Source organism: Bradyrhizobium cytisi, assembly GCF_008123515.1.
GTDB classification, from domain to species: Bacteria; Pseudomonadota; Alphaproteobacteria; order Rhizobiales; family Xanthobacteraceae; genus Bradyrhizobium; species Bradyrhizobium cytisi.
The window spans coordinates 55066-110583 of sequence record NZ_VSSR01000024.1 but is presented as its reverse complement, the minus strand read 5'-3'; the positions used below and the strand labels follow the sequence as shown (position 1 = coordinate 110583).

Annotated in this window: 53 protein-coding genes, 1 tRNA gene and 1 pseudogene (2 of these 55 cut by a window edge); 27 read left to right on the top strand and 28 right to left on the bottom strand. The window is 63.9% G+C overall.

What is annotated here, in order from left to right:
• The 3 genes in view from cyoC to cyoA are tightly spaced (at most 25 nt apart) and all read right to left on the bottom strand, a layout consistent with a single transcriptional unit that may run on beyond the window.
• Positions 1 to 42 carry the start of a cytochrome o ubiquinol oxidase subunit III gene (cyoC, locus tag FXB38_RS16525; RefSeq protein ID WP_148751917.1) on the bottom strand. Its footprint begins 588 nt before the window's first position, so only the first 42 of its 630 coding nucleotides appear in the window; it begins with the start codon at positions 40 to 42; its stop codon lies beyond the left edge, outside the window.
• Entirely contained in the window at positions 43 to 2040 is a 1998-nt protein-coding gene (cyoB, locus tag FXB38_RS16520) for a cytochrome o ubiquinol oxidase subunit I (RefSeq protein WP_148751916.1), read from the bottom strand.
• Between the two features lie 25 nt (positions 2041 to 2065).
• Positions 2066 to 3226: a ubiquinol oxidase subunit II gene (gene cyoA / locus FXB38_RS16515; protein WP_148751915.1), complete on the bottom strand. Its 1161-nt coding sequence runs from the start codon at positions 3224 to 3226 to the stop codon at positions 2066 to 2068.
• Between the two features lie 181 nt (positions 3227 to 3407).
• Between cyoA and FXB38_RS16510 the strand changes: the two genes are divergently transcribed.
• A complete protein-coding gene (locus tag FXB38_RS16510) occupies positions 3408 to 4736 on the top strand; it encodes an MFS transporter (RefSeq protein WP_148751914.1) in 1329 nt (442 codons plus the stop codon).
• A 124-nt stretch (positions 4737 to 4860) separates the two neighbouring features.
• On the opposite strand, the gene FXB38_RS16505 is transcribed toward FXB38_RS16510, so the two are convergent.
• On the bottom strand, positions 4861 to 6360 hold the full coding sequence (locus tag FXB38_RS16505; protein ID WP_488226223.1) for a M48 family metalloprotease: 1500 nt from the start codon (positions 6358 to 6360) through the stop codon (positions 4861 to 4863).
• Between the two features lie 26 nt (positions 6361 to 6386).
• Positions 6387 to 7238: a thermonuclease family protein gene (locus FXB38_RS16500; protein ID WP_148751971.1), complete on the bottom strand. Its 852-nt coding sequence runs from the start codon at positions 7236 to 7238 to the stop codon at positions 6387 to 6389.
• A gap of 260 nt (positions 7239 to 7498) precedes the next feature.
• Between FXB38_RS16500 and FXB38_RS16495 the strand changes: the two genes are divergently transcribed.
• From FXB38_RS16495 to FXB38_RS16485, 3 genes are all read left to right on the top strand, one after another.
• Entirely contained in the window at positions 7499 to 8704 is a 1206-nt protein-coding gene (locus FXB38_RS16495; protein WP_148751913.1) for an ABC transporter substrate-binding protein, read from the top strand.
• Positions 8705 to 8842: 138 nt separating this feature from the next.
• Positions 8843 to 9631 carry an enoyl-CoA hydratase gene (locus FXB38_RS16490; protein WP_148751912.1) on the top strand — a complete coding sequence of 263 codons (789 nt, stop codon included), beginning with the start codon at positions 8843 to 8845 and terminating at the stop codon, positions 9629 to 9631.
• 2 nt (positions 9632 to 9633) lie between these two features.
• Positions 9634 to 10380, top strand: coding sequence for a VOC family protein (locus FXB38_RS16485; RefSeq protein WP_187434925.1), 747 nt, complete (start codon positions 9634 to 9636; stop codon positions 10378 to 10380).
• Positions 10381 to 10437: 57 nt separating this feature from the next.
• On the opposite strand, the gene FXB38_RS16480 is transcribed toward FXB38_RS16485, so the two are convergent.
• The 3 genes from FXB38_RS16480 to FXB38_RS16470 are packed head-to-tail and all read right to left on the bottom strand — an operon-like array spanning position 10438 to position 13515.
• On the bottom strand, positions 10438 to 11256 hold the full coding sequence (locus tag FXB38_RS16480; protein ID WP_148751910.1) for an enoyl-CoA hydratase/isomerase family protein: 819 nt from the start codon (positions 11254 to 11256) through the stop codon (positions 10438 to 10440).
• A 17-nt stretch (positions 11257 to 11273) separates the two neighbouring features.
• Positions 11274 to 12434 carry an acyl-CoA dehydrogenase family protein gene (locus FXB38_RS16475; protein WP_148751909.1) on the bottom strand — a complete coding sequence of 387 codons (1161 nt, stop codon included), beginning with the start codon at positions 12432 to 12434 and terminating at the stop codon, positions 11274 to 11276.
• Between the two features lie 16 nt (positions 12435 to 12450).
• A complete protein-coding gene (locus FXB38_RS16470) occupies positions 12451 to 13515 on the bottom strand; it encodes an acyl-CoA dehydrogenase family protein (protein ID WP_148751908.1) in 1065 nt (354 codons plus the stop codon).
• A gap of 249 nt (positions 13516 to 13764) precedes the next feature.
• On the opposite strand from FXB38_RS16470, the gene FXB38_RS16465 reads away from it, so the two are divergent.
• Positions 13765 to 14550, top strand: coding sequence for an SDR family NAD(P)-dependent oxidoreductase (locus FXB38_RS16465; RefSeq protein WP_148751907.1), 786 nt, complete (start codon positions 13765 to 13767; stop codon positions 14548 to 14550).
• A 161-nt stretch (positions 14551 to 14711) separates the two neighbouring features.
• Here FXB38_RS16465 and FXB38_RS16460 read toward each other — a convergent pair whose 3' ends face one another.
• Both FXB38_RS16460 and FXB38_RS16455 read right to left on the bottom strand, forming a co-directional pair.
• On the bottom strand, positions 14712 to 14984 hold the full coding sequence (locus FXB38_RS16460) for a GlsB/YeaQ/YmgE family stress response membrane protein (RefSeq protein ID WP_187434924.1): 273 nt from the start codon (positions 14982 to 14984) through the stop codon (positions 14712 to 14714).
• A 28-nt stretch (positions 14985 to 15012) separates the two neighbouring features.
• The gene (locus FXB38_RS16455; protein WP_148751906.1) at positions 15013 to 15621 is read right to left on the bottom strand and encodes a YidB family protein; all 609 of its coding nucleotides are present in this window, start codon (positions 15619 to 15621) and stop codon (positions 15013 to 15015) included.
• Positions 15622 to 15764: 143 nt separating this feature from the next.
• Between FXB38_RS16455 and FXB38_RS16450 the strand changes: the two genes are divergently transcribed.
• The gene (locus FXB38_RS16450; protein ID WP_148751905.1) at positions 15765 to 16769 is read left to right on the top strand and encodes a 2-dehydropantoate 2-reductase; all 1005 of its coding nucleotides are present in this window, start codon (positions 15765 to 15767) and stop codon (positions 16767 to 16769) included.
• Positions 16770 to 17148: 379 nt separating this feature from the next.
• Here FXB38_RS16450 and FXB38_RS42765 read toward each other — a convergent pair whose 3' ends face one another.
• Positions 17149 to 17757, bottom strand: coding sequence for a hypothetical protein (locus FXB38_RS42765; RefSeq protein ID WP_187434923.1), 609 nt, complete (start codon positions 17755 to 17757; stop codon positions 17149 to 17151).
• Between the two features lie 209 nt (positions 17758 to 17966).
• On the opposite strand from FXB38_RS42765, the gene FXB38_RS16435 reads away from it, so the two are divergent.
• Together FXB38_RS16435 and FXB38_RS16430 are read left to right on the top strand one after the other, a co-directional pair.
• Positions 17967 to 18995 (top strand): alpha/beta hydrolase, encoded by a 1029-nt coding sequence (locus FXB38_RS16435; protein ID WP_187434922.1) that lies wholly within the window; start codon positions 17967 to 17969, stop codon positions 18993 to 18995.
• Positions 18996 to 19136: 141 nt separating this feature from the next.
• The gene (locus FXB38_RS16430) at positions 19137 to 20663 is read left to right on the top strand and encodes an AMP-binding protein (RefSeq protein WP_148751902.1); all 1527 of its coding nucleotides are present in this window, start codon (positions 19137 to 19139) and stop codon (positions 20661 to 20663) included.
• A 127-nt stretch (positions 20664 to 20790) separates the two neighbouring features.
• On the opposite strand, the pseudogene FXB38_RS16420 reads toward FXB38_RS16430, so the two are convergent.
• A pseudogene (locus tag FXB38_RS16420) lies at positions 20791 to 21140 on the bottom strand (VOC family protein).
• A gap of 161 nt (positions 21141 to 21301) precedes the next feature.
• Between FXB38_RS16420 and FXB38_RS16415 the strand changes: the two are divergent.
• Positions 21302 to 21378 (top strand) — tRNA-Arg (locus FXB38_RS16415).
• A gap of 88 nt (positions 21379 to 21466) precedes the next feature.
• On the opposite strand, the gene FXB38_RS16410 is transcribed toward FXB38_RS16415, so the two are convergent.
• Both FXB38_RS16410 and FXB38_RS16405 read right to left on the bottom strand, forming a co-directional pair.
• Positions 21467 to 22972 (bottom strand): GMC family oxidoreductase, encoded by a 1506-nt coding sequence (locus FXB38_RS16410; protein WP_148751901.1) that lies wholly within the window; start codon positions 22970 to 22972, stop codon positions 21467 to 21469.
• 16 nt (positions 22973 to 22988) lie between these two features.
• Positions 22989 to 24038, bottom strand: a complete 1050-nt coding sequence (locus tag FXB38_RS16405) for an alpha/beta fold hydrolase (protein ID WP_148751900.1) — start codon at positions 24036 to 24038, stop codon at positions 22989 to 22991.
• A gap of 318 nt (positions 24039 to 24356) precedes the next feature.
• On the opposite strand from FXB38_RS16405, the gene FXB38_RS16400 reads away from it, so the two are divergent.
• A complete protein-coding gene (locus FXB38_RS16400; protein ID WP_148751899.1) occupies positions 24357 to 25496 on the top strand; it encodes an amidohydrolase/deacetylase family metallohydrolase in 1140 nt (379 codons plus the stop codon).
• A gap of 31 nt (positions 25497 to 25527) precedes the next feature.
• Here the strand turns inward: FXB38_RS16400 and FXB38_RS16395 are convergent, their stop codons facing one another.
• Positions 25528 to 27138, bottom strand: a complete 1611-nt coding sequence (locus tag FXB38_RS16395) for an ABC transporter substrate-binding protein (RefSeq protein ID WP_148751898.1) — start codon at positions 27136 to 27138, stop codon at positions 25528 to 25530.
• A gap of 195 nt (positions 27139 to 27333) precedes the next feature.
• Positions 27334 to 28059, bottom strand: a complete 726-nt coding sequence (locus tag FXB38_RS16390) for an alpha/beta hydrolase (RefSeq protein WP_148751897.1) — start codon at positions 28057 to 28059, stop codon at positions 27334 to 27336.
• 158 nt (positions 28060 to 28217) lie between these two features.
• Here FXB38_RS16390 and FXB38_RS16385 point away from each other — a divergent pair, with 158 nt between their 5' ends.
• The 5 genes from FXB38_RS16385 (at position 28218) to FXB38_RS16365 (ending at position 33332) form a co-directional block, all read left to right on the top strand.
• Entirely contained in the window at positions 28218 to 29198 is a 981-nt protein-coding gene (locus FXB38_RS16385; RefSeq protein WP_148751896.1) for a helix-turn-helix domain-containing protein, read from the top strand.
• A 279-nt stretch (positions 29199 to 29477) separates the two neighbouring features.
• The gene (locus FXB38_RS16380; protein ID WP_148751895.1) at positions 29478 to 30695 is read left to right on the top strand and encodes an ABC transporter substrate-binding protein; all 1218 of its coding nucleotides are present in this window, start codon (positions 29478 to 29480) and stop codon (positions 30693 to 30695) included.
• Positions 30696 to 30809: 114 nt separating this feature from the next.
• Complete coding sequence (locus tag FXB38_RS16375) at positions 30810 to 31421, top strand: helix-turn-helix domain-containing protein (protein WP_187434921.1); 612 nt, start codon at positions 30810 to 30812, stop codon at positions 31419 to 31421.
• Positions 31422 to 31564: 143 nt separating this feature from the next.
• Positions 31565 to 32665, top strand: coding sequence for an Ldh family oxidoreductase (locus tag FXB38_RS16370; RefSeq protein ID WP_210250916.1), 1101 nt, complete (start codon positions 31565 to 31567; stop codon positions 32663 to 32665).
• A 10-nt stretch (positions 32666 to 32675) separates the two neighbouring features.
• Positions 32676 to 33332 (top strand): pyridoxamine 5'-phosphate oxidase family protein, encoded by a 657-nt coding sequence (locus FXB38_RS16365; protein ID WP_187434920.1) that lies wholly within the window; start codon positions 32676 to 32678, stop codon positions 33330 to 33332.
• 4 nt (positions 33333 to 33336) lie between these two features.
• Here FXB38_RS16365 and FXB38_RS16360 read toward each other — a convergent pair whose 3' ends face one another.
• A complete protein-coding gene (locus FXB38_RS16360; RefSeq protein ID WP_148751892.1) occupies positions 33337 to 34482 on the bottom strand; it encodes an acyl-CoA dehydrogenase family protein in 1146 nt (381 codons plus the stop codon).
• A 134-nt stretch (positions 34483 to 34616) separates the two neighbouring features.
• Complete coding sequence (locus tag FXB38_RS16355) at positions 34617 to 35561, bottom strand: SDR family NAD(P)-dependent oxidoreductase (RefSeq protein ID WP_148751891.1); 945 nt, start codon at positions 35559 to 35561, stop codon at positions 34617 to 34619.
• A gap of 74 nt (positions 35562 to 35635) precedes the next feature.
• On the opposite strand from FXB38_RS16355, the gene FXB38_RS16350 reads away from it, so the two are divergent.
• Together FXB38_RS16350 and FXB38_RS16345 are read left to right on the top strand one after the other, a co-directional pair.
• Positions 35636 to 36292, top strand: a complete 657-nt coding sequence (locus FXB38_RS16350) for a TetR/AcrR family transcriptional regulator (protein ID WP_148751890.1) — start codon at positions 35636 to 35638, stop codon at positions 36290 to 36292.
• Positions 36293 to 36317: 25 nt separating this feature from the next.
• Positions 36318 to 36995: an alpha/beta hydrolase family protein gene (locus FXB38_RS16345; protein ID WP_148751889.1), complete on the top strand. Its 678-nt coding sequence runs from the start codon at positions 36318 to 36320 to the stop codon at positions 36993 to 36995.
• A gap of 3 nt (positions 36996 to 36998) precedes the next feature.
• Here FXB38_RS16345 and FXB38_RS16340 read toward each other — a convergent pair whose 3' ends face one another.
• Positions 36999 to 37973, bottom strand: a complete 975-nt coding sequence (locus tag FXB38_RS16340; RefSeq protein WP_148751888.1) for a ketopantoate reductase family protein — start codon at positions 37971 to 37973, stop codon at positions 36999 to 37001.
• A gap of 171 nt (positions 37974 to 38144) precedes the next feature.
• On the opposite strand from FXB38_RS16340, the gene FXB38_RS16335 reads away from it, so the two are divergent.
• A complete protein-coding gene (locus FXB38_RS16335) occupies positions 38145 to 38948 on the top strand; it encodes an enoyl-CoA hydratase-related protein (RefSeq protein WP_148751887.1) in 804 nt (267 codons plus the stop codon).
• Between the two features lie 17 nt (positions 38949 to 38965).
• Here FXB38_RS16335 and FXB38_RS16330 read toward each other — a convergent pair whose 3' ends face one another.
• The gene (locus FXB38_RS16330; protein ID WP_148751886.1) at positions 38966 to 39850 is read right to left on the bottom strand and encodes a LysR family transcriptional regulator; all 885 of its coding nucleotides are present in this window, start codon (positions 39848 to 39850) and stop codon (positions 38966 to 38968) included.
• Positions 39851 to 39962: 112 nt separating this feature from the next.
• Here FXB38_RS16330 and FXB38_RS16325 point away from each other — a divergent pair, with 112 nt between their 5' ends.
• The 4 genes from FXB38_RS16325 to FXB38_RS16310 are packed head-to-tail and all read left to right on the top strand — an operon-like array spanning position 39963 to position 43969.
• Positions 39963 to 41327 (top strand): FAD-dependent oxidoreductase, encoded by a 1365-nt coding sequence (locus FXB38_RS16325; protein WP_148751885.1) that lies wholly within the window; start codon positions 39963 to 39965, stop codon positions 41325 to 41327.
• Positions 41328 to 41360: 33 nt separating this feature from the next.
• Positions 41361 to 42365 carry an ABC transporter substrate-binding protein gene (locus tag FXB38_RS16320; RefSeq protein ID WP_148751884.1) on the top strand — a complete coding sequence of 335 codons (1005 nt, stop codon included), beginning with the start codon at positions 41361 to 41363 and terminating at the stop codon, positions 42363 to 42365.
• Positions 42366 to 42381: 16 nt separating this feature from the next.
• Complete coding sequence (locus FXB38_RS16315) at positions 42382 to 43155, top strand: ABC transporter ATP-binding protein (protein ID WP_148751883.1); 774 nt, start codon at positions 42382 to 42384, stop codon at positions 43153 to 43155.
• A complete protein-coding gene (locus FXB38_RS16310) occupies positions 43148 to 43969 on the top strand; it encodes an ABC transporter permease (RefSeq protein WP_187434919.1) in 822 nt (273 codons plus the stop codon). The genes FXB38_RS16315 and FXB38_RS16310 overlap by 8 nt, the downstream gene beginning before the upstream one ends.
• A 114-nt stretch (positions 43970 to 44083) precedes the next feature.
• On the opposite strand, the gene gtdA is transcribed toward FXB38_RS16310, so the two are convergent.
• Positions 44084 to 45124 carry a gentisate 1,2-dioxygenase gene (gene gtdA / locus FXB38_RS16305; RefSeq protein ID WP_148751881.1) on the bottom strand — a complete coding sequence of 347 codons (1041 nt, stop codon included), beginning with the start codon at positions 45122 to 45124 and terminating at the stop codon, positions 44084 to 44086.
• Between the two features lie 137 nt (positions 45125 to 45261).
• Here gtdA and maiA point away from each other — a divergent pair, with 137 nt between their 5' ends.
• Positions 45262 to 45894, top strand: coding sequence for a maleylacetoacetate isomerase (maiA, locus tag FXB38_RS16300; RefSeq protein ID WP_148751880.1), 633 nt, complete (start codon positions 45262 to 45264; stop codon positions 45892 to 45894).
• A complete protein-coding gene (locus FXB38_RS16295; RefSeq protein ID WP_148751879.1) occupies positions 45884 to 46396 on the top strand; it encodes a MarR family winged helix-turn-helix transcriptional regulator in 513 nt (170 codons plus the stop codon). The genes maiA and FXB38_RS16295 overlap by 11 nt, the downstream gene beginning before the upstream one ends.
• Positions 46397 to 46562: 166 nt before the next feature.
• Here FXB38_RS16295 and FXB38_RS16290 read toward each other — a convergent pair whose 3' ends face one another.
• The 5 genes from FXB38_RS16290 to FXB38_RS16270 all read right to left on the bottom strand — a co-directional run bounded on the left by FXB38_RS16290 (position 46563) and on the right by FXB38_RS16270 (position 51822).
• On the bottom strand, positions 46563 to 48176 hold the full coding sequence (locus tag FXB38_RS16290) for a benzoate-CoA ligase family protein (protein WP_148751878.1): 1614 nt from the start codon (positions 48174 to 48176) through the stop codon (positions 46563 to 46565).
• A complete protein-coding gene (locus FXB38_RS16285; RefSeq protein WP_187434918.1) occupies positions 48173 to 49327 on the bottom strand; it encodes an FAD-dependent monooxygenase in 1155 nt (384 codons plus the stop codon). Before FXB38_RS16285 ends, FXB38_RS16290 begins: the two co-directional genes overlap by 4 nt.
• Positions 49328 to 49517: 190 nt before the next feature.
• Positions 49518 to 49727: a hypothetical protein gene (locus tag FXB38_RS16280; RefSeq protein WP_148751877.1), complete on the bottom strand. Its 210-nt coding sequence runs from the start codon at positions 49725 to 49727 to the stop codon at positions 49518 to 49520.
• Between the two features lie 98 nt (positions 49728 to 49825).
• Entirely contained in the window at positions 49826 to 50668 is an 843-nt protein-coding gene (locus tag FXB38_RS16275; RefSeq protein WP_148751876.1) for a cysteine rich repeat-containing protein, read from the bottom strand.
• 152 nt (positions 50669 to 50820) lie between these two features.
• On the bottom strand, positions 50821 to 51822 hold the full coding sequence (locus FXB38_RS16270) for an NADP-dependent oxidoreductase (protein ID WP_148751875.1): 1002 nt from the start codon (positions 51820 to 51822) through the stop codon (positions 50821 to 50823).
• Between the two features lie 210 nt (positions 51823 to 52032).
• Between FXB38_RS16270 and FXB38_RS16265 the strand changes: the two genes are divergently transcribed.
• Positions 52033 to 53328: a dicarboxylate/amino acid:cation symporter gene (locus FXB38_RS16265; RefSeq protein WP_148751874.1), complete on the top strand. Its 1296-nt coding sequence runs from the start codon at positions 52033 to 52035 to the stop codon at positions 53326 to 53328.
• A gap of 12 nt (positions 53329 to 53340) precedes the next feature.
• Positions 53341 to 54261, top strand: a complete 921-nt coding sequence (locus tag FXB38_RS16260; protein WP_148751873.1) for an amino acid ABC transporter substrate-binding protein — start codon at positions 53341 to 53343, stop codon at positions 54259 to 54261.
• A 62-nt stretch (positions 54262 to 54323) separates the two neighbouring features.
• Here FXB38_RS16260 and FXB38_RS16255 read toward each other — a convergent pair whose 3' ends face one another.
• A complete protein-coding gene (locus FXB38_RS16255; protein ID WP_148751872.1) occupies positions 54324 to 55127 on the bottom strand; it encodes an ATP-grasp domain-containing protein in 804 nt (267 codons plus the stop codon).
• A gap of 221 nt (positions 55128 to 55348) precedes the next feature.
• Positions 55349 to 55501, bottom strand: coding sequence for a hypothetical protein (locus FXB38_RS42760; RefSeq protein WP_187434917.1), 153 nt, complete (start codon positions 55499 to 55501; stop codon positions 55349 to 55351).
• Here FXB38_RS42760 and FXB38_RS16250 point away from each other — a divergent pair.
• Positions 55500 to 55518, top strand: partial view of a ferredoxin--NADP reductase gene (locus FXB38_RS16250; protein WP_148751871.1) — the beginning only. 755 nt of this gene lie beyond the right edge of the window; the window shows 19 of its 774 coding nt (coding positions 1-19); the start codon lies at positions 55500 to 55502; its stop codon lies beyond the right edge, outside the window. The two genes, FXB38_RS42760 and FXB38_RS16250, sit on opposite strands and share 2 nt — an antisense overlap.

Here is a 55518-nt window from a genome sequence, read left to right as displayed (position 1 = left end):
GACCGGCTCGCCGGTTTGCGTGGGATTGACAGCGACAGTCATTTACTTGACTCCGGCGAGCAGCTTGGTGCGCGCATCCTCGGTCCGGATGACGTCGTCAGCCGGAATGTCGAAGTCGCGGTGATAGTTGAAGGTGTGACCGATCCCGACGGCGAGCATCGCGATGAAGCTCGCAGCCGCCAGCCACCAGATGTACCAGATCAGGCCGAATCCCATCGCGGTGGCGAGGCCGGCGAGGATGATTCCGGTGCCGGTGCTGCTGGGCATGTGGATCGGCTTGAACCCGGTGAGCGGACGCTGGTAGCCGCGCCTCTTCATGTCCCACCAGGCGTCGTTGTCGTGAACGACGGGGGTGAAGGCGAAGTTGTAGTCCGGCGGCGGCGAAGATGTCGCCCATTCCAGCGTGCGGGCGTCCCAGGGATCGCCGGTGACGTCCTTGAGCTGCTCCCGCCTGAGGAAGGAGACCGCGAACTGCATCAGCATGCTGAGGATACCGAGGAAGACAAGGCCGGCGCCGATCGCGGCGATGACGAACCAGATCTGGAGCGAGGGATCGTCGAACACGCGCAGGCGGCGGGTCACGCCCATCAGGCCGAGCACATAGAGCGGCATGAAGGCCATGTAGAAGCCGGTGACCCAGAACCAGAACGACAGCTTGCCCCAGAACGGATCGAGCTTGAAGCCGAACGCCTTCGGGAACCAGTAGTTGATGCCGGCGAATGCGCCGAACACCACGCCACCGATGATCACGTTGTGGAAATGCGCGATCAGGAACAGGCTGTTGTGCAGGACGAAGTCGGCCGGGGGGACTGCGAGCAGGACGCCGGTCATGCCGCCGAGCACGAAGGTCAGCATGAAGGCGATCGTCCATAGCATCGGCAGCTCGAAGCGGATGCGGCCGCGATACATCGTGAACAGCCAGTTGAACATCTTCGCGCCCGTCGGGATCGAGATGATCATCGTGGTGATGCCGAAGAACGAGTTCACGCTGGCGCCCGACCCCATCGTGAAGAAGTGGTGCAGCCAGACCAGGTAGGACAGGATGGTGATGACGACCGTGGCGTAGACCATCGAGGTGTAGCCGAACAGCCGCTTGCCGGAGAAGGTCGAGGTCACTTCCGAGAAGATGCCGAAGGCGGGGAGAACCAGGATGTAGACCTCGGGATGGCCCCAGATCCAGATCAGGTTCACGTACATCATCGGGCTGCCGCCGAAATCGTTCGTGAAGAAGTTGGTGCCGACGTAGCGATCGAGCGAGAGCAGCGCGAGCACGACGGTCAGGACGGGGAAGGAGGCGACGATCAGGATGTTGGTGCAGAGCGCAGTCCAGGTGAACACAGGCATCTTCATCATGGTCATGCCGGGGCAGCGCAGCTTGACGATGGTGCAGATCAGGTTGATGCCGGATAATGTCGTGCCGACGCCGGCGACCTGCAGCGCCCAGATGTAATAGTCGACGCCGACATCAGGACTGTAGCCGATGTTTGACAGCGGCGGATAGGCCAGCCAGCCGGTGCGGGCGAATTCGCCGATGAACAGCGAAGCCATCACCAGCACCGCGCCGCCGACCGTCATCCAGAAGCTGAAATTGTTGAGGAACGGGAACGACACGTCGCGCGCGCCGATCTGCAGCGGCACGACGTAGTTCATCAGGCCCGTCACCAGCGGCATCGCCACGAAGAAGATCATGATCACGCCGTGGGCGGTGAAGACCTGATCGTAGTGATGGGCGGGGAGGAAGCCATCGGAGCCGCCGAACGCGAGCGCCTGCTGGGCGCGCATCATCAGCGCGTCGGCGAAGCCACGCAGCAGCATCACGATGCCGAGGATCATGTACATGATGCCGATGCGCTTGTGATCGACAGTGGTGAACCACTCGCGCCACAGATAGCCCCAGAGGCGGAAATAGGTGACGCCGGCGAACAGCGCGCCGCCGCCAAGCGCGACCATCACGAAGGTAGCGACCAGGATCGGCTCGTGCAGCGGTAGCGAATCGAGGCCGAGACGGCCGAAGATGAGCTTGAGAAGATCAGGAGACATGCGAGCTCTCTTTAGGAGTCTGACGTCAGGAGTCTGACTTGGGACGTTGTCCGAGGAAGAAGGACGAGGACTTCAGCGGCGCGAAGGTCGGCCGCTTCAGGCCGGCACCTAGGAGCGGCGCGGTATCCAGCGGCGCCTTGATCGCGGCCGTGGTCTGGCCTTGCGGCGCATCCGGCGTGCAGGTGCCGGCGACGAAGGTCGGCTCGGGCCCGAGCACAGTGCCGCGGCGGGCGTACTTGTCGTAGGCCAGCGGCAGGGTGTTGTTCACGCCTTCATGGCCGAGACCGCCCTTGGCATCGATCGCCATCATTTCGCTCTGGCACATCTTGCCGGTCTCGACGCACATGTTGAGGATCAGGCGGTAGAGATCGGCATCGACCGTGCCGTAGCGGCGCACCGGCTCGTTCTCGCTCGGTTTCTCGAGCTGGAGATATTCGGCGCGGCCGAGCGAGCCGCCGGCCGATTTGGCCTGGGCGATCCAGGCGTCAAAGCCTTTGTCGTCGAGGCCGTGGAAGTTGAAGTGCATGCCAGAGAAGCCAGCGCCGCTATAGTTCGCCGAGAAACCTTTGTAGGTACCGGCATGGTTGATCACGGCGTGGAGCGACGTCTCCATGCCCGGCATCGCGTAGATCTGTCCGGCGAGTGCGGGGACGTAGAACGAGTTCATCACCGAAGAGGCGGTGATGTGGAAGTTGATCGGGCGATCCACCGGCGCGGCCAGATCGTTGACGGTGGCGATGCCGTAATCGGGGTAGATAAAGAGCCACTTCCAGTCGAGCGCGACGACATCGACTTCGAGCGGAGCCTTGGACTGATCCAGTGGGCGTTCTGCATGGATGCGCCCGATGTTGCGATAGGGGTCGAGCAGATGCGTGCCCATCCAGGTCAGCGCGCCCAAGCAGACGATGATCAGCAGCGGCGCCGACCAGATCACCAGCTCGAGCTTGGTCGAGTGGTCCCAATCCGGCTCGTAGCGGGCCGAGCTGTTGGACTGGCGGTAGCGCCAGGCGAACAGCACCGTCAGCGCCATCACGGGGACGACGATCAGGAGCATCAGGACGGTGGAGATGATGACGAGGTCGCGCTGTTGCGCCGCGATATCGCCGGCTGGCGCTAGCACGACGTAGTTGCAGCCGCTGAGCGCAACTGCCAGGGGTAGCAGCGCCAGGATCTTGAAACGGGACACGGGCCGAGCCTTTGAGAATGAGTTTCCTTTGCGGGGCCAATGGGTAGCTGCGGCGCAGCAATCCGGACATTGGACAATTTGTCCAATGTTGCAGTGCGGGATGTTGGGCCAAACAAGGCAAGATTGGCTGGCGTTCCGCCGGGCGGTCGGCTTTGGTTTTCAGGACGTTAAGGGCGCACGCATGGCGACGGCACAGACCCCCGCAATGGCAGACCTCCACTCGGGCGAGCACGGCCACGACCTGGCCAGTCCTGGCGAGATCGCCATCGGCGTCATCATCGGCCGCACCTCGGAATTCTTTGACTTCTTCGTCTACGCGATCGCCTCGGTGATCGTGTTTCCGCGCCTGGTGTTCCCGTTCACGAGCGAGCTGACCGGCACCCTCTATTCCTTCATGATTTTCGCGCTGGCCTTCATCGCCCGGCCGGTCGGAACCGTCATTTTCATGACGGTCGACCGGGAGTACGGCAAGACGGCCAAGCTGGTCTCGGCGCTGTTTCTGCTCGGCACCGCCACCGTGGCGCTCGCGTTCCTGCCTGGCTATCACGACATCGGCGTCGCCGCGATCTGGCTGCTAGCACTGGCGCGTATCGCGCAGGGTCTGGCCTGGGGCGGCGCCTGGGACGGTATGGCCTCGCTGCTGGCGCTGAACGCGCCGGCCTCCAAGCGCGGCTGGTACGCGATGGTGCCGCAACTCGGCGCACCGCTCGGGCTGATCGTGGCGAGCGCGCTGTTCGCCTATTTCGCAGGTAACCTCTCGGCCGACGATTTCTTCGACTGGGGCTGGCGCTATCCGTTCTTCGTCGCCTTCGCCATCAACGTCGTGGCGCTGTTCGCGCGCCTGCGCATGGTGACGACCGAGGAATACGCATCTTTGTTCGAAACCCGCGAATTGCAGCCCTCGCGCATCTCCGACACGGTTGCCCGCGAAGGCCACAACATCATGCTCGGTGCGTTCGCGCCGCTCGCGAGCTTCGCACTGTTCCACATGGTCACGGTGTTTCCGCTGTCCTGGGTGTTCCTGTTCACCCGCGAAAGCCCGGTTCGATTTCTGATCATCGAGATCGTCGCCGCCGTGTTCGGCGTCGCCGCGATCGTGGCCTCCGGCGTCATCGCCGACCGGGTCGGCCGCAAGTCGCTGCTGATGGGATCGGCGATCGCGATTGCGATCTACAGTGGCTTCGCCCCGCAGCTGCTCGACGCCGGCGCGTTCGGCGAGACCATCTACATGGTGATCGGCTTCATCCTGCTCGGCCTCTCCTTCGGTCAGTCGTCGGGCGCGATCGCCTCGAACTTCAAGCAGATGTACCGCTACACGGCGTCCGCGCTGACCTCGGACATGGCCTGGCTGTTCGGCGCCGGATTCGCTCCGCTGGTCGCGCTGCTGCTCGCCACCAATTTCGGCGTCATCGCCTCGGGTGCCTATCTGCTCTCCGGCGCGTTCTGGACCCTGCTCGCGCTCTGGCTCAGCGGCCAGCGCGAGGTGGGTGACATGGACGCGGGCGGCTAAGTACAAACAGCAGCTACAAGAGCTTTTGTAGGGTGGGCAAAGGCGCCCTTGCGCCGTGCCCACCATCCCTCCTCCACTGGCGCAGAAGTGGTGGGGCACCCACCCTACGGCAGCTCGGCGCGCCTCAATCCGTCACGATCTTCACGCGGTCACGCACCTTTACCTGCGCGGTGCGATCGAGGCCGTTCAGCACACGAAAACGTTCGGCCGGGTGATCGACGCCGGCCATGCGGTGAGACAGCGATTCCACGGTGTCGCCGGGCTGCACGGTGATGACCTTGATGCGCAGCGGACGGGCGGCCTGGATCTCCTCGAGGGTCAGGCGGCGGAACGAATTGACGGTCTCGCGCGCATTGCGATCGCTCTCGGTCGACTTCTGCCGCGTGGCGAAGATGAAGCGATAGACGTCGCTGCCGAAGCGCAGCGCATAGACCTTGAACTGCCACTGGTCGCCCTTGGCGGTGGCAGACGCGGCCGGAAAACCGTTGATGGTGATGTCCTCGGTGGACGCCTTCTCGACGCCCTCCATCCAGCCGGAATTGAGGTAGTCGCCCAGTGACTGCTCGGCCGGCACGCGCACGACGTCGAAGCGCATCGCCTGCGAGCCGCCCTCGCGTACGCCAATCACGGCCTGCGCAGTGTTGTCGAGCGTGAAATTGTCCGGCGCCTGGAAGGTGAAGCCGAGTTTTGGATGCAGGAAACGCCGGCCGCGGACAAAGCCTTCGCTGGGGTCCTCGCCATAGACGAGATTGTCGATCGCGGCGAGATAGCTCTCGCGGTCGCGCTCGCCACCTTCTGGGGCGACATATTGGCGAGCAATGGTCTGCGCATTCTGCACCCGCTCGGGCGTGGCCGGATGCGATGAGGTGAAATCCTGCGCGCGCGGATCGAGCGAGCTCTTGCCGGCCTTCAGCTCGGCATTGCGCTCCATCGCGGAGAGGAAGCGTGCGGCACCATACGGGTCGAAATGTGCCTTGGCGGAAATGCCGACGCCGATGCCGTCGGCCTCGAATTCCTGATTGCGCGAAAAGCTCGCCATGGTGAGCTTGGTCTTGGCGAGCGCGAGCGCGGTGAGATCGGGATCGGTGCTCATGTCGGTGACGACGCGGGTGACGATGGCGGCCTGGCGCGCCTGGTCCTCGCGCATCGCGGCGTGCTTCGACAGCACATGCGCCATCTCGTGGCTGAGCACGGAGGACAATTCGGAGGTGTCACTGGCCAGCGCGAGCAGCCCGCGGGTGACATAGAGTTGGCCGTTCGGCAGCGCGAAAGCGTTCACCGCGCCGGAATTGAGGATGGTGACCTTGTAGCCCTGGTCAGGGCGGTCGGACGCCGCGACGAGCCGGTCGACGGTCTTGCTGACCAGTGATTCGAGCCTGGGGTCGTCATAGGCCCCGCCATAGCTCGCCAGGATGCGCTCGTGCTCTTTCTCGGTGGCGGGGGTCTGGGCGACAGCCGGCTTCGGCTTGGGCAACGCGATGGTCGCCGGCGCCGCTGCGGTCTGGAACCGGCCCATATCGCCGCAGCCGGCGAGAGCCGTGCCCAGAACGAGGCAAAGCGCGGCCGGCGCAGCCCGAAGGCGGCGTCCTTCGCCCTTTTTGTGCTGTTCTAGCACCCCATTCACGTCGCTAACCCGTGCCTGGCCCCTGGTCAGGGCCTTACCCCAATCGGCTCGCTTGCGCCCAGCAACTCGACCTGTCCCACCCGGAGCACGTCGATACGCGGCCCCGCAGTCCCCTCAACCCAGCCCCTGACGCGAATGTACCTATTTTCCAGGGACTTAAGCGTCGTTCCAGCGCTTTCGAACGCCGGCACCATGCGCTTTGAAATAGTCGCGGCAAAGCCGTGTGTCCAGTTCCGTCCGAAGTTGAGGTAGGTCATTGCCCCAGCTTGCCGGACCGACAGGACTTTGCCCTCGACCACCACAAAGCGCCCTTTCCCGGCCAAAATATCGTCCGGACTTTCCGCGTTTTTTATGGCCGACGGGTCAGCCCAGTTGCCCTTTTTTTGGCGCCTCGCCTCGGCCTCTGACGACATCAGCGCGGTGGCGCACTCCTTGTCCGCGATCTCGGCCGAGACGAGGGCGTCGCCTTGGGCGAGCAGCATCGCCTGTACCGAGGTGTCGCTTTCGCCGATGAACAGCAGCGCGCCCTGGCGACCGTAGCGGTCGGGTGTGTCGTCCGTGCCGCGCAGCGTCACGTCGCGGCCGGCAAGCAACGAGGTCAGCGCCTGCCTGGTCGACGCAGTGGGCTCGATCCCGGTGAGGCGCACCTCACGGCCGTCGTCGAGACGCACACTGCGCGCATCGACGATTCCAACGACGCGGCCTTCGCCCTGTGTTTCGAATTGGCACGGCGCCGCGAACGCAGTGTGACCTGCGGCGAGAACAAATGCGACGATGAGGCGAAGCCGTTGCGTCACGAGACCCGGAGAGGTTGCGTTACGTGTCAATATTAACTCAAGCGCTGCGTGGCGCGAAGAGGCTTCCTCACACTCCGTCATTGCGAGCGCAGCGAAGCAAATCCAAAGTCTTTCCACGGAGGGATTCTGGATTGCTTCGCTGCGCTCGCAATGACGTGGAGATATTTATCCATATGTCACCATTCCGCTTTGCGGAAAACATGAGGCCCGTCGAAAGACCCGCATCGCGCTTCTGCTTGCTGCGCTCTTGCGCGTGCGGCATGATTGCGGCAACAGCGTTTGCCAACAGCAATAATCAAGCCGCCATTCAAGAGTCAGGCGATCAAGGGAGGTCCTTTTCAATGAAGCATATTTTGTCCGGCATTTTTGCCGCCGCCTTGGCTCTCAGCGCGACTGTTGCGCAGGCCCAGGACAAGCCACCCTTGAAGATCGGCGGCATCCTCGACATGTCGAGCCTCTATGCCGACATCACCGGCCCCGGCAGCGAGACCGCAGCCAAGATGGCGGTGGAAGATTTCGGCGGCGAGGTGCTGGGGCGCAAAGTCCAGGTGATCGCGGCCGACCATCTCAACAAGGCCGACCTGTCCGCCAACCTCGCCCGCGACATGCTCGATAATCAGGGCGTCGAAATGATCTACGACGTCGCGGCGTCTGCGACCGCACTTGCCGCCGGCGAGATCGCGAAGGCGCGCAACAAGATCATCATGTTCAACGGCCCGGGCTCGATCCGTCTCACCAACGAGGCCTGCGGTCCCTACACCATCCACTATGTATTCGACACCTACGGCCAGGCCAACGTGACCGGCCTTGCGGCCGTGAAGTCGGGCCTCGACACCTGGTTCTTCCTCACCGCCGACTATGCCTTCGGCCAGGACCTGGAGAAGGACACTAGCGCGGTCGTGACCAAGACCGGCGGCAAGGTGCTCGGCAGCGTGCGCCATCCGCTCAACACGTCGGACTTTTCGTCGTTCCTGCTGCAGGCGCAGGCCTCGAAAGCCAAGGTGATCGGGCTCGCGAACGCCGGCGGCGACACCGTCAACGCCATCAAGCAGGCCGCCGAGTTCGGCATCACCAAGGGCGGCCAGAAGGTCTCGCCGCTGCTCGCTTTCGTCTCCGACATCGACTCGATCGGTCTCGAGACCGCGCAGGGCCTGCTGCTGGCCGAAGCCTTCTACTGGGATCTCAACGATGAGACCCGCGCGTGGTCGAAACGCTTCATGGAGCGCACCAAGCGGATGCCGACCTCGGCGCAAGCCGGCGTCTATTCCTCCGTCATGCATTATCTGAAGGCGGTCAAGGCGGCCGGCACCACGGATTCGGCCGCGGTCATCAAGGTGATGAAGGATACGCCGATCAACGACTTCTTCGCCAAGAACGGCAAGATCCGCGAGGACGGCCGCATGATCCATGACATGTACCTGTTCGAGGTGAAGAAGCCGTCGGAGTCCAAGGGCCGCTGGGACGACTACAAGCTGGTCGCCACGGTGCCCGGCAGCGAGGCGTTCCAGTCGCTGGAGCAATCGCGCTGCCCGCTGGTGAAGAAATGACGCGAAGCGTCATCCCGGGGCGCGAAGCGAACCCGGGATCCATCTGGCCGCAGTGACGGTTGATCGATGGATTCCGGGCTCGCGCCGAGTGGCGCGCCCCGGAATGACAGAACCTAACAACAACAAGGGAGACGTCCCATGAACGACATGGTCCTGCAAAAGCTCGAAGGCGGACTGCTCACGATCACCATGAATCGTCCCGAGCGGAAGAACGCGCTCAATCCCGAGATGGTCGCCGGTCTGGTCGAGGCGGCGCGGCGCGCCGCCGACGATCCGGAGGTGCGCGCGGTGCTGTTCAAGGGCGCCGGCGGCTCGTTCTGCGTCGGCGGCGACGTCAAGTCGATGGCGGCCGGCCGCGCGCCGCTGCCGTTCGAAGTGAAGATGGCGAATCTGCGTCGCGGCATGGAGGTTTCGCGCATCCTGCATCAGATGCCGAAGCCGGTGGTGGCGCAGCTCGATGGCGCGGCAGCCGGAGCCGGTCTTTCGATGGCGCTGTCGTGCGATCTCCGCGTTGCCTCCGAATCCTGCAAGATCACCACGGCCTTCGCCAAGGTCGGCTTCTCCGGTGATTACGGCGGCACCTATTTTCTCACCCAGCTGCTCGGCAGCGCGCGGGCACGCGAACTCTATCTGACCTCGCCCGTGCTGACGGCGAAGGAAGCGCATGCGATCGGCATGGTGACGAAGGTCGTGCCCGATGCAGAGATTGATGCTGCCGCGCACGAGCTGGCGCTCTCGCTGGCGCAGGGGCCGTCGATCGCGCTTGGCTACATCAAGCGCAACATCAACAATGCCGAGCATCTGCCGCTGGAGGATTGCTTCGACGGTGAAGCCATCCATCACACCCGCTGCAGCGACACCGACGATCACAAGGAGGCCGCGAAGGCTTTCGTCGAGAAGCGCAAGCCGGCCTTCAGGGGCGCATGACGATGGCGCCCTATATGCGGCTGCGGCAGATTTGTCTGGTCGCGCCGCAGCTCGCGCCTGTCATCTCTGATATCGCCGAGATCATGGGCCTCGCCGTCTGCTACCGCGACGGCAATGTCGCCAAATACGGCCTGGAGAACGCACTGCTCCCGGTCGACACGATTATGCTCGAGGTCGTCGCACCCTTCAAGGACGGCACCACGGCCGGCCGCTTTATCGAGAAGACCGGGGGGCGCGGCGGCTACATGGCGATCTTCTGCTGCAACGACCCGGACGAGCGCGGCCGCAACGCCAATGCGCTTGGCGTCCGCACCGCCAACGTCATCGACCACGCGCCCTATCACGGCGTCCAGCTCCACCCCCGCGACTGCCGCGCCGCCTTCATCGAGTTCAACCACACTGCAGGCAGCGACGATATTTTTGGAACGTATCCGCCCGCAGGCCCGGACTGGCAGAAGTTCGTCCGCAAGGAAGTGACGCAGGCGCTGACGGCAGTGGAGATGCAGAGCCCGGATCCACACGGGCTGGCGCAGCATTGGAGCAAGATTATCGGCGTGGCAGCTGATGGCCCTGAGCTGAAGCTGCCCAACGCAACCTTCCGCTTCGTCAAGGGCGCCAGCGAGATCATGAGTGCGCTCGAGTTTCGGGTGGCCGATGCCGCGCACGTGCTCCATGTCGCGAGGTCAAAGGGGCTTGCAGTGGCCGGGAACGAGTTTCTGCTCGGCGGCGTGATCTTCCGCGTCAGTTGACCCGAAGGAATCCGTCACAAGCTCTCAGGACGACGGGGATGCAGCGCGGAGCTGCAATCACCGCCCCCTGAAATTCGCCACACGCCGCTCTTCCGTGGCCTTCACGCCTTCCTTGAAATCTTCCGTCGCGCGCAGGCGGGTCTGTTCGGTGAGCTCGTGATTGGTCGCAGCCATGACGCGATCGGCCAATCCGGCGCGCATCGTGGCGCGGGTAGAGAGCAGGCCGAGCGGGGAGCATTCGGCGATCTCGCCGGCGAGCTTCATCGCCTCCGCCTTCACCTGGTCCTGCGGCACCAGCACATTGGCGAGGCCCCATTTGACGGCTTCTTCGCCGGTGACGCGGCGGCTGGTGTAGAACATCAGCTCGGCGTTGTTCTTGCCGATCAGCTCGGGCAGCGTCGTCGTCAGGCCGAAGCCGGGATGGAAACCCAGCTTGGTGAAATTCGCGGAGAAACGCGCTTCGGGGCAGGTGACCCGGAAGTCGGCCGACACCGCAAGGCCGAGGCCGCCGCCGATGGCTGCGCCCTGCACGGCGGCGACGATCGGCTTCTTGGCGCGGAAGATGCGCACGGCCTGGATGTAGAGATGATTGATTGCTCCGAGGCTGTCGGCCGGATCGCCCTTGGCAGCCTTATCGGCTTCGCGCGCTTCCTGCGCCTGCCGCGCCGGGTCCTGGAAATTCGCGCCGGCGCAGAACGCCTTGCCTTGCGCCGAGAGAACGGAGGCGCGGATCTCGATGTCGCGATCGAACTCGTCGAGCGCATCCGCGATCTGGTTGATCAGGGAGATGTCAAAGAAGTTGAGCGGCGGGCGGCGGATCTCGATGGTGCCGACATGCCCGACCCTTTCGACGCCGATATCTTTATAGGTGCTCATGATGATCCTCGATTGAATTAGCGCAAACCAAGCCCGCGGGCGATGATGCCGCGCAGCACTTCCGTGGTGCCGCCCTGGATGGTGAGTTTCGGCGCGGTCTTGATCGCGAAGTCGAGCTGCCGCTCCAGCGTCTCCCGGTTGGTCGCGGTCTCCTCGACGAAGGCGGCGAGATCGCGCACGCGGTGCGGAAGCTGCTGCTCCCAGACCGTACCGATGTCCTTGACGATGGAGGCCTCCACCACCGGCTCCTTGCCGGCCTGCAGCATGCCGGCGACCGAGACCGACATGCGCCGCATGGTGTGGAGCTGCGCGACGAGGCGCCCGATGCCTTCGGCGCTGCGCGTGTCAGGATTGGGACCGACCGCGCGGACCAGCTCCGTCAGCACGTAATAGGTCTCGAGGAAGCGCTCGGGGCCTGAACGCTCATAGGCGAGTTCGCTCGTCGCCTGTTTCCAGGCGCCGTCGACCTCGCCGAGCACGTGATCCTCGGGCACGAAGAAGTCGGTGAACACGACCTCGTTGAACTCGTACTGGCCGGTGATCTGGCCGATCGGGTTCACCTTGATGCCCGGCTGCTTCATCTTGACCAGGAACTGCGTCAGGCCGTGACGGCGGTTTTCCTTGGTCGGCGGCGAGGTCCGGAAGATCGCGATCATGTAGTCGGCGATATGCGCCGACGAGGTCCAGATCTTGGTGCCGTTGATGAGATAGCCGCCATCGGTCCTGGTCGCGCGCGTCTTCGCCGCGAACAGGTCGGAGCCGGAGTTCGGCTCGCTCATGCCGATCGCAAAGCAGATCTCGCCGCGGCAGATGCGCGGCAGGATGTCCATCTTGATGTGCTCAGGCGCGTACTTCAGCAGCACCGGCCCGCTCTGGCGGTCGGCGACGAAGAAGCGCCGCGTCGGGGCGTTGGCGACGCGCATCTCCTCGGTCACCACGTAACGCTCGAGGAAGGAGCGCTCCTGGCCGCCATATTTCTTCGGCCAGGTCATGCCGAGCCAGCCCTTGGCGCCGACCCGGCGGGAGAATTCCGGCGCATCGGTGTCTTCGCGGTTGGGCTTGTGCGGATCGAAGGTGCCGGCGGCGATCTCCTCGGCGAGGAAGGCGCGCACTTCCTTGCGCAGTTGCTCGCACTTCTCGGGCAGGCGGATCGGATCGAAACGAAGAGCAGCGGTCATGTGTTTCGTCTCCCGATCAGCGCGACGCCACGAGCGGCCACAATTCATCGGCGCCGCGTTTGGCGACGAGCTTGCCGAGTTCGACGGCCCAGTGGCTCTCAGAGCCGAAATCATCGCGCCAGGCCAGCGCCCGCAACGAGTACCGGTGCAGGATGTGCTCGTTGGTGAAGCCGATCGCGCCGTGCACCTGATGCGCGATGCCGCCGCCTTTCTCTGCTGCCTCGGCGCAGCGGATCTTTGCAGAGGCGGCTTCGAGATAGACCTCGTCGTCGAACGACTTTGCGTTCGCGATCGCATCGGCGGCCGAAGTCGCCGCCGCAAGTGCCGCGGCGGATTCGCCGGCGAGGCGGGCGAGATTGTGCTGTACCGCCTGGAATTTCGAGATCTTCTTCTCGAAGGCGACGCGCTCGTTGGAGTAGCGCACGGAGATGTCAAGCATCGCTTCCAGCGCGCCGGCGATCTGAAGGCTGCGCGCGACACCGCCCACCAGCATCAGTGTGGTTTGGTCAAAACGCTTTGGCGCGGGCTTGATGGTGATGGGCTGGACCTTGTCGAACGTCACGGTATCGCTATGGTCGTAGCCGACATTGAGCCCGGATTCGATCCGGCCCTTGCTTGCATCGACCAGCGCGATCGAGACGCCGTCCTTGCCATGCGCGAGCACCGCAAAATGCTTTGCCGCTTTGGCAAACGGCACGCCGCGGCAGCGGCCCGAGAGTGCGCCGTCGGCATCCATCGTGAGCCGATCCTTTGGCGAGGCTGGCAGCACCGTCATCTCGCCTTCGGGCGAAGCGATCTTCGCCTGCGCCAGCAGCCAGCCCGCGAGCATGGTCTCGGCCAGCGGAACCGCGACCGCGAAACGGCCGGCAGCATTCAGCAAGGCAAAACCATCGGCAAGGCTCGCGCCGGAGCCGCCGAGATCGTCGGGCACCCAGGATAACGGCAAGCCGGCTTCGCTCAGCGCCAGCCACAGCGGCGCCTGCCAGGAATCCTTCTTGTCGTTGTTGATGGTCTGCGGATCGGCGAGATCGGCGAAGATCTTCTCCGCGGTCTCGACGACCATATTGTCACTCTCCGCCACAGCGTTCCCCGTGTTTTGCCATTGGCGCGTCCTGCCCGGTCAGTGCGGCGCGCGGTCTCTTCTTGCGCCCGATGATCCGAAAAAGCCATGGCCCTGACAAGCGTTGATCGCAGGCCCATCTGCGGCGCTAGCATGGGGGCAAGACCCGGTTCGGAGTAATTCCGCTTAGCGGAGTTTGCTTGATTTGCAGGGAGCGGCAAACTCGCTAAACAGGGCGCCAGCAACTCGATAACGGGGAAGGAAATCCGGATGGCAAAAGACAGTCTGAGCGCAATCGTGACGGGATCCGCATCCGGTCTCGGTGCTGCGACCGCGGAAATTCTCGCGCGGAGCGGGGCGCGGCTCGTCATCAACTATTCGTCGAGCCAGAAGGAAGCCGAGGCCACGGCAGAGCTCTGCCGCAAGGCCGGCGCCGCGGAAGTTCTGGTCGCGCAGGGCGACGTCTCGAAGGATGATGATTGCCGCAAGATCGTTGCGGCCGCGAGCGGTTGGGGCCGGCTCGACATCCTCGTCAACAATGCCGGCACCACCAAGCACGTCGCCCATGCCGATCTCGACGGATTGTCGGCCGAAGATTTCCAGCGTCTCTACGGTGTCAACACCATCGGCCCGTTCCAGATGGTGCGGGCGGCGCGTAGCTTGCTGGAAGCCGGGTCGAAAGCGTCGGGACGCTCGTCCGCCGTGGTCAACGTGTCGTCGGTCGCCGGCATCAGCGGCGTCGGCTCGTCGATCGCCTATGCCGCGAGCAAGGGCGCGCTCAACACCATGACGCTGTCGCTGTCGCGCGCACTCGCGCCGCTGATCCGCGTCAACACGGTGTGCCCCGGTTATATCGACACGCCCTGGTTCACCAAGGGCCGCGGCGAAGCCGGCGCCAAGCAGGTGCGCGACAGCGTGGTGGCGAAGGTGCCGCTCAAGGTCGCCTCATCCGCCGAGGACATCGCCCAGCTCGTCTGCTTCCTGGCGATGCCGGCCTCGAGCAACATGACCGGCGAGGTCGTGCGCATGGATGCGGGGATGCATTTGATTACGTGACTCGTCATTGCGAGCGAAGCGAAGCAATCCAGAATTCCTCCACGGAAACAGTCTGGATTGCTTCGTCGCACCAGCGCAAAATTGCTTCGCAATTTTGTCGCGGGCTCCTCGCAATGACGATGAGGAGGCAGACGAGTTTCCTCACGCAACGGCTTGCGCCGTCACCCCTTGATCACGCCGCTCGCCACCAGCCGGTGCCAGATGAATAGCACTACCACGGCACCGATCGTGGCCATGATGAATCCGGCGCCTTGATCCGGGCTGTAATGGCCGATGGCCTGGCCGACGAAGGTCGCCAGAAACGCACCGACGATGCCGAGGATGGTGGTCAGGATGAAGCCTGACGGGTTGTTCGGCCCCGGCGCCAGCCAGCGCGCGATGAGGCCGGCGATGAAGCCGACGACGATGATCCACAAGATGCCGCCCATGCTCATGTCAGTGCTCCCCTCGGTTTGACTAAAATCAGACTCTGTCTGAGATCTCGTTCTCGGTCGGCAACCGTCCGTCCGGCGTCAGGTGGTCGATCACCTGCGGCAGATACTGGCTGAGGCCGGAGAGCAGCTCGTCGCGCGACAGGCCGCTTTGGGCGGAGAGGCTTTGGATCTGGTCGGCGCCGAGTGCGTTGGCGAGATCGCCGGGTGCAATCGGCTTGTTCTCGCCCTTGCCGACCCAGGTGTTCGCGGTCTCGCCGTGGCCGCCCTGCTGGAGCTGGTTGAGGAGATCGCCAAGCCCGCCGCTCAGCACGCTGCCGGCCGCGCCGCCCGCGAGCAGGCCGCCGAGGCCACCCTTGAGCACGTCACCGAGGCCGCCGCCTCCGCCAAGAGCACCACCAAGCGCGCCACCCAGGCCTCCGCCCGGGCCCGCATTCACCGGTGGCATAGAGGCCGGCGCCGTCTGCGGCGCTGCGCCTGGCTGGCCCGCCGTCAAATGCTTGAAAGTCTTCCAGGCGAGCAGACCAAGGATCGCCATGGTCATGGGCGACATGCCGCCGCTGGATGAGGATTGTGAACTCGGCGCGCTTGGGCCGCGCGGGCCATTCTGCATGCCGTTGAGGACGTCGAGTAAACCCATGGCGTTCTCCTGCCGGTAACAAGCCCCTTTCCAAAACATATGAGGCTCTCATGACGGTTACAAGGCGATTGCGCCGCAACCGGGCGATGGGCAGCCGGCGTCAGCTCTGCTATCGAGGGCCGGTCATTCAGGGAGCAGGCCAGGTGGTTACGGATCGATCGATCGTGGTGGCCGGGGCGGGCGCCATCGGCTGTTTTGTCGGAGGCCAGCTGGCGGCTGCCGACCGTCGGGTCGCAATGCTGGTGCGGCCGTGGGTGAAGACCGAGATCGAGCGGTTCGGCCTGCGGCTGACGGATTTCGACGGTGCTGAGAAGAAGCTGGATGCGGGCCGGCTCGCGCTGTCGGAAGATCCCGCAATCTTCCACAGCGCCGGCATCGTGCTGGTCACGGTCAAGAGCGCCGACACGGCAGAGGTCGCGGACCAGATCGCGCAGCACGCGCCTCAGGATGCCGTCATCGTGTCGTTGCAGAACGGTGTCGGCAATGTCGCCGTGCTGCAAGAGCGGCTCGGTGGCCGGCGCGTGCTTGCCGGCATGGTGCCGTTCAATGTGGTGGCAATGGGGGAAGGACGTTTCCATCGCTCGAGCTCCGGCGACATCCATGTCGGTGAAGATGCGGACAACACGGCGGCGGCGATGTCTGTGCCGGGGCTTAATTTGCGCGCAAGCCGCGACATCGCCGGCGTGCAATGGGGCAAGCTGATCATCAACTTGAACAACGCGCTCAGCGCCCTGTCCGACATGCCGCTCGCTGCGCAATTGGCGAACCGGGACTGGCGAAGACTGTTCGCCGACCAGATGGCGGAAGGTCTGGCCGCGCTAAAGGCCGCCGGCATCACGCCGGCCTCGGCAACGCCAATCCCGCCGAACTGGACGCCGAGCTTGCTGAGATTGCCCGACATGATCTTCAACGCGATCCTGGGGCGGACGATGAAGATCGATCCCGAGGCGCGCTCCTCGATGTGGCAGGATCTGAAGCAGGGCCGCAAGACCGAGATTGACTATCTCCAGGGGGCGGTCATTGCCCTGGCCGAGCAGAATAATGTCGATACGCCGCTGATGCGCCGCATTGTTGCGCTGATCAAGCAGGCCGAAACCGCCGGCAAGGGCCCGCCGGGACTCTCACCGCAGCAGATACGTGCCGGTTGATGGAGGAGCGCGATGAAGTATGTGCTGATGTTGGGGCTCGCGCTGATCGCGCTATGCGGTGCCGTCACATTTGCTGAGGCCCGGCCGCCGACCGTCACGAATTCCCCGGGCTATGACGCGCGCTTGAAGGAGAGCCGGTCGGCGTTGGGCAATCCGCCGACAGTACAGGCTCCGGGGAATCCTCCGGTTACGTCACCCAAGCATAGCAGGAAGAAGCATACGAATTAAGGAACGGCATTCTCAGCCTTAACCGGATAACGGTGCCAGGATAGCTCACGACTGTATCAACGTCGTCATTGCGAGCGCAGCGAAGCAATCCAGGCTGCCTCCGCGGGAAGACTCTGGATTGCTTCGCTGTGCTCGCAATGACGGCTGTGCCTCAGCCCTTCTTCGCCGGCTTGCTCGGCGTCGGGCTGAACAGCCTCTTCAGATCGCTCAGGCTTTCCGACAGCCGCGGCCATTCGCAGGAGAACGATCCCTTGGTGCAGGGCGCGCCCTTCTGTCGCAGCACCTTCGGCCGTTCCACGGGCACGGGCACGCGCTCGGCCTCGGTTCGCAGTGCGACCTGCTGAAGCTGCTGCACCTGTTGTTCCTGCTGCTCGCGCTGCTGCCGTGCCGTGGCCTGGGCCGCTTCATTGCTGCGGCGCTGATTGGCGAGATAGGCGGTGTAGGATTCGTCGATCTTCTTCTGCTCCTCCGGCGTCGGGTTCGGCCCGGCGATGTCGAAGGTGCGGTCCTGGAGGAAGTCGTAATAGGTGTAGCCGCCGCCCGCCTTGCGCCGGCCGGCGAATTTTGCGTTGCAGTCGGCAAGCGCTGCGGTCTTCTCGGCCTTGGTCGCGGATTTTTCGGCAGCGTCGGCGCATTCCTCGAAGTCAACCGGCGCGCGCTTCCACCATTGCGCGTGGGCATGCGACGCGATCAGCAGGAAAAATCCTGCTGCGGCAACGACAAACAGCGCCGCACGACGCGATGCAACTAGGTCCGACATTCTACGAGAGCGTTCCCTGTAAAACTCAACCCAAACTGAGTCGGGCCTGATTTTTGCTCCATTATCGCCGCCTTGTCACCCGTGGAACCCGGGAAATTCACGGCTGGGTTGCTGACATTTTTTGCTTGACGTGGCGCGGGAGTCACAGCCGAGCGGCACATGATGCGCTTAGAGTTTTATCGGTTCGAGCTGGAAGGGAAATGTTCATCATGAGAGCGCTGAGCTGTTTCGCCGCAATCGCATTGTCGCTGGCTTGTGGCCGCGCGCTCGCCGCCGACGAGGATGCACCGAACCGCAAGCCCGTGAAGGTTGTTGCCGATGCGCGGCTGGCGGTCGGCGGCCAGGGGATGTTACCGCTCTATCTCTCCAGCGACTGGTCGATACCGCTGCCGGCGATCTCGCGCGCAATCATCGTGCTGCACGGACGCCTGCGTAATGCCGACGAATATTATATGTCAGCCCATACCGCGCAGGTCGCGGCAGGGGACGATGGCAAGAGCGCGCTGATGATCGTCCCGCAGTTTTTGGCTGAGATCGATATCGAGGCGCACAAGCTGCCCGCGGATACGCTGCGCTGGTCATTGGAAGGTTGGGAAGGCGGCGATGGCGCGCTTGCTCCGAACCCGGTGTCCTCCTTCGAGGCGCTCGACGCGATCCTGGCAAAGCTCTCCGACCGGCGCATCTTCCCGAACCTGAAGCAGGTCGTGGTCGCCGGTCATTCCGGCGGCGGCCAGGTCGCGCAGCGTTATGCCATTGCCGGCAAGGGCGAGGCGATGCTGTCGCGTCAGCACATCGACGTCCGCTACGTCGTCGCCAACCCCTCGTCCTATGCGTATTTCAGCGCGGAGCGGCCGGTGCCTGCCATCGCCGCATCCTGCTCGGGCTACAATAATTGGAAATACGGCATGGACGAGCGTCCGCCCTACCTTGCCGATGCGACGCCGGCCGCGCTTGAGCAGCGCTATGTCGACCGTGACGTGATCTACCTGCTCGGCACCCTGGACACCAATCCGGAGCATCCTGCGCTGGACAAGAGCTGCATGGCCAAGGCGCAGGGTCCCTATCGCTACGCCCGCGGCCACGCCTATGTGGACGCGATAGCCAAGCGCGATCACGGCACGCCCAATCATCGCGTGTGGGATGTCGCCGGCGTCGGCCATGACGGCGACAAGATGCTGACCTCGAAATGCGGGCTTGCGGCGCTGTTCGATATTCCAGGCTGTGGCGCGGAGCGCTGATGCGAGCGCTTTGAATGCTTGTGCTTTGAATGCTTGTGCTTTGAAGGCTTGCGCCTTGAAGGTCCAGCTGCTGCTGTTACACTTCGTCGCGCGGGCACCTCATCCTGAGGCGACGCCAAGAAGACGAAGTGGAAACGCCTGATGCTGCTGCCCCTGTCCGATGTGCCGCGCTGGTACGCTCAACGCAAACCCGAAGGCACCGTCGCCGTTCAGCATGGGCAGGATCGGCTGACCTGGGACCAGCTCGAGCGTGGCGCCAACCGGCGCGCGCGGGCATTTGCGGCAAAGGGCGTCAAGCCCGGCGATTTCGTCGCGATCGGATTGCCCAACGGCAATGCGTTCTTCGAGACCAGCTTTGCGGTCTGGAAATGCGGCGCGACGCCGACCTCGCTGTCATGGCGGCTGCCGCGCGGCGAAGCCGCGGCCGTGCTTGAGATTCTCAAGCCCGCGCTGGTGGTCGGCGGCGAGGCCGACTGGAATGCGCCGAACCGGCTGCCTGCGGATTTCGTGCCGGAAGGTTTTTCCGGCGAGCAGATCGACCCGCCGGTGGCGCGCTACTGGAAGGCCATGACCAGCGGCGGCTCGACCGGCCGTCCCAAGGTGATCCTCGACCACAATCCTGCGGTCGTCGACACGGTCACACCGCCGCCGCTCAACATGCCTTTCGGCGCCTCACTGCTCAATCCGGGCCCGCTCTACCACAATGCGCCGTTCATCGTGTCACATTACGCGCTGTTCTACGGCGGCAAGCTCACCGGCCTCGTCAAGTTCGACGCCGAGGAGACGTTGCGGCAGATCGAGCGCGAGCGCGTGCAATGGGTCAATTTCGTTCCGACCATGATGCATCGGATCTGGGCACTGCCGGAGAACGTCCGTAATTCTTACGATGTGTCGAGCCTGCAGACTGTGTTCCACATGGCGGCGCCGATGCCGCCCTGGCTCAAGGAGAACTGGATCGCCTGGCTCGGGCCCGAGCGGGTGTGGGAGCTCTATGGCGGCACCGAGCGGCAGGGCGCCTGCATCATCTCCGGCACGGAGTGGCTGGCGCACAAGGGCTCGGTCGGCAGGATCGGCGAGACGGCGAAGCTCCGCATCATCGGCGAGGACGGCAACGACGTCGCGCCGGGGGAGACCGGTGAGATCTACTTCCTCAACAATGACGGCAAGGACGCCACCTACCACTATCTCGGTGCGGAGCCGAAGCGTCGCGCCGACGGCTGGGAATCGCTCGGCGATATCGGCAGGCTGGATGCCGAAGGCTATCTCTATCTCGGCGACCGCTTGGCCGACATGGTGCTGCGCGGTGGCGCCAACATCTATCCCGCCGAGGTCGAGGCCGCCGTTTCCGAATGTCCCGGCGTGCGGTCCTGCGTGGTGGTGGGCTTGCCAGATCCGGAATTGGGCCAGCGTGTGCACGCCATCATCGAGCCGGAGGCGAACGCGGACGGTCAGGCGATTGCGGACGGCATGGCGGACTTCCTGAAAGACAGGCTCAGCCGCTACAAGCATCCCGAGAGTTTCGAGATCGTCAGCACGCCGCCGCGCGACGATTCCGGAAAGGTTCGCCGCACGTTGCTGCGCGACGAGCGCGCGGCGTGGATGAAGGAGGGTCGTGCCTTCCGTATCATTCCTGCGAAGGCGCCGGCCGGTGCGCTCGCGCGGGCTTGAGCGTCAGAGCATCCTGCCGATGATCTTTTGTCATATCTGCTGCCGAAAACGCGCGCAGCGTTTCGGTGCGGACATTGCCGAGTGCGCTGAGACTAAGGCTGAGCGACATTGCGGCAGCCTCATCCGGTCAGGACAACGGCCGGGCAAAACTGAGCTCGTGACCATCGAGGTCAGTGAGATGAAAGTAGCGCTCGCCCCATTCGGCATCGCGTGCGTGGTGCTCGGCTGCCATCCCGCTGCCAGCGCTCGCTCGTAGAGCGCGTCGACGTCGGCGACGTAGAAGATGACGCGCCCCCACCAGGACCAGCGCTTGTCCGGCTGCACAGTCAGATTGAGATACCCCGTGCCGGCGCGAAAGCTCGTGAATAGTGCAGCCTCACCGCCGTGCAGGATCTCGAATCCGAGCGAGCGGTAGAACTGCACAGCACGGTGCATGTCGTGGATGGCGAGAGTGATGGCGCTGATGCCCTCGATCATGATGGCGGCTCCTAACCAGAGTTTGGGCTTGGAGCCGATTGTACAGCCGCCAAGTGCAGGTTTACGATGAGCCGAGCGCCAGATTGCCGGTCCCGCCTTGCGGCTGGCGAACTGCATCCTGCTCTGCTATGAGGGGGCCGAACCCGCCGAGCGGGTTCCGCGGTCCCGTAGCTCAGCCGGATAGAGCGACGGTTTCCTAAACCGTAGGTCGGAAGTTCGAGTCTTCCCGGGATCGCCATTTTGTCGCTTGTTGATGCCGAGCCTCAACCCCCAGAGCGAGAGCTTCGAGCGACTGAATGAGGCATCGGACTGGCAAAGGCGCGTCACTATCGGAGTAGATCGCCGGCGGCAGCCGCGAGACGTTCGGCCAGCATGATGACCGTGAGATTGGTGGGCGTCGAAGGAATCTCCGGGAAGATCGATGCATCGATCACTCCAAGCCTCTCAACCTGACGTACGCGGCCTGCGCCGTCGACTACGGCATTCGGATTGCGATTGCCCCCCATCGCTACTGTGCCGCAGCCATGATGAAAAGTGTCGAGCTCCCGCTCAATCGCCTGTAACGCTGCGGCACCGTCGATGATCTCGGCACCAGGAACAAGTTCGTGGTCGATCAATTCGGCAAGCGGCGCTGAGCCAGCGATTCTTCGGGCTAATCCAAATCCTTCGACAATGCGGCGACGGTCGCTCGGATCAGCCAGGAGATTGTAATCGATGACCGGCGGCGTGAGCGGGTCGCGGCTTCTCAGCATGAGGGTGCCGGCCGATTTCGGTTCCGTCACGGCCACAGCGAGCGTAAGCCCGCGACTCGTCGGACTCTCGGGGCCCTCAAAGTTTGACGCCGTGACCTGGAGATCAAGCGCGCCGTCAGCAGCCTCAGCGGACCGCGTCCAAATGGTCGCGGCGCGGGCAGGATGCATCTTCCCAGCCTCGGCTTTCAGGGCATATCGATTGTAGTAAAAGGGATGGTCGAGCAGCCTCCTCCCGACAGGAAGGTCCGCGACCACATCGATTCCAAGTCTCTCGAGGTCGCCCGCTGGGCCGATGCCGGAGCGCATGAGAATGGCCGGACTGCCATACACGCCCGCGCAGAGAATGAAGACATCGGCTTCGACCGCTTCTCCGCCAGCGAGGCGGAGGCGGGTTGCACGCGAGCCATCAAACTCGATGCGATCAGCCATCACGCCGCCGCGTATCGTCAAGTTGGCGCGGGATCGCACGTTATCTGGCAGATAGACGATGCCCGTATTCTGGCGGACGCCATCGACGACGTTCATCGGATCGATGCCGACGCCATGCTGCACTGGTCCGTTGAAGTCGTCGATGGCGTGGAAGCCTGCCTCCCTGCCGGCCTCGACGAAAGCGCGGAGCGGTGTTGCGACGTCCGCGGGCGAGGGCTGACGGATCGGAAATGGGCCGCAGCGTCCATGCCATTCATCTGCGCCGGTCGGCGTATTCTCCAGCGCCCGATAGCATTCAAGGACCTGTGCGAAGTCCCAGTCTCGGAGACCATGCTTCCGCCATCTGGCGAAGTCCGCGGGCAGCGCCCGCTTTGCGACCGCGGCATTGATCGCCGATCCGCCTCCGAGAACTCGTGCTGCCTGGGCGGCGATCGTGCAACCGAGACGGCCGGGCTCGCTGCGGTAGCCCCAGTCGTAATCTGCGCCGCCGCCCAGCCTGTCCGCATCGGCCAGCGCGGGCGGATAATCGGTCGCGCGCGGCGCGTCGCCCGCTTCGAGAAGCAGGACGGTGCGCGCCGAAGCTTCGCTGAGCCGGTTGGCAAGGACGCAGCCTGCTGATCCGCCGCCGATGATGACGCTGTCATAACGCATCGCGTTCCTCGTGTGTTTAGTGGCGCGAACCAGGGGCTCGCTCTGGATTCGGCGGTTCGTCCCTACGCTGGAAAAAATCCAGAAGAAGACGAGCGACCTCTGCCGGATTTTCGTCCGCAGGCCAGTGGCCAGCGTCCCTTATGAGGCCGCCTCGCACATCGTGGGCAAGCGGTTCCCAGGCGTCGAAGACATGCTCACCATAGCTGCACTCGCCGCCCAGCGCGAGAATGGGGATGTTTAACCTTGTGCGCGAGGCTTCCTTGTGGTCCTCCATGTCCTGCCAGACGGCAGCGTAGTAGTTGATGCCCGCACGCAATGCCCCAGGCTTCGAGATCTGGCGCACATACTCCTCAAAGTCCTCCGGAGTTACCGCGGACGGGTTGCAGGCAGCGTGCCAGAAAAACCATGTCAGCAGGTCCCGCTCGCGGCCTCGGATGAAGTGCTCGGCCACCTCGGGAATCGTGAAGAAGCCAAGCTGCCAGGCGCTGCCCGCGTTTCGATCCGGCCTCGGCGCCATTTCCTGCTCATAGCCGAAACCTGGCAGCGCATATTCGATGACGCAAAGCCGCTGCACGAGACCCGGATAGCGTGCCGCGAGTTGGTAGGCGACCCCGGCGCCATGGTCGTAGCCGACGACATCGATATGCTGGAGGTCGAGCTGACTTAGAAGCTGCTGCACGTCGGCGGCCATGGTCCGCTTGTCGTAACCTGCAGGCGTGATGGTCGTTCCTCCGGTGCCGCGAAGGTCCGGCGCGATGACCTTATGGTCGGACGCAAGCGTCGCCAGCACCCGCCGCCACATCAGCGAATGCTGCGGGAACCCATGTAGCAGAAGAATAGCGGGCCCTTCGCCCGCGATGAGATAGTGAAGATCGAGCCCGTTCGCTTTTGCCTTCCGGTGCCCGATCCTATCGGAAGGTGCGCTCGGCGTTGTCCGCTGAATGGTCTGTGGCTCCATCGAAATTCTCCTTGCGAGCTGCCTGAGATAACCGAGAGATGGTCGCTTGGAGCCGTCATGGAAGTTGGCAAATTCACGCATGGCTTGATCGATGAACCAGATCACCATTCGATCGTGCCTTTGTGGCTGCTGGCAAACCGATGCGTTGGAACAAGGCTTGTTGGAACAATGAACTTTCTAATCTCAAGCTTCCTCGATTCAGACCAGATCGACGATGTCTTGAAACACTGTTTAGCTCCTGACGTTCTTCGCCGGTGAACCGTCGGAGCGGCAGTCCGCAAGAGGTCCCGAGACGGTGCGTTTTGCATGGGCTATCGTCGCGGTTTGCTGGGCTCGTCGGCGCAAAAATTGCTAGAAGCGAACGGCTTCCTTCCTGGCCTGGCCCGGCACGTCCCGCCACGCCTCACTGCCCATCCGGAGACGACAATGCCTTTCGACTTGATCCTGCGCGGCGGCCGTGTGGTCGACCCGTCCCAGAAGCTCGATGCCGTGACGGATGTCGCATTTTCGGGTGGCAAGGTCGCCGCCGTCGGCAGCGGGCTCAAGGCGGATCCGGCGACTGAGGTCCGCGACGTCTCGCAGCTCATCGTGACGCCGGGCCTGATCGATCTCCACACCCACGTCTATTGGGGCGGCACCTCGCTCGGCATCGATGCCGAGGAATTCTGCCGCGCCTCCGGCGTCACCACCTCGGTCGACACCGGCAGCGCCGGCCCCGGTAATTTCGCGGGCTTCCGCAAGCATGTGATCGAGCCGAGCCAGGTCCGCATCCTCGCTTATCTCCACGTCTCCCATGCCGGCATTTTCGGCTTCTCGCACCGGATCATGGTCGGCGAGAGCGAGGAATTGCGGCTGATGAATCCGATCGATGCGGCCAAGGTCGCGGATGCCAACCGCGATCTCATCGTCGGCATCAAGGTGCGCGTCGGACTGCACTCCTCGGGCACATCGGGGACCGTGCCGCTCGACATCGCGCTCCAGGTCGCCAACGAGGTCGGCATGCCTTTGATGGCGCATATCGATCATCCGCCCCCGACCTATGAAGAGGTGCTGGCCCGCCTGCGCCCCGGCGACGTGCTGACCCATGCGTTCCGCCCGTTCCCGAACACGCCGGCGACCGCGCAAGGCACTGTGAAGAAGGCGGTGCTGGACGCGCGCGAGCGCGGCGTCTTGTTCGATATCGGCCACGGCAAGGGCTCGTTTGCGTTCAAGACCGCGCGCGCGATGCTGGCCAACGGTTTCTATCCGGACACCATTTCGTCCGACATTCATCAGCTCTGCATCGACGGCCCCGCCTTCGACCAGGTGACGACGATGTCGAAATTCCTCTGCATGGGCATGTCACTGTCGGACGTGATCGCGGCCTCGACCGAGAACGCCGCAATGGCGTTGCGGCGGCCCGAGCTCGGGAGCCTCAAGCCGGGCAGCGTCGGTGACGCCACCCTGATCTCGGTGAAACAGGGTCAGTTCGACTATGAGGACGTGGTCGGCGAGCACCTGATCGGCGATCGCAAGATCGTCTCCGAAGGCGTCGTGATCGGCGGTCGCTGGTGGCATCCGAATTAGGGCTTTGCCTCTTCCCGTGAGAACGGGGAGACTACTCGTTCTTGTCCACATTCCAGAACATCGGCGTCGCCGGGCCGTCGATCACGCCGGTGAGCGATTTGCGCCATGCACTCGGCGCCTGGAACTGGCCAAGCGGAACGTAGATCACCTGATCGTAGGCCTCCTTCTGTATGTCGAAGGCGATCTTCTTTTGCTCTTCCGGTGAGGTGGCGCGGGCAAAGGCGTCGCGCAGCTCCTCGAGCTTGGGGTCCTCGGACCAGCCGTACCAGCCGCCACTCGTGCCCTTGCCGCCCATTGGGACGTTGACCAGCGGGTTCAAGGAGTCGGCAGCGCCCTGGTAGGTGAAGAACATGCTCCAGCCGCCTTCCTTCGGCGACTTCTGGTTGGCGCGACGGGTGACCACGGTCTGCCAGTCCATCGCCTGAAGATCGACCTTGAAGCCGGCCTCGCGCAGGAGCTGTGCGACCACGACCGGCTGCGCTTTCAGCAGGATCTGGTCGGTCGGCGCCAGGATCACCACGGGCGTGCCGTCATAACCGGCCTCGGCCAACGCCTTCTTGGCGTCCGCCATGCCGTTGCCCTTGACCAGGGTCTCGCCACCGGCGTCGCTGGCGAGCGGCGTGTCGCAGATGAAGAATGCGCCGCAGAACTTATAGTATTTGGGATTGCCGATCTGCGCGTCGAGCACGTCCTTCTGGTTGATCGCAAGCATCGCGGCGCGGCGGATCTTCACATTGTCGAACGGCGGATGCAGGAAGTTCATCCGGCCGAAAGACTGGAATCCGAACTTGTTCAGGATCGACACGTTGATGTCCGGATTGGATCCGAGCGCGGGCAGCATGTCGAACGGCGGCGTTTCAACGAAATCGACATCGCCTGATTGCAGCGCGTTGAGCGCGGTCTGTGCGTCCGGCATCGTCAGCCACTCGACGCGGTCGACCTTCACCACCTTGCCGCCCGATGTCCATTCCGCCGGCTCCTTGCGCGGCACATAGTCGGTGTTCTTTTCGTAAACGGCTTTCACGCCGGGCTGGAATTCGCTCGCGACGAACTTGAATGGGCCGGAGCCGATCTGCTCCGGAATCTGCTTGGTGATTGGGGTCTCCGCCAACCGCTTCGGCATCATGAAGGCGACAACGGCCGACGGCTTGGCGATCGTCTCCAGCACGAGGCCATAGGGCTCCTTCAGCTTGAGGACGATCGTCTTGCCGTCCGCGGCTTCGATGCCCGCGGTGAAGTCCACCAGCTTGCGCGCCATGCCGTCGACGCTCGTGCACCAGCGCTTCAGTGAGGCGACGCAATCCTCCGCCGTCACCGGCGCGCCGTCATGCCACTTCAGGCCGTCGCGCAGGGTGAAGGTGTAGGTCAGCCTGTCCGCGGACACCGTCCAGTCGGCCATCTGCGGCTGCACCTTGAAGCTGGAATCGATGCCGAGCAGCGTATCGTAGACCATGTAGCCATGGTCGCGGGTGATGATGGCCGTCGTGAAGCCGGGGTCGGTGACGCGAAGGTCCGATTGCATCACCGCAGTCAGGACTTTCTTTCCGCTCGCGGCCGATGCAGCCGACGACCAGGCCAGGGGAAGTGCCGATGGGGCAACGGCCGCAAGCTGAAGCAGTTTCCGTCGCGAGACGTGAACCATTCGCAATTCTCCCGATGCAAACGAGATCAGATGGCGGCTGTCGATGACGGGGCAGCGTATGGCGGGGAGCGAGGCGTGACAAGCAGGCTTGCTCCCACCAATCTGAAAATCGTTGGTAGACCGAGCAAGGGCTGTGCCGCCGAAGCCTGCGATGCAGCAATCGCCAAAAGTCGTCTTGCCTTGGACTGGCGCGCGTCAGTCGCGTCCTGCTTCCATGATCGCCTTGGCAAGGCGTGCTGGATCGGAGAAGCACAGTTCATGGCTTCCCGCCACCTGCACCAGGCGGAACAGGCCGAGCTTCTCCGAGAGCCGCGGATGCCAGCCATAGCTGTGCGGCAGCGCGGTGTCCTCGGTGCAGTTGATGTACGATTTGGCCAGCGGCATCTCGGCCGGGTTGGTCTTGAGCGCAATCTTGTCGCTGAAGGTCTTCAGCGGATGCGGATTGAGCACGTCGTAGGCGCGCTGCGCCGTCTCGAGATCCGTATCGTTGATGAAGGCTTCGCGCCAGATCGGGAACGGCAGCACCACCGAGCCGTCGCCGCGTTCGGCCGCGATCGCGTCGAACAGGCCGATATAGTGCGGCGGCACCATGTCGTTGAGCGACTCGCCATTGTTGGGCACGAAGGCGTTCCAGTAGACCAGGCGGCGGATGCGCTCGGGCGCGAGATCGGCGACGCCGGTAATGATCATGCCGCCATAGGAATGGCCGAGCAGGATAACGTCCTTCAGATTGTTCTCGGCGAGATAGTCGGCGATCGACTGGATCGCTTCCTTAAGCCCCGTCGTCTTGGCGTCACCCGGGCGGTTGCCCTTGATGGTCGGCAGGTAGACCTGATGGCCGGCGGCGCGGATCGGGGCCGCGACAGGCTCGAGCTCGGCACCGGTATGCCAGGCGCCGTGGACGAGAACGTAGGACGACATGTTGTGGCTCCTCCGCAGGATGTGGTTAGATCAACATGAATTGGGTCCTTTGCGGCGCTCGCGAGGCGCGGGAGACAATTCTTGTTGTGCGAAGCGTGAACCGGCGGGCCAATTTCCGCTTGGCTGGAAGTGAACCGGATTGGTCTCGGAGTGAACCGATGCAGCAGGTCGATCCTACAAGCCGGCCGCGGCACGTCATCTGGAACACCGCGGAGACGCGGCTGGACGAGCAGTTTTCCTATTACCGCGAGGCGATCTGCCAGGCCTTCATGAACCTGACGCCGGAATCGGCGACGACGTCACGCTTCCCGGCCAAGGTGGAGACGATCGGGCTCGGCGCCGGCGCGATCAACCGGGTGGTGTTTCCCGAGCACACCGTGAATCGTTCAAGTGCCGACATCGCAGCCTCGCGCGAGAGCTGCTTCTATCTCAACTTCAAGCTCGCCGGGCGCTGCCGCATGCTTCAGGACGGCCGCGAGGTCAGCCTGTCGCGGGGCCAGGTCGGTATCGTCGACAGTGACCGCGAGGTGACGCTGTTGCACGATCGCGGTCCGACGCTGGAGGTCGCTTCGTTCTGGGTGCCGTCGCGTGCCTTGCGCGACCGGCTGCCGGCCTCGTTCGATTTCAGGGCCGAGCGCGTCTCCGACGATCCCCATGTCGGTCATCTCATCATCGAGACCGCGCGCTCCCTGAATGCCGGCGCATTGCGGATGGCGGAGGAGGACAGCGTTCGGCTGTTCGACGTGCTGCTCGACCTCGTTGCGCTCAGCCTGTCGCGACGTTCGCGGGCGCAGACGGCGGAAGCCGCAGACTTCGCGGATGCCACCGTACTGGCGCTACGCCGGGCCATTCACGAGCGGCTGCGCGAGCCTGGGTTGACGGTCGCGGCGGTCGCGGGCGCGGTCGGCATCAGCGAGCGCTATGTCCACAAGCTGTTCGAGCGCTCCGGCACGACGTTTTCGGACTATGTGATGGCTCGCCGCCTTGATGGCGCTGCGGCCGAGCTGAAGGATCCGGCGCTTGCCGGCCGCGAGATCGGCACGATCGCCTTCGATTGGGGGTTTTCCGATCTCTCCCACTTCGCCCGGCGCTTCAAGCAGCGCTTTGGATGCCGGCCGCGGGATTGGCGCAGCCGGTGAGGGCGCGGGTCAGCGGCGCCTAAACCTGCTCGCGATAGAATTGCAAAGGCGCGGCGCCTGCCGCCGACAGCCGGTCGGCCGCACTGGGTCCGTGCCCGTGAAATTTGCGCGGGGGATCTGCGCGAGCCGCTGATGCGGGGTGCCCCCGGACCGTCAAAATCCTGCCCAGCGCCATATCTTTGGACATGCCGCCCAAAAAATGTCCTTTGTGCAATTATGCATATAGTGCAAATTTGCAGTAAGAAGATGCTGTCCAGTGGGATAGAAAGGGATTGATCCATGTTCAGAACGAATTTCGCACGCGGCGCGGCCCTCGGAGGGCTGGCGCTGGTCCTGTCGGCCCTTCCGGCGTTTGCCGGGCCCGGCATATCCGACGATGTCGTCAAGATCGGCATTTTAAACGACCAGTCGGGGCCTTACGCCGACCTTTCCGGGCAGGGATCCGTCGTGGCTGCACAGATGGCCATCGACGAATTCGGCGGAACCGTCCTTGGCAAGAAAATCGAGCTGCTGTCTGCCGATCACCAGAACAAGGCGGATATCGGGCTTGCGAAGGCGCGCGAATGGTTCGATCGCGCCGGCGTCGACGTGATCGCCGATTTCTCCAATTCGTCCGTGGGCTTCGCGGTTCAATCGCTGGCCAGGGATCGTGACAAGGTCACCCTGATCGCGGCGGCTTCGTCGGATTTCACTAGCAAGTCCTGCTCGGCGACATCAGCCCAATGGGTCTATACCAGCTACTCGAACGGATACGGACTGGCGAAGGCGCTCGTGAAATCGGGCTACAGCAGTTGGTTCCTGGTCACGGTGGATTATGCCTTCGGACAGGCATTTGCCGCCGATATCCGCAAGGCCGTCTCGGAAGGCAAAGGGCAGGTCCTGGGCGAAGTCCGGCATCCGCTCAATACCTCAGACATGAGCTCGTATTTGCTACAGGCGCAATCGTCGAAGGCAAAAGTCGTCGCTCTGGCGAGCGCGGGCGCGGATATGGCGACCGGCATCAAGCAGGCCGCCGAATTCGGCATCGCCGACCAATCGCTTGTCGCGCCGATCGTGTTCATCACCGACGTCCATTCGCTTGGCCTGGCGGCCGCCAAGGGCCTCAAATTCGTGACGGCGTTCTACTGGGACCGCAACGAGGAGACGCGGGCGTGGTCCAAAAAGTTCTTCGCAAAGCGGAACGCCATGCCGACCATGACTCAAGCCGGCGTGTACTCGGCGGTGCGGCATTATCTGCGAGCGGTCGAGGCGGCGCAGACCGACGAAGGACAGGCTGTGATGACCAAGATGAAGGAGCTTCCCGTTGACGACATCTTTTCGCGGAATGGGAAGGTCAGGGAGGACGGGCTGATGCTGCACGATATGTATCTCGTCGAGGTCAAGCAGCCGTCGGAATCCAAGGCACCCTGGGACTACTACAAGATTCTGGCGACAATTCCCGCGGATCAGGCGTTCCCGAGCCTTGAGCAGAGCGAGTGCCCGCTGGTTCGCAAATAACAGGCGACAACTGCCTGTGGCCGAAGATCCGTAGACGCCTCTCTAATCTTGCATGTCCGGCAAATTGCCTCTAGAGCCAACCTTGAGACGTTCCAAGAGGCTAGGGAGCGCGTGTTGGATCAGGCGCGATTTGTCGCGCGTCAGCTCGGACTTCGAATTCGAGAGGCGCGCCAACTTCGTAAACTCACGTTGCAGCAATTGGGGGCCGACACCAATCTGTCGGCCGCCTATCTTTCTCGAATCGAAAGAGGTGAGACCGCGACTTCCATCGCGAATCTCATCTCGATCGCGACCCGTTTGAACGTTCCTCTGCGGGACCTCTTCGAGGACACCAACGAGGCCTACGTCCCGAAGCATTATTCGGTGTCGAGGAAGAAGGACCGCAACGATTCAGAGCAAATGTCAGCAAATGGTTACGATTACCACTGGCTCTCTGGCGACCTGACTGAACCCAAGCTCAACGCCTTTCTGCTCGAGTTTCCGGTTACGTCGGAGATTGACGTCAAGCTCCTCTCGCACGAAGGCGAGGAAGTCCTCTATATCCTCGAGGGCCGGATCGAATTCCAGATCGGGTCCGATCGGCTGACGCTGGACGCGGGCGATTGCGTCCATCTGCTCGGCGACAAGCCTCACATGGGCAGGAATGTCGGCAAGAAGCCGGCCAAGATGCTCATGGTGGTGACACCGTCCGACGTCATCCACCTGCCGCCAGCCAAGTCGCCTTGATCGAGTCCTCCTGAGCCTTGCCGGCCTGCCGCCCGTCCTTTGGACGCAAATTGCCTTGAATGAATTTGCATATCATGCAAATTTGTGGATATTGAACTTTGTCGCCGGGTTGCTCTCCGGCCGCCACACAAGGAGCAGGCTCCATGCAAAATTTCGTTCAGATGTCGCTCGGCGACGTCCATCGCTCGGCCAAGGCGGCTTTGCTGTCGCAGGGATTCAATGAGATCCACGCCCAGGCCATCGCCAATACCGTCACTGCGGCGGAGCGGGATGAGTGCCGTCACCACGGCCTGTTCAGGCTGCCGTTCTACATGAACGGCCTGTTGTCGGGGCAGGCGTCCGGAGAGGCAGAGCCTTCTCTTGTCGAGCTGACGCCGAGCGTGATCAAGGTCGATGCGAAATACTCCTTCTCCCCGCTGGCGCTTGAACGCGGTGACCAGCCTTTGGCGGACAAGGCGAAGGAGCACGGCATTGCCGTGCTTGCGGTGACGAATGCGCTCAATGTCGCTGCGCTATGGCCGGAGGTCGAGCGGCTGGCCGACCGCGGACTGGTCGGCTTCGCGTTTGTCGCGGCAAGCCCCTACGTGGCGCCCGCGGGCGGAACGAAGCCGCTGTTCGGAACCAATCCGATGGCATTCGCCTGGCCGCGCCATGATAAGCCGCCCGTAGTCTTCGACCAGGCGTCGAGCGCCTCCGCGAGAGGAGAAATCCAGCTTCGACTGCGCGACGGCAAAATGCTTCCGGAGGGGTGGGCCATCGGTCCTGACGGCAGGCCCACGACCGATCCGGCTCAGGCACTCGCCGGCGCGCAACTGCCGTTCGGCGGCTTCAAGGGCTCGAACATCGCTATGATGGTCGAGCTGCTGGCCGGGCCGCTGGTCGGCGACGTCCTCAGCTTCGAGGCCGGCGAGCGCGACAAGGCGAACACCGGCGCTCCCTGCGGCGGTGAATTGATCATCGCCATCGACCCGGTCCGATGTGTCGAAAACGGCGACCGTATCGCGCAGCTCAAGCATTCAGAGATGCTGTTCTCGCGGATGCTGGAGCAGGACGGGGCGAGACTTCCCTCCGATCGCAGGTACGAGGCGCGCGAGCGAACGGCAAAAGAGGGCGTCAAGGTGCCCGTGTCGCTCCATGACCGAATCCAGGCCTATATCGCCGGAAAGCGCGTCGACGAGCGAAACGATTACGAGGGCGATCACCTCACGCACAGCAAGCCCATGATGGCCCATCAGCCCGCGTAGGAGATATGTCGTGACGACCATCGCCCCCACGGAGAAGACTCGCGTGCGCCGGCGCCCCGAGCGCGCAGCCTATGATCGCCAGGTCATCTACGACATCCTTGATGAAGCGTTGGTGTGCCACATCGGCGTCGCCACGGAGGCTGGGCCGCGCGTCATTCCGACAGCGATCATCCGGATCGGCGAGCATGTGTATGTTCACGGCAGTCCGAACAACCAGCTTCTGACCGCCCTGGCGGATGGTGCGCCTGCCTGCATCACCGTTACGCTGGTCGATTCCGTCGTGGCCGGCAGGTCCGGGTTCGGAATGAGCATGGACTATCGATCCGTTATGATCTTCGGCACAGCGGAGAAGATCGTGGACAACGACGAAAAGGAGCGCCTGGTCGCAGCCTTCGTCGAAGATATCATGCCGGGCCACATCGTTCGTCCGCCGAAGAAAAAGGAGCTGGCCGCAACGGTCTTTCTCCGCTTTTCCATTGCTGAGGCTTCGGCGAAGATTCGGAATCACGGCGTAGTCGATCCCGACGAAGACCATGCCCTGGACGTCTGGGCCGGTGTCGTACCGCTGAAGCTGATGGCCGGCGAGCCTCGGAATTGCGGAGATCTCAAGCCGGGCATCTCCACGCCGGACTATGCGAAACGCTACAAGAGGCCATCGACGAAATAGCCGACTACAGCGACCTTGCAATCAGCAGCTTCATGATCTCGTTGGTGCCGCCATAGATCTTCTGGATGCGGGAATCGATGAAGATGCGCGAGATCGGGTATTCCTGCATGTAGCCATAGCCGCCGAACAGCTGGAGGCACTCGTCGGCGGTCTGGACCTGCTTGTCCGAGCACCAGTATTTCGCCATCGACGCGGTGACGGTGTCGAGATCCCCGGCGACCAGGCGCTCGATGCACCAGTCGACGAAGACGCGCGCGATCATCGCCTCGGTCTTGCGCTCGGCCAGCGTGAAGGCGGTGTTCTGGAAATCCATCAGCGGCTTGCCAAACGCCTTCCGTTCCTTGGTGTATTCGATGGTGAGCTTGACGGCACGCTCCATCGAGGCGACGGCGCCGACCGCGAGCGCCAGGCGCTCCTGCGGCAGCTGCTGCATCAGCTGGGCAAAACCCTGACCCTCTTCCTTGCCGAGCAGGTTTTCCGGGGCTACCTGCACATTGTCGAAGAACAGTTCCGACGTGTCGGAAGCGTGCAGGCCGATCTTGTCGAGGTTGCGCCCGCGCTTGTAGCCGTCCGCGCCCGCGGTCTCGACCACGATCAGCGAAATGCCCTTGGCACCTGGCTCGCCGGTGCGCGCGACCACGATGACGAGATCGGCCGCCTGGCCGTTGGTGATGAAAGTCTTCTGGCCGTTGATGACGTAGGAATTGCCCTGCTTCTTCGCTGTGGTCTTCACGGCCTGAAGGTCCGAGCCGGTGCCGGGCTCGGTCATGGCGACGGCGCCGACCATCTCGCCCGAGGCCATCTTCGGCAGCCAGCGCTTCTTCTGCTCCTCCGAGCCGTAGTTGAGGATGTAATGAGCGACGATGGCGCTGTGCACGGAGACGCCGGTGGTCAGCTCCGGCACGGTGCTTTCGAGGTCGTCCAGCACGGCTGCGTCATAGGCGAAGGTCGCGCCCAGGCCGCCATATTCCTCCGGGACGCTCGCCAGCAGCGCGCCCATTTCACCAAGCCCGCGCCAGGCGAAGCGATCGACCATCTTCTGCTCGCGCCATTTCCCGGCATGCGGCGCCAGATCCTTGGCGAGATATCTCCGGAACTGGTCGCGGAAGACGTCGAGCTCTTCGGTCATCCAGGAGGAGCGGTAGGACATGGCGGCCTCGGTCGTTGATGGCGATGCGCTCGCCCAGCCGTGCCACAAGGCCAGCGGCGGGCGCAAGCCCGCCGCGTTGCTACGCCAGCGGCGGCCGCCCATGATTGTGTCTTGAGGCTGCGCCGGCCGTTGGCCTATCCTGCCTGCGCGGTTTTGCCGCCGTCGATGATGAATTGGCCGCCGGTCGCGTAGGGATGATCGTCCGAGGCGAGCATGAGTGCGAACGCCGCGACCTCCTCCGCGCTCGCCACGCGCTGCATTCCCGGAACATGGGTTTTGGCCCATTGCGCGATGGCCACGTGCCAGGCAGCATCGGGAAGATTTTCCATGCCGGCGAGCCGGCGGATGAACGGGGTATCCGTGGTGCCGGGGATCAGGGTGTTGATGCGGATGCCGTATTGGGCATATTCGAGTGCAGCGGCCTGCACCATGCCGACAAGCCCGCGCTTGGCCGCGGAATAAGCGGAGCGGTTCGCCGTCGTGGCGATGGCGTTGGACGACGAGGTGACCACGATCGATCCGCCGTTCTGCAGCATGTGCGGAATCTGGTACTTCATGGACAGGAAAACGCCGCGCAGGTCGGTATTGATCACGTCATCGAACTCGGCAGCGCTGTACTGATGCAGGGGCTTTTCGATGGAGATGCCCGCATTGTTGAAAGCGACGTCGAGGCGGCCATGAAGATCGATCGTCTTGTCGACCAGGGCCTTGACCTCGGCCTCGTTGCGGACGTCGGCCCGGACGAACGACGCATTGCCGCCGCCCGCCTTGATCTCCTCCTCGACCCGGGCCCCGCGTTCGACATTGCGTCCGCAGAACACGACCCTGCCGCCTTCGGCGGCGAACATCAACGCGGCGGCGCGGCCGATGCCCGAGGTGCCGCCGGTCACGATGATGGTCTTGTCGGCGAAGCGGCGCTTGCCGCTTGGCTTCTGCTGCGGCAGCGTCGCGCCCTGGCCAAGCGCCATGCCGCCGGCAAGGCCGCCGATGGCACTCGCCAGCATGCCGAGTGCGGCACCGCCGACCAGATGACGCCGCTTTACGCGGGAGGTTGCGGTGCTATGCTGCATTTCGGTCATTTCGAACTCCCGGCCGCTCCATCTAAACAGTGTTAAGATGGATAGCCCGCAATCTGAACAGTGTCAAGTTAGGCATGACAAAACCGAATGCGCCCGCGCGCGCCAAGCCGAGCCCCAGGGTTCCGAAGCCCGAAGCCGGCTATCATCATGGCGAGCTTCAGGAGGCCCTGATTGCGGCGAGCGAGGCCATTCTTGCCGAGCACGGCGCCGAAGGCTTTACGCTTCGCGAGGCCGCCCGCCGCGCCGGCGTGTCTCCGGCCGCGCCGTCACATCATTTCGGCAATGCGCAGGGCCTGCTGACGGAGGTGGCGATCCGCGGCTATAACGCGCTTGCCGGCGCGCTGCGGGATGCTGCGTCTCGCAAGCAGGGCGCGCGCGAAAAACTCCACGCCCAGGGCCTCGCCTATGTTGAATTCGCGCTGAGGCATCCCGGTCGTTTCCAGATGATGTTTGCCAACAAACGCCTTGTCGCGGACGATTCGCGCCTCAGGCAGGCGAGCAGGGCGGCTGGCCGCGAGTTCGAGGCCATCATCGCCGAACTCGTCGGCGGGACGCCGAAAGAGGCGAAGACCGCGGCCGCGGCGGCCTGGTCAACCGTCCACGGTTTTGCCAAGCTTGCGCTGGAGGAGAAATTCGGCTCGCTGAGCAGCGAGGCCGGATACCGCGAGATCATGACGACGCTCAATCACGTCCTGAACTATCTCTGGCCGGCGGGCGACGCACGCCGCTAGATGCAGATCGAGGGGTGAACGCATCATGACGGCCAAGGCGACAGAGCTCAAGCTCGACATCGAACGGATCGGGACGGTCTCGGCGACATTGATGCAGCCAGCCAATGCGCGCGCCTGTTACGTCCTGGCACACGGCGCGGGCGCCGACATGCGGCATTCCTTCATGGAGAAGGTCGCGGCGGGGCTCGCGGACCGTGGCATCGCCACGTTCCGCTTCAATTTTCCCTACATGGAAAACAAGCAGGGCCGTCCCGACCAGCCTGCGGTCGCGCACGCCACCATCCGCGCGGCGGTCGAGGAGGCGGCGCGGCTGTGCCCCGGCGTGACGCTCGTTGCCGGCGGAAAATCGTTCGGCGGACGCATGACGTCGCAGGCGCAAGCGAAGACGCCGTTGCCCGGCGTGAAAGGGCTCGCCTTCCTCGGCTTTCCTCTGCATGCCGACAAGAAGCCCTCGACGGAACGGGCCGAGCACCTCGCCCAGGTTGAGATTCCTATGCTGTTCCTGCAAGGCACCCGCGACAAGCTAGCCGACCTCGGCCTTATCAAGCCCGTCGTCGCGGCGCTCGGCGCCAAGGCGACGCTGCATGAGGTCGAAGGCGGCGACCACTCCTTCGCGGTGCTGAAGAAGTCCGGCCGCACCAACGATGAGGCGCTCACAGAGGTGCTCGACACGCTCACGGCCTGGATTGACCAACTCGCCTGAGGCTCAGGCTGAATAAAGCCCCTTGTCGCGCGCCTTCTGGATTGCGAGTGCAGCGATCAGGTCGAGCGTCGGCGTCGACAGGCCGGCGGTGCGCGCGAAGGCGGCGGGCGCCTTCACCAGCACGTCGATCTCCATGGCGCGGCCGAGTTCGTAATCCTGCAGCAGCGATGGCTTGTGATTGGGGGCGGGGCCGCTGCGTGTGACGCGCTTGACCTCGGGGATGAAGTGCTGCGCGATGTCGTTCGCCTCGTTCAGCATGCGCGGAATGACCTCGGCGAAGGCGGGGTCGTCGCGCACGCCGCGCGCGGTCTGTCCGGTCAGCAGGCACAGCACCGACAGCGACATGTTGGTCAGCAGCTTTGACCAGATCGCCTCGCGGATTTCGGCCACCGGCGGCGATTCCAGCCGGGCGTCGTTGAAGACGCCGCGGAGTTTCGTGATGCGTTCGCAATTGCGGTCGTCGCATTCGCCGATCAGGAGGCGGTTGCGGTCCGGCGTCAGGTTCTGCACGACGCCGGGCGCGGTCACCTCGTTGGAGGAGAACACCACCCCACCGATGATCCGCTCCTTCGGGATGCAGGCGCGCAGACGTCCACCTGGATCGAGGAAGGAAATGTCCGGCGGCGTCGGGTGTCGCGGCGGCAGGCCGATACCGTACCACCAGGGAATGCCGTTCTGGGCGAATACGATGGCGGTGTCGTCCTGGAGCAGCGGCTTGATGCTGGAGACCAGTCCGGTCAGCGCCGTGGCCTTGAGCGTCGAGATCACCACATCCTGCGGGCCGAGCTGGGCCGGATCGCCCGAGGCGTTCACCTTGGCCGAGACCTCGGAATCGCCGACGCGCAACTTCAGGCCATTGGCGCGCACCGCCTCGAGATGCGCGCCGCGCATCACGCATGAGACTTCGTGGCCGGCGCGCGCCAGCCTGACCGCGAGATGGCTTCCGACGGCACCCGAGCCGAAAATGCAGATGCGCATGTATATGTCCCGTCCCTGATCGCTTTGCCTGGTCTCTCGGTCGTCGCCCGGCCGCAGCATGACACAAGCCGCCATGCGATGGGCGCGGCCGCCCCACGCCGGAAAGATATGGATCGGGGTCTACAGCCTCGTCCATAGTGCGCGGCAACCAATAAGACCGGAGGATCGCCGATGACTGCCAGCCCTGTCCTGTGGACCCTCGACGAGCGCGGGGTTGCGACCGTCACGCTCAATCGCCCGGAGGTCAACAACGCCTATGACGGCGCCCTGATCGCCGGTGTGCTCGGGGCCATGGACGATCTCGGCAAAAAGCCCAACCTCCGTGTTGTCGTGCTCCGGGGCAACGGCAAGCACTTTCAGGCCGGCGCCGACCTCAAATGGATCAATGGCGTGCGGCCGCAATCGCCTGATGCGAACGAGGCGGCGTCCCGGGCGACGTTCGAGGCCGTGCAGCGGCTCAACACGCTGCCGATCCCGACCGTCGCGTTGGTGCAGGGCGGCTGCTTTGGTGGCGGCACCGGCGTGATTTCGGCCTGCGATGTCGTGATCGCCGCCGACAACGCCCTGTTCTCCATCACGGAGGTGCGCTGGGGTCTGACCGCCGCGATCATCATCCCCCAGCTCTGCGATGCCATGAGTGTACGGCAAGTCCGCCGTTACGCGTTGACCGGCGAACGCTTCGGCGCCGAAGACGCCCGCCGCATCGGCCTCGTCCATGACGTCGTGCCGCTCGCCGATCTCGAAACCGCCGGCGCCAAGGTGGTCGAGCAGCTGCTCGCCAACGGACCGGAGGCCGTGGCCGAGACCAAGCGGCTGGCGCTGGAGAGCTCGTTCGGCGGAATGGCCGTGGACGATGCGGCGTACGCGCGGCTCGTGCAACTGCATTCGCTCAAGCGCCAGAGCCCGGAGGCGGCGGAGGGGCTGGCTTCGTTCGCCGAGAAGCGGGCGGCGAACTGGGGCGGCGGGAAGACGTGACGGTTGCGCGGCCAGCCTCACAGCGACGTAGCGAGTGACGTCTTGAGGAGCGCCAGCAGCGCCTGCACTGCCGCCGCATTGCGCCGCCGCTCGGGGATCGCGGCCTTCACCCACAGCTCGGGAATTGGAAAATCGCGCAGCACGGGCTTGAGCGTGCCGTCGCGCAAGGCATCCGCGACGAGATAGTGCGATATCAGCGCGATGCCGTTGCCGGCGATCGCGCTGCGCGCCAGCACATGTCCCTCGTTGGAGGACAACAGCGGGCTGACCTGGATGCTGATGCGGCCGCGCGGTCCGTCAAAGATCCATTCCGGACCGGTCGGCAGGAAGCTGAGGCAGCGATGCTCGACGAGGTCGCGCGGATGCTTTGGCGTGCCGTGCTTCTTCAAATAGGCCGGTGAGGCGCAGAGCAGCCGCTTCAGCGCGCACAGCGGCTCGTCGACGACACCGCCGAAGGAATGCGGAAAGGCGCCGATCGCGATGTCAAAGCCTTCGGTGACGGGATCGACCGGACGATCGATCAGCACGATCTCGAGCTTTAATCGCGGGTTCTGGGTCTGGAACGCGCTGAAGGCATCGGCAAGCCGCGCCACCGTCAGCGAGGTCGGTGCCTTGATACGGAGATGATCGACGAGATCGTGGCCCTTCTCGCCCATGCGCGAGAGCAAATCGGTGGCGTCGGTGACCACGCCGCGCGCGCGATGCACATAGCGTTGGCCGGCGTCGGTCAGCCGCAATTGCCGGGTCGAGCGGTGGAACAGCGGCGTGCCGATCCGCGCTTCCAGCTGCGTGACGCGCTTGGCCACCACAGAGGTCGAGACACCGAGTTTTCGGGCGGCCGCGGAGAATCCGGCTGCATCTGCCGTGGCGAGGAACGCTTGGAGGTTTACCAGGATATCCATGTCGACCTTTCTCGATTCGAGAAAGCTGATCGCGTATATTGGTGGATTGTAGCCTGCCTCGCGTTAATTCATAGTCGGGCCAAGCAAGAGATTTTCAGGGATAGGACGCGCCATGCGGGCCACGACGATCGAAGAACCAGCGCGCCAGGTGCCGCTTTACGGCGAATACGAAGTCGTCGTGCTCGGCGGCGGCCCGGCCGGCATTGTGGCGGCGGCATCCGCAGCGCGTGCCGGACGAAAGACGTTGTTGATCGAGCGCTATGGCTTTCTCGGCGGCATGGGCACCGCGGCAGGCGTCACCAATTTCTGCGGTCTGCATGGCAATGTCTTTGGCCAGGCCCACCGGCTGGTGCAGGGCATGGCGTCTGACCTGCTGGCGCGGATCGATCATCTGAACGGCCTCAACACGCCACATCTGATCCTCGGCAAGGTGTTTGCCCAGGCCTATGACACCGCGGCCTACAAGATCGCAGCCGACGAGCTGCTTGTGAGCCACAAGGTTCACATCCTCTTCCACGCACTCGGCGCGGGCGTTGTGATGGGCGATGACCGCCGCATCGACGCGCTGATGGTCGAGACCAAGGCGGGCCGGCAGGCGGTGCGCTCAGAGATCTTCATCGATTGCTCCGGCGACGGGGATCTCGCAGTCTGGGCCGGCGCGCCGTTCGACATCGGCGATGAGCACGGCCATCCGATGTACCCGTCGATGATGCTTCGTCTCAACGGCATTGACCCCGCAAAGGCCGGCGATGCCTGGCGGACCATCCCGCAATTGATGGAACAGGCCACCGCCGCCGGCACGCACAAATTCCCGCGCAAGAGCGCGATCGTGCGGCCGCAAAAATCCGGCATCGAATGGCGGGTGAATTTCACCCAAATCGCGCGCGAGGACGGCCACGCCATCAACGGCGTCGAGCCCGACGATCTCACCCGCGGCGAGATCGAGGGCCGCAAGCAGGCGCTCGCAGCCTTTGAATTCCTGCGCACTGTGCCGGGGTTTGAAAAATCCTACATCGTCGATCTGCCGCCGCAACTCGGCATCCGCGAGACCCGCCGCATCAAGGGCGGCTACCAGCTCAGCGGCGAGGACGTGCTCGGCTGCGCCTCGTTCGAGGATTCCATCGGCGTCAATGGCTGGCCGATCGAGGCCCACGTCCCCGGGGACGTCGTCTTCACCTTCCCGCCGATCCCGGAATCGCGCGGCTATAACGAGCTGCCGTACCGGATGCTGGTGCCGGAGGGCGTCGATAACCTCCTGGTCGCCGGCCGCTGCGCCTCGATGACCCATGAGGGGCAGTCGGCGGCGCGGGTTTCCGGGGCCTGCTTCGTGATGGGGGAGGCAGCCGGTTCCGCAGCCGCCCTGGCGCTGTCCGGAAACCGGATTCCACGAGAAATCCCGGTTGAAATATTGCAGGAAACGTTGAAACAACAGGGCGCCTTCATCGGGCGGGACCAGCCGGTGCCCGAGGGCCTGTAACGGACTGCAAGAAGAACCATTGGAGGAAGCGGGATGATCAGGATTGCGCGGCTTGCCGCAGCTGGCCTTTTGGCGATGATGGCGATGGGCACGGCCCGGGCCGAAGACGCACTGAAGGCCAGGATCGGCGTGCTCCGCCTGTCGTCCTCCGCGCCGGTCTTCATCGCGCAGGACAAGGGCTATTTCCGCGAAGCCGGCCTCGACGTCGAGCTGAAATTCTTCGACGCGGCGCAGCCGATCGCGGTCGCCACGACCTCGGGCGACGTCGATTTCGGCGTCACGGCTTTTACCGCCGGCCTCTACAATCTCGCCGGCAAGGGCGTGCTGAAGGTGATCGGCGGCATGAGCCGCGAAAGGGCCGGCTATCCCCTGATCGGCTATTTCGCCAGCAACAACGCCTATGCGAGCGGCCTGAAGACGCCGAAGGACCTCGCGGGCAAGCGCATCGCGGTGACCCAGGTCGGATCATCCTTCCATTATTCGCTCGGCCTGCTCGCCGACAAATACGGCTTCAAGCTCGCCGAGGTGAAGATCGTGCCGCTGCAGTCATTGTCGAACGCAGCCGCCGCGCTGAAGGGCGAGACCGTCGACGCGGCGCTGCTGCCGATCTCCACCGCGCGAAAGCTGATGGATGAAGGCGGCGCGAAATTCCTGGGCTGGGTCGGCGACGAGACGCCCTGGCAATTGGGCGCTGTATTCGCCTCGCCGAAGACGCTGACCAACAAGGTGCTGGTGACGAAATTTCTCGATGTGCTCGCCAGGGCCGATCGCGAATATCACGACGTCATCCTTGCCGCGATGAAGGACGGTGTTGCCCCGATCAACGACAAGACAAGGCCGCTGTTGGAGATCATCGCCAAATACACCAACCTGCCGGTCGAGCAGGTGGTCGGCAACTGTGCCTACATCGATCCGGACGGCAAGCTCGACGTCAAGAACGTCGATAACCAGATCAAATGGCTCCAGGAGCAGGGCTTTGCTGACAAGGGCTTTGATGCCAATACGATCATCGCCAAGGATTTTGTGAAGGCGGATTGAGAGTAGAACATCGCAGATGGACCTGATCGCCAACCACATCTCCCACCGCTTCGGCGATCTCGCCGTGCTCGACGACGTCTCCTTCACCGTCGGCGCCGGCGAGGTGGTGGCGATCGTCGGTCCCTCGGGCTGCGGCAAGAGCACGCTGCTGTCGATCCTCGGCGGGCTGCTGCAGCCGACGTCGGGCGCACCCGAGTTGCGCGGCGCGCCGCCGGCGGACAGTCTCAATCCGCTGACCTTCGTGTTCCAGGATTTCGCGCTGCTGCCCTGGGCGACGGTCGAGGAGAACGTCGAATTCCCGCTGCTGCACACGCAGGTCTCAGCCACGCAGCGCCGTGCGCTGGTCGAGGATGCGCTGCGCCGCACGGGACTGACCGATTTTCGCAAGACCTACCCGAAGCAGCTTTCCGGCGGCATGCGCCAGCGCGTCGGCATTTCGCGCGCGCTCGCGGTGAGGCCTGCCATCCTGCTGATGGACGAGCCGCTGTCGGCGCTGGATTCGCAGACGCGCGAGCTGCTGATGGAGGATTTCGTCCGCCTGCTCGCCGATGGCGGCATGGGCGCGGTCTATGTCACGCATAATCTCGAAGAGGCGGCGCGGCTGGCCGACCGCATCGTGGTGCTGTCACGGCGACCGGGGCGCATCCGCGAGGTCGTGAGCGTGCCGATGACGCGCGCCGAACGCGGCGAAATCGCTGCGCGCGAGAAGCTGCTCGCGCTGCAGAACCAGATCTGGTCGCTGATCCGCAACGAGGCGATCGATGCCGAGCGCGAGGTCCAGCATGCTTGATCGCGCGACGGAGCCATCAACCAAGGACGCCGTGACGCGCCGCGTCCGCTTTCGCGGCGCAGGCTTCGTGCCGGCCTCCAGCCGTTTCGGCGGCTGGATCGCGCTCGCGCTGGTCATTGCGATCTGGCAAGCGGCAGGCAGCACCGGTCTCGTCAATCCGCTGTTCCTGCCGGCGCCGTCGGCAATCGTGCGCGCGATCTACGAGCTCGCGCTGTCGGGCGCGCTCTGGCAGCATCTCTCGGCGTCGCTGCTGCGCATCGGCGTCGGCTGGCTGCTGGGGACGGCGGCCGGCATTGCGGTCGGCTTCGCCATCGGCCTGTCGCGGCTGGCGCGCAGCGTCGGCATCACCTTCATCTCGGCGCTGTTCCCGATTCCGAAGATCGCGCTGCTGCCGCTTCTGATCCTCTGGCTCGGCATCGGCGAAGAGCCGAAGATCGCGACCATTGCGCTCGGGGTGTTCTTCTCGACCGCGATCTCGGTCTATAGCGGCGTCGATGCGGTGCCGCGCAACCTCATCCGCATGGCGCAAAGCTTCAACGTTCCGTTCGCCACCATCGTGCGCAAGGTGGTCTGGCCGGGCGCGCTGCCCGCGATCCTCGCCGGCTTCCGCATCACGGCCTCAGTGGCGCTGCTGCTCGTGGTCAGCGCCGAGATGATCGGCGCCCAGTACGGCATCGGCGCTTTCGTGCTCCAGGCCGGCAATTTGATGCAGACCGATCAGCTGCTCGCGGGCGTGGTGATCCTGTCGGCGTTCGGGCTTGTGGTGGGCAGGGTGATCAATTGGCTGGAGACGCGGCTGTTGCACTGGCGGTAGCCACAGCCGTCATTGCGAGGAGTACTTGCGACGAAGCAATCCAGAATCCCGCCGCGGAAAGATTCTGGATTGCTTCGCTGCGCTCGCAATGACGGATGTGGTTAGTCGTGATCCTCACGCGCTCCCGCGGTCCTCGCGAAACAGATCCAGCTTTTGCTGCACCGGCCGGTCCGAGAAGCTGAACAGCACGGCATCCTCATCCGCCTCGTGCGTCACCCATTGCCAGCTCGGCACCACGAACAGATCGCGCGGGCCCCACTCGAAAACCGCATCGCCAATGCGGCTGCGGCCCCGGCCTTCGATCGGGCAGAACACGGTCGCGTCCGTCGCGCGATAACGCGCGGTCTTGAAGCCCTTCGGCAGCAGCTGAATGAAGGTCCCGATGGTCGGCATGGCGAAATCGCCGGTCTCGGGGTTGCTGAACCTAAGCTTTAGCCCGTGGCAGGCGTCCCATTCCTGGCTCGTGCGTGCTTTCTCCAGCGCCTCGCGGGTGTAGGCATAGGGGTAGCTGAAGATCGGCGAGGTCTTCGATGACCGCTTCACATCGACCGGCAAGAGATTGTGGCCGTAGCGGGCAAAGCTGTCGCCGGCCGGCTTTGTGATCTTCTGCTGGTCTTCCCTGGAGCCTTCCGCGAAGGAGCAATCGAAGAACTGCACCAGCGGAATATCGAGGCCGTCGAGCCAGAACATTGGCTCGCTCGTCTCGTTGGAATGATCGTGCCAGGTCATCGACGGCGTGATGATGAAATCGCCGGGCTCCATCGCGGTGCGCTCGCCGTCGACAGCGGTGTGGGCGCCCTTGCCTTCGAGCACGAAGCGCAGTGCCGACTGGCTGTGCCGGTGCGCGGGCGCCACGTCGCCGGGCACCACCATTTGCACGCCGGCATAAAGCGATGTCGTGATCCTGGACTGGCCGCGCAGGCCCGGGTTCTCCAGCACCAGCACGCGCCGCTCGGCTTCCTTGGCGGTGATCAGCTTGCCCGCTTCGGTCATGTAGTCACGGATGACGTCGAACCTCCAGAGGTGCGGCCGGCAGGCGCTCTTCGGCTCCGGCGTGATCAAATCGCCCATCACGGTCCACAGCGCGGTGAGATTTTCGCCGTCGATCCTCTTGTAGAACGCCTCGCGTTCCGGCGTCTTGGTCACGGCTTCCATGGTGCGGCTCCCGTCGTTTTGTTATTTGACAGTATACTTACAGTCTGGGTAGCGTCAACTTGACGAACGACTTACAAGGTCGTCGTTATTCCGGGCTCTCGCTGCGCGAGCCGGAATGACAGACAGGGAGGGTTCCGATGAAGCTGCACGGCTATTTCCGCTCCAGCGCCGCCTACCGCGTGCGGATCGCGCTGAATCTTAAGGGCCTCGGCGCCGAGCATTTGCCGCATCACCTTCGCAAGGGCGAACAAAGCGCGCCCGCCTATCTCGCCATCAATCCGCAGGGCCTGGTGCCGACCCTGGAGAATGATGCCGGTGCAGTGCTGACCCAATCGGTCGCGATCATCGAATGGCTCGACGAAACGCACCCCAGCCCGCCATTGCTGCCGAAGGATGCGTTGCAGCGCGCCAAGGTGAGGGCGTTCGCACTGGCGATCGCCTGCGACACTCATCCGGTTCAGAATCTGAAAGTGCTGGCGCGGCTGCGCGAGCTTGGGTTGCCCGAGGAGAAGGTCCAGGATTGGGCCGCCTGGGTCAATCGCGAGGGACTGTCGGCTTGCGAGACGCTGATCAAGGGTGAACCAGGGCCGTTCTGCTTTGGCGATACGCCGACGCTCGCCGATCTCTGCCTGGTGCCGCAGCTTGCCAATGCGCGCCGCTTCGGCGTTGACGTCGCGGCGTATCCGCGCCTGCTCAAGGCCGAAGCCGCCGCCAAGGCGCTGCCCGCCTTCGCCAACGCCGCACCGGAGAAGCAGCCCGATGCCGAGTAAGCCTGCCGCGCCGATTACGATAGACGCGGTCTATGCCGCGCCGGGCTATCTGTTCCGGCGCATGCAGCAAATCGCGGTCTCGATCTTCATGGAGGAGTGCAAGGCGTTCGACCTTACGCCCGTGCAATATGCGGCGCTGATCGCGATCCACACTCATCCTGGCATCGACGCGACGCGGTTGTCGGCGGTGATCGCCTTCGACCGCTCGACGCTCGGCAGCGTGATCGAACGGCTCCAGGCCAAGGATTTTGTCGAGCGCAAGCCGGCGCCGGAGGACAAGCGGATCAAGCTGCTCTATTTGACCAAGCCGGGCGCCGCGATCCTGCGCGAGATCATCCCCGCCGTCGAACGTGCGCAGGCGCGCATGTTGGAGCCGCTCAAGCCCGGCGATCGCAAAGCGCTGATGGGGCTGCTGGTCCAGCTCGTCGACCTCAACAACGAGGCGTCACGCGTGCCGCTGCGGGCGGAGGATGCGTTGGAACATCTGGGGAAGGCGGGGTGAGGGGGGCCACGACCATGCTCCTCACGAGGCTATCGCAAGATTTCGTAGGGTGGGCAAAGGCGCCCTTGCGCCGTGCCCACCATCTCTCCTCCAACGGAACAGAAGTGGTGGGCACGCTTCCGCTTTGCCCACCCTACGATGCCTGCGAGCGGATCTCCACCTCGCCTCACATCCGCAACAACGCCTGCCGGTCGATCTTCCCCGTGCCCGTCTTCGGCAGCTCGTCGATGAAGATCACCTCGCGCGGATATTTGTAGGGCAGCAGCTTGCCCTTGACGTAGTCCTGCAGCCGCCGCGTCGCCTCGCTCTGGTCGGCGGCGCGGTTGTTCATCACCACCACCGCCTTGAGCGTCATGCGCCGATCCGGCAGTTCGGCCGCGAACACGGCGCATTCGCGAATCTCGGGATGGTCGGCGAGGCACAGCTCGACCTCGAGCGGGTAGACCCACTGGCCCGAGATCTTGATGAGATCATCGGCGCGGCCGCGGAAGAAGTGAAAACCGTCGCTGTCGCGAACAAAACGGTCGCCGGTGTAGATCCACCCCTCCTCGCGGATGGTCTCGGCGGATTTGTCCGGCCGGTTCCAGTATAGCGGCGTGTTGGAATCGCCGCGCACCCACAAGATCCCTTCCTCGTCGTCGACCACGTCGCGACCGTCCTTGTCGCGGAGCGCGACCTCGTAGCCGGGAACGCGCAAGCCCGCCGCGCCGAGCTTCTTCTGCTCGGGGCGATTGGAGAGGTAGATGTGCAGCACCTCGGTCGAGCCGAGACCTTCGACGATCTCGAGGCCCGTGAGCGCCTTCCAGCCGTTGAAGACTTCGGCCGAGAGCACCTCGGCTGCCGAGAGCGCCATGCGCAGCGACGAGAAATTCGTCTTGTCCGCGCCCTCGGCCCTGGTCAGCGACGTGTAGAGCGTGGGCAGGCCGAAGAAGACCGTCGGCTGGTACTGCTCGATCGCGGCAAAGATCGATGCCGGCTTCGGCTGGCCCGGCAGAAGCAAAGTTGCCGCGCCCGCGGAGAACGGGAAGGTGACGGAATTGCCAAAGCCATAGGCGAAGAAAATCTTCGGCACGGAGAAGCAGATGTCGTCCGGCGCCAGCTTCAGCACGTTCCGTGCAAAGGCGGCCTCGCTATAGGCCATGTCGTGCTGGAGATGCACGATCCCCTTGGGCCGGCCGGTCGAGCCGGAGGAGTACATCCAGAACCCCATCTCGTTGCGATGCGTATCGGCTTCCGCAAGCTCCGTCTGGAATTGTGCAAGCCAGCTTGTTGCCGCGAGTGCGGCAGGCGCGGCGTGCTCTCCGACCGCGCCGTTCACGACGATCAGCGTGCGCAGGTTCGTGTCCTTGCATGCCTCCGCGTTGAAGCGACCGCAGAACTCGGCCTCCGCTACCGCAACGGCCGCGCCGGAATCGGCAAGATAGAATTGCAGCAGGTCCGGCGGCGTCAGCGTATTGATCAGGAGTGGCACGAAGCCTGCGCGCACTGCGCCGAAGAAGGCGGCGGGATAGGCCGGCGTGTCGTCGAGGAACAGCAGCACGCGGTCGCCGCGCTTCAGGCCGAGCGACGCAAGGCCGTTGCCCCAGCGGCATGCCTCGGCACAGAGCTCGGCATAGGTCCGAGTGCCCGCCGGGCCAATCAGCGCGAGCTTGTCGCTGCGGCCTTTGGCGAGATTGTCGAACAGCACGCGGCTGGCGTTGTAGAGTTGCGGAACGGCAAAGCCGATCTCACGGGCGCCCGCGCCGTCCGCGGGCACCTGGTCGCGAATCTCGTTACTCATGCCGTAGCCTCGCGGTCCGCGTCTCCGCCGTTCTTCTCGGCCTCGTAGCGCGCCATGAAGGCCGGCGACATCGCGCGCAGCCGCGAATCGTCGATGCGGCCGGAGCGGGTGATGTAGCTATAGGCAAAGTCCATCAGGCCAAGCTGCATGTGCTGGGCAAAGTGCTCGTACCAGAAGGCCGAGGTGCGCGCGGCATTGATCAGCTTCTGCACCACAGGCTTGCGGGCGGCCTGGTAGCGATGCAGTGCGGTCGTCAGATGCGCATCCGATTCCAGCGCCTTGACCAGCGCGATGGCGTCCTCGATCGCGAGCCGCGTGCCCGATCCGATCGAGAAATGCGCCGAGTGCAGGGCATCGCCAATCAGCACCATGTTCTTGAACGACCAGTGCTCGTTCCAGACCCAGGGAAAGTTGCGCCAGACCGACTTGTTGGAGACCAGGCAGTGGCCGCCGAGCGTGTCGGCAAACACCTCCTCGCAGACACCCTTGGACTGCTCGACGTCCTTGTAGGCGAAGCCATAGGCCTGCCAGGTCGCGTGATCGCACTCGACCAGGAAGGTGCTCATGGTCGGCGAATAGCGGTAATGGTGCGCATTGAACGCGCCGCGGTCGGTCTTCACAAAAGTCTGCGACAGCGTGTCGAAGCGCTTTGAGGTGCCGTACCAGACGAATTTGTTGGAGGAGTAGGACAGCGAGGTGCCGAAATCGCCCTCGTAGGCGCGGCGCACCAGCGAATTCAAGCCGTCGGAGGCGACGATCAGATCATGGCCGTTGAGCTGGTCGATCGTGTGAATCTGGGTGTCGAAGCGCGCCGTGACGCCGGCATCGAGCGCGCGCTTTTGCAGGAACTGCAGCAGCTCGAGCCGGCCGATCGAGGAGAAGCCGACGCCGTCAATAGCAACGGTATCGCCGCCGCGGTTCAGCGTGATGTTCTCCCAGCTCTCCATATGCGGCGCGATCGCATCGACCGTCTCGGGGTCGTCGGCGCGCAGGAACTCCAGGGCCTGGTCGGAGAACACGACGCCAAAACCCCAGGTCGCGTCGGCCGGGTTCTGTTCGAACAGGTCGACTTGATCCTCGGGGTGGCGCTTCTTCCAGAGATAGGCGAAATAGAGCCCACCGGGCCCCCCGCCAATCACGGCGATCCGCAAATTCTGCCTCCCTAATTGACAGTATACTTACTATCTCAGGGTAGACTAATGGGCCCCGGCTTCCCACGCCAGCGGAATTATCGACAAGGCGAGGTGCGCCGCAGCACGGCCGCGGGCAACCGTCTTGCGCGTGCCCGAAACCGTCAGTTGCGAACCATAGCCAAACCGCATTGGGTTGACCACCCGCGCGTCAGACGCAGCGCTTCACGTAGACCCCGTTCACCAGCACCCTGGTACAGCGGACCACCGGCCTGCGGACCACGACGGCGCCATTCGGTCCGGCGCAACCGGCGCGGTAGACGCCGCGGGCGCACACCACTGCGTTGGCATCAGACGGCTCGAAGGTCATGGTCGCTGCGAAGGCAAGCAGCGCGGAAGCGATGAGCAGGAATGCACGCATGTCTTTCTCCGGGTCTTGTCGCGATTGAAATCGGGCGTCGGCAAAAGGTTAGTCGCAAGAGGCGCGAAAATTCACGCGCGCCGTGAGCTGCGCGCTGCTCATCGCGCAGCAAACGGCGCAAGCACATCCTTGCAGCCGGGCGAGAGCGACGCCGCGTTGCTAGCAACGCATTGCACGATGCGGCCGCCACCGGGCTGGACGCCGGCGCAGAGCGTGCGGATGTCGGCGCCGCAGGCGGAGCGGACGATGAACAGCTCTTCGCGCGGCCGCAGTGGGCGCAATACGATCGCGGCGGGTGCGGCCGCCGGCGCGGCTCCGGAAGCCGGCGCGGCAGCAGCTGCGGGCGCGGCCGTCGCTGTTGCACCGCCGCCACCGGTCGCAGCGGTCACGGCCTTCGCGCAAGCCGCCGAAACCCCGGCCTTGTTCTTCTCCAGGCATTCGAGTGCGGGAGCGCCGCCCGGCGGCACGCTGGCGCAAACCTTGGGATAATCGGCGCGGCATGCGCTCTTGACCGCAGCAATTTGCGCGCTGCTCGGCTGCTTGGCGGCGGCGGCCTTCGGCGCCGCGGCTGCCGGCTTTGCTGCGGGTGCGGACTCAGCCTTCGATGCGGCAGGCGGCGCTTCTGCCTTGGGGGCAGCTTCGGTCTTCGGCGCGGCAGGAGCAGCTTCGGCCTTCGGAACCGCGGCAGGCTCGATCGCACGAACCGCGGTTTGGCACCCGGAGGACAGGCCGGACATGTTCTTCTGCAGACATTGATACGCCTCGGCGCCGCCCGGCGTGACGCTCGCGCAATGCGCCATGAAATCCGAGCGGCATGCGGAGCGGATCGCGCTCTTCTGAGCCTCGGTCGGCGCTTGCGCGAATGCGCTTGTTGCAGTTGCGAAGAGTGCTGCGGCGAGCAACGCCCTCCGCGTCGAAACATGTTTCAATGTGTTGAACATCGGGGTGAATTCCTGCCCTGTCGGTAGTGCCGACGCCTTATTAAAAGTGATGTAAGCAATCGTCGCGGGTGATGCTGCGCGCGCCATCCTTGGCCGCTTCGGCCACTACCGCAAGTAGATAATAGGCGTGGAATTGCGACGTAACTACGTCTCTACAGCCTGACCATGCGCTTGCCGCGGTTTTCACCCGCGAGCAATCCGATCAGCGCCTTCGGCGTGTTCTGCAATCCATCGATGACGTCTTCCTGTACCTTCAGCTTGCCGGATTTTACCCAGGTCTGGAGATCGGCAAGGGCGCGCTGGCTCTCCTTCATGTAGTCCATCACGATGAAGCCCTGCATCACGAGCCGCTTCACCACGATCAGGCCGGGCACGCCGCGCGGGCCGTGTGCCGACGGCGTCCCGTCATACTGCGAGATCGCACCGCAGCAGGCGATGCGGCCGTAATTGTTCATCTGCGGAATGCAGGCTTCCAGAATGTCGCCGCCGACATTGTCGAAATAGACGTCGATGCCCTTTGGTGCGGCCGCGCGCAGCGCCTTGAACACGGCGCCGTCCTTGTAGTCGACAGCCGCATCGAAGCCGAGCTCGGAGGTCAGCCAGTGGCATTTGTCGGCGCCGCCGGCGATGCCGATGACGCGGCATCCCTTGATCTTGGCGATCTGCCCGACGATCGAGCCGACCGAGCCCGCGGCCGCCGAGACCACGACGGTCTCGCCTTCCCTGGGCTTGCCGACCTCGAGCAGGCCGAAATAGGCGGTGAGGCCGGCGATGCCGAACACGCTGAGCAGATGCGTCATCGGCTCCAGCTTCGGCATTTTCGCCAAATGCTTTGCGGGCACTGCGGCAAACTCCTGCCAGCCGGTGTCACCGAACACGATGTCGCCCGGAGCAAGCTCTGGCGCTTTCGAGCTGATGACCTCGGCAATGGCGCCGCCGGCCATCACGCTGTTCGCCTCCACGGCCGAACGATACGTCGCCCCGTGCATCCAGGCGCGATTGGCGGCGTCGAGCGAGATGTAACGCACGTGTAGCAACGCCTCGCCGTCCTTCGGTTCCGGCAATGCGCTCTCGACCATCTTGAAATGCTCGGGGCCGAGCTTGCCGCTGGGCTTTTCCACCAGAAGAATTTGGCGATTGCGGCTTCCGGTCATGGTGTTCCCTCTCTCATTGCTTGACGTTTATTGATGCAGTTGCCGCAAACAAAACGAGCAAGCCGCATTCGTTGTGCGCTGCATGAAGGCTAGATCGCGGCGTTCGGTTTCGCAACGGGAACATCCGGCTCAAGGGAGCGCACGCAAAGCGTGTTGCGTCGCCGTCATATCTGCGACATCATGAAGCGGTCGGTGTAGTGGGGGTCATTGATGTCGAACAGGTTTACGCAATACATTTTGGCGGCGATGGTGCTGGGCATCATCATGGGCTCGGCGATTTACAATTTCCTGCCGGATACGCGTGGAGATTGGGCCTCGTCCATCAACCTGATCGCCGTGATCTTCCTGCGCCTGATCAAGATGATCATCGCGCCGCTGGTGTTTGCGACCCTGGTCGGCGGCATCGCCCATATGGGTTCGGGCTCCAAGCTCGGCCGCATCTTCGCCAAGACCATGGGCTGGTTCGTCAGCGCTTCCTTCGTGTCGCTGATGCTCGGCCTCGTCATGGTCAACCTGCTCCAGCCCGGCGCCAACTTCCCCGGCACGCTGCCTGACAAGGCGCAGTCGACCGGCCTGCCGGTCTCCGCCTTCTCGATCGAGAAATTCCTGACCCATCTGATCCCGACCTCGATCGCGGATGCGATGGCACAGAACGAGATCCTCCAGATCGTGATCTTCGCCGTGTTCTTCTCGGTGGCGATGGGTGCGCTGCCGGAGCGCTCCAAGCAGATCCTGGCGCTGATCGACGATCTCGGCCACATCATGCTGAAGGTCACGAGCTATGTGATGCTGTTCGCGCCGTTCGCGGTCTGGGCCGCGATCACCGCGACCGTCGCCAAGAACGGCCTGCTAGTGCTCTGGAAGCTCATCGTGTTCATGGGCGGCTTCTATCTCTCGCTCTTCATCCTCTGGGGCATCCTGGTGATGGTCGGCTTCATCGTGATCGGGCCGCGCTACAGCCATCTGCTCAGGCTGATCCGCGAGCCGCTGATGATCGCGTTCTCCACCGCGAGCTCGGAAGCGGCCTATCCGAAGACGCTGGAAGGACTGAACAAGTTCGGCGCCTCGTCGCGAATCTCGAGCTTCGTGCTGCCGCTCGGCTATTCCTTCAACCTCGACGGCACGATGATGTACTGCACCTTCGCGAGCATCTTCATCGCGCAGAGCTACCACATCGACATGCCGCTCGGCACGCAGCTGGCGATGCTGGCGACCCTGATGATCACCTCGAAGGGCGTCGCCGGCGTGCCGCGCGCCTCCCTTGTCGTGATCGCCTCGACGCTGTCGCAGTTCAACATCCCCGAGGCGGGGCTGCTGATGATCATGGGCATCGACACTTTCCTCGACATGGGCCGCAGCGCTACCAACGTGATCGGCAACACGCTGGCGACCTCGGTCGTGGCGAAGTGGGAAGGCGAGCTCGGACCCGAGCACGAGCTCGGAGCTGGCGATGTCGTGCCCGGCGACATGGTGCCGGGCGAAGTGCCTGCGATGGCCGGCCACTGACGGGAGTGCTTCATGCGCCCTTTGACGGCGATTTCGGGCAGCCTGTTGCTGGCAGCATGTCTGCTGGCTACGGCCGCCTGCGCCCAGACCGGCGGCAGCGAGGGGCTTAGCCCGACGCTGCTCGCCATCAAGAACGCGCACACCGTGCGGCTCGGCTATCGCGAAAGCTCGCCGCCGTTCTCCTTCCTCGACCAGGCCAATCGTCCGATCGGCTACAGCCTCGAACTCTGTGAGGCTATCGTCGAGGAGATCGGCGTCGAGGTCGACGATCCCAATCTGAAGATCGACTACGTCAAGGTCACGTCGGACGACCGTATCGACGCCGTGCTCCAGAACAAGATCGATCTGGAATGCGGCTCGACCACGGCCAATTCCGAGCGCGGCAAGCGGGTGGCGTTCTCGCCACTGATGTTCGTCGCCGGCACCAAGCTGATGGTGCCGAAGGCGTCCAGCGTCCAGTCGCTGACTGATCTCAAGGGCAAGACCATCGTGGTGACGAAGGGCACCACCAACGAGCAGGCGATCCAGGCCGCGGACAAGAAATCCTCGCTGGGGCTGAACATCGTCGTCGGTGCCGATCACGAGCAGTCGTACCAGATGCTGGTCGACGGCAAGGCCGACGCCTTCGCGACCGACGACATTCTCCTCTCGGGCCTGATCGTCCGCCACAAGGCGCAGGACAAGTTCCGCGTCACCGGCGACTTCCTGTCGTACGACCCCTACGGCATCATGTTCCGCAAGGGCGAGCCGCAACTCTCAGCCGTGGTGGACCGCACCTTCCGCAAGCTCGGCTCCAACCACGACCTCGTGCCGCTCTACAACAAATGGTTTGTCGCGCGGATGCCGACCGGCGAGCGGATGAACGTGCCGATCTCGCTGCAGCTGGAAGAAGCCTTCAAGGCGATGGACGATTCCGCGAGCGCGAATAATTGATGGCGGTCTCTTTTACCCTCCCCCTCCAGGTCCCTCCAGGGGAGGGTGAATTGAGTCCGCGGCTATTTGTGTTCCCCAAACACCCGATCCAGCGCCGCATCATAAGTCGCCTGCACCAGCTCCGGATGCAGCTTCGCCAGCGCTTCCATCATCACGCCGGAATTGATTTCCAGCACGCGCCAGTCGGCATCGACGCGGACCACATCGATCGACGCGAAGGCGATGTCGATTGCGTTCGCGGCATCGACCGCGAGCTTCACGCAGGCCGCGCGGACCTCGTCGTCCTCCAGCAGCACGGGCTTGGCGCCGGCGTCAAGATTGTGCCGCCAATCCGAGCCGCGCTGCTTGCTGTAGACGATGCGGGGGACGTCATCGAGCAGGATCACACGGACCTCGTCCTCGATCTCGACATAAGGCGAGATCACGAGCCCTGTGCTCATCGAAAAGACCTCGCCGGCCGCGTGGTCGAGTTCGGTCTCTGTCGTCACCTTGAAGACCGATCGTCCCGACGTCCCCTCGTTGGGCTTCACCACCACGCCTTGCGGATTGTCGTGAAGCAGCCCAAGCATGGCCTCTCGCCAGGCGGCATCAACAACGTTGCTGCCCAGCTTCGGGTTGAGGAAGAGGTGATGCGGAATGCAGGGGACGCATCCAAGCGACAGCGTCTCGGCAGTCGCCGATTTGTCGTTGGCAAGGCGATGGGCGATCGCGCTGTTGAGGCCGATATCGTAGCCGAAGGCGAAGCGGCGCATCTCGCCGCGACGCATGGCGATCAGCCAGCCGCCCGGGCGGACATCGACGTCGATGCTATGACGCGCGCCATAGCTCCTGATCGCTTGGACGAAGATCCGCTCGCCGCTTGTCATGTCCAGATCGTTCCAGTCGCCAAAAGCCGCAAAAATGCGGGAAATGGCGCCAAGCCGGGGTGAAAATCAGAGCTATTCTTAATGAAATTTTTGCGAGCGCGATGGAAATTAAGTGCTGCAACTGCGCCCGAAAGGGAAAAGAAATTGCCCTCTGCGCCGCCCGGACAGCAGATCCGTTAATGGTGTGGCCATTTCCGCCGCAAATGCCGCATTGACCGGTATCAATTGCATCCGGAACGAGGTTGATTATTGGCCTCAATGGCGTAGATCACACAGGCGAAATCCTCCGCCATGGCAATGGTGTCCGCCCCGTTTTCAGGGCCGGGCAACGCTTTTGCCCTAAAACCGCAATTATTCGGAATATCGAAAATCATGAGCGCGTTTTACCGAG

Bases quoted from the DNA above. Each gene is read 5' to 3' on its own strand.
- cyoB (WP_148751916.1), bottom strand. From the start codon at position 2,040: ATGTCTCCTGATCTTCTCAAGCTCATCTTCGGCCGTCTCGGCCTCGAT.
- FXB38_RS16510 (WP_148751914.1), top strand. From the start codon at position 3,408: ATGGCGACGGCACAGACCCCCGCAATGGCAGACCTCCACTCGGGCGAG.
- FXB38_RS16500 (WP_148751971.1), bottom strand. From the start codon at position 7,238: ATGACGGAGTGTGAGGAAGCCTCTTCGCGCCACGCAGCGCTTGAGTTA.
- FXB38_RS16495 (WP_148751913.1), top strand. From the start codon at position 7,499: ATGAAGCATATTTTGTCCGGCATTTTTGCCGCCGCCTTGGCTCTCAGC.
- FXB38_RS16490 (WP_148751912.1), top strand. From the start codon at position 8,843: ATGAACGACATGGTCCTGCAAAAGCTCGAAGGCGGACTGCTCACGATC.
- FXB38_RS16485 (WP_187434925.1), top strand. From the start codon at position 9,634: ATGGCGCCCTATATGCGGCTGCGGCAGATTTGTCTGGTCGCGCCGCAG.
- FXB38_RS16480 (WP_148751910.1), bottom strand. From the start codon at position 11,256: ATGAGCACCTATAAAGATATCGGCGTCGAAAGGGTCGGGCATGTCGGC.
- FXB38_RS16475 (WP_148751909.1), bottom strand. From the start codon at position 12,434: ATGACCGCTGCTCTTCGTTTCGATCCGATCCGCCTGCCCGAGAAGTGC.
- FXB38_RS16465 (WP_148751907.1), top strand. From the start codon at position 13,765: ATGGCAAAAGACAGTCTGAGCGCAATCGTGACGGGATCCGCATCCGGT.
- FXB38_RS16460 (WP_187434924.1), bottom strand. From the start codon at position 14,984: ATGAGCATGGGCGGCATCTTGTGGATCATCGTCGTCGGCTTCATCGCC.
- FXB38_RS16455 (WP_148751906.1), bottom strand. From the start codon at position 15,621: ATGGGTTTACTCGACGTCCTCAACGGCATGCAGAATGGCCCGCGCGGC.
- FXB38_RS42765 (WP_187434923.1), bottom strand. From the start codon at position 17,757: ATGTCGGACCTAGTTGCATCGCGTCGTGCGGCGCTGTTTGTCGTTGCC.
- FXB38_RS16435 (WP_187434922.1), top strand. From the start codon at position 17,967: ATGAGAGCGCTGAGCTGTTTCGCCGCAATCGCATTGTCGCTGGCTTGT.
- FXB38_RS16430 (WP_148751902.1), top strand. From the start codon at position 19,137: ATGCTGCTGCCCCTGTCCGATGTGCCGCGCTGGTACGCTCAACGCAAA.
- FXB38_RS16410 (WP_148751901.1), bottom strand. From the start codon at position 22,972: ATGCGTTATGACAGCGTCATCATCGGCGGCGGATCAGCAGGCTGCGTC.
- FXB38_RS16405 (WP_148751900.1), bottom strand. From the start codon at position 24,038: ATGGTGATCTGGTTCATCGATCAAGCCATGCGTGAATTTGCCAACTTC.
- FXB38_RS16400 (WP_148751899.1), top strand. From the start codon at position 24,357: ATGCCTTTCGACTTGATCCTGCGCGGCGGCCGTGTGGTCGACCCGTCC.
- FXB38_RS16395 (WP_148751898.1), bottom strand. From the start codon at position 27,138: ATGGTTCACGTCTCGCGACGGAAACTGCTTCAGCTTGCGGCCGTTGCC.
- FXB38_RS16390 (WP_148751897.1), bottom strand. From the start codon at position 28,059: ATGTCGTCCTACGTTCTCGTCCACGGCGCCTGGCATACCGGTGCCGAG.
- FXB38_RS16385 (WP_148751896.1), top strand. From the start codon at position 28,218: ATGCAGCAGGTCGATCCTACAAGCCGGCCGCGGCACGTCATCTGGAAC.
- FXB38_RS16380 (WP_148751895.1), top strand. From the start codon at position 29,478: ATGTTCAGAACGAATTTCGCACGCGGCGCGGCCCTCGGAGGGCTGGCG.
- FXB38_RS16370 (WP_210250916.1), top strand. From the start codon at position 31,565: ATGCAAAATTTCGTTCAGATGTCGCTCGGCGACGTCCATCGCTCGGCC.
- FXB38_RS16360 (WP_148751892.1), bottom strand. From the start codon at position 34,482: ATGTCCTACCGCTCCTCCTGGATGACCGAAGAGCTCGACGTCTTCCGC.
- FXB38_RS16355 (WP_148751891.1), bottom strand. From the start codon at position 35,561: ATGACCGAAATGCAGCATAGCACCGCAACCTCCCGCGTAAAGCGGCGT.
- FXB38_RS16350 (WP_148751890.1), top strand. From the start codon at position 35,636: ATGACAAAACCGAATGCGCCCGCGCGCGCCAAGCCGAGCCCCAGGGTT.
- FXB38_RS16345 (WP_148751889.1), top strand. From the start codon at position 36,318: ATGACGGCCAAGGCGACAGAGCTCAAGCTCGACATCGAACGGATCGGG.
- FXB38_RS16340 (WP_148751888.1), bottom strand. From the start codon at position 37,973: ATGCGCATCTGCATTTTCGGCTCGGGTGCCGTCGGAAGCCATCTCGCG.
- FXB38_RS16335 (WP_148751887.1), top strand. From the start codon at position 38,145: ATGACTGCCAGCCCTGTCCTGTGGACCCTCGACGAGCGCGGGGTTGCG.
- FXB38_RS16330 (WP_148751886.1), bottom strand. From the start codon at position 39,850: ATGGATATCCTGGTAAACCTCCAAGCGTTCCTCGCCACGGCAGATGCA.
- FXB38_RS16325 (WP_148751885.1), top strand. From the start codon at position 39,963: ATGCGGGCCACGACGATCGAAGAACCAGCGCGCCAGGTGCCGCTTTAC.
- FXB38_RS16320 (WP_148751884.1), top strand. From the start codon at position 41,361: ATGATCAGGATTGCGCGGCTTGCCGCAGCTGGCCTTTTGGCGATGATG.
- FXB38_RS16315 (WP_148751883.1), top strand. From the start codon at position 42,382: ATGGACCTGATCGCCAACCACATCTCCCACCGCTTCGGCGATCTCGCC.
- FXB38_RS16310 (WP_187434919.1), top strand. From the start codon at position 43,148: ATGCTTGATCGCGCGACGGAGCCATCAACCAAGGACGCCGTGACGCGC.
- gtdA (WP_148751881.1), bottom strand. From the start codon at position 45,124: ATGGAAGCCGTGACCAAGACGCCGGAACGCGAGGCGTTCTACAAGAGG.
- maiA (WP_148751880.1), top strand. From the start codon at position 45,262: ATGAAGCTGCACGGCTATTTCCGCTCCAGCGCCGCCTACCGCGTGCGG.
- FXB38_RS16295 (WP_148751879.1), top strand. From the start codon at position 45,884: ATGCCGAGTAAGCCTGCCGCGCCGATTACGATAGACGCGGTCTATGCC.
- FXB38_RS16290 (WP_148751878.1), bottom strand. From the start codon at position 48,176: ATGAGTAACGAGATTCGCGACCAGGTGCCCGCGGACGGCGCGGGCGCC.
- FXB38_RS16280 (WP_148751877.1), bottom strand. From the start codon at position 49,727: ATGCGTGCATTCCTGCTCATCGCTTCCGCGCTGCTTGCCTTCGCAGCG.
- FXB38_RS16275 (WP_148751876.1), bottom strand. From the start codon at position 50,668: ATGTTCAACACATTGAAACATGTTTCGACGCGGAGGGCGTTGCTCGCC.
- FXB38_RS16270 (WP_148751875.1), bottom strand. From the start codon at position 51,822: ATGACCGGAAGCCGCAATCGCCAAATTCTTCTGGTGGAAAAGCCCAGC.
- FXB38_RS16265 (WP_148751874.1), top strand. From the start codon at position 52,033: ATGTCGAACAGGTTTACGCAATACATTTTGGCGGCGATGGTGCTGGGC.
- FXB38_RS16260 (WP_148751873.1), top strand. From the start codon at position 53,341: ATGCGCCCTTTGACGGCGATTTCGGGCAGCCTGTTGCTGGCAGCATGT.
- FXB38_RS16255 (WP_148751872.1), bottom strand. From the start codon at position 55,127: ATGACAAGCGGCGAGCGGATCTTCGTCCAAGCGATCAGGAGCTATGGC.
- FXB38_RS42760 (WP_187434917.1), bottom strand. From the start codon at position 55,501: ATGATTTTCGATATTCCGAATAATTGCGGTTTTAGGGCAAAAGCGTTG.